Source organism: Limimaricola variabilis (assembly GCF_034371605.1).
Lineage (GTDB): Bacteria > Pseudomonadota > Alphaproteobacteria > Rhodobacterales > Rhodobacteraceae > Limimaricola > Limimaricola variabilis.
Window position 1 is genome coordinate 3,113,977 of record NZ_CP139691.1, and the last position, 53,549, is coordinate 3,167,525.

General features: G+C 68.0%; 58 protein-coding genes (2 of these 58 only partly in view). 26 read left to right on the forward strand and 32 right to left on the reverse strand.

The features are described from left to right. Both T8T21_RS15485 and T8T21_RS15490 read left to right on the forward strand, forming a co-directional pair. On the forward strand, positions 1–712 hold the final stretch of the coding sequence (locus T8T21_RS15485; protein ID WP_322336250.1) for a Pls/PosA family non-ribosomal peptide synthetase. The gene continues 3,425 nt to the left of window position 1, outside the view; 712 of the gene's 4,137 nt are visible here — the last part of the coding sequence; its start codon lies beyond the left edge, outside the window; the stop codon is at positions 710–712. A 448-nt stretch (positions 713–1,160) separates the two neighbouring features. Continuing rightward, positions 1,161–2,468 (forward strand): flagellar hook protein FlgE, encoded by a 1,308-nt coding sequence (locus tag T8T21_RS15490; RefSeq protein WP_322336251.1) that lies wholly within the window; start codon positions 1,161–1,163, stop codon positions 2,466–2,468. 170 nt (positions 2,469–2,638) lie between these two features. Here the strand turns inward: T8T21_RS15490 and T8T21_RS15495 are convergent, their stop codons facing one another. Then, positions 2,639–2,851 (reverse strand): hypothetical protein, encoded by a 213-nt coding sequence (locus T8T21_RS15495; RefSeq protein WP_183471233.1) that lies wholly within the window; start codon positions 2,849–2,851, stop codon positions 2,639–2,641. 211 nt (positions 2,852–3,062) lie between these two features. Here T8T21_RS15495 and T8T21_RS15500 point away from each other — a divergent pair, with 211 nt between their 5' ends. Then, complete coding sequence (locus T8T21_RS15500) at positions 3,063–3,764, forward strand: hypothetical protein (RefSeq protein ID WP_322336252.1); 702 nt, start codon at positions 3,063–3,065, stop codon at positions 3,762–3,764. A gap of 4 nt (positions 3,765–3,768) precedes the next feature. On the opposite strand, the gene pcaD is transcribed toward T8T21_RS15500, so the two are convergent. From pcaD to T8T21_RS15520, 4 genes are read right to left on the reverse strand one after another with little or no spacing between them, the layout of a single operon-like run. Further along, on the reverse strand, positions 3,769–4,578 hold the full coding sequence (pcaD, locus tag T8T21_RS15505) for a 3-oxoadipate enol-lactonase (RefSeq protein WP_322336253.1): 810 nt from the start codon (positions 4,576–4,578) through the stop codon (positions 3,769–3,771). After that, positions 4,575–5,549: a threonine ammonia-lyase gene (locus tag T8T21_RS15510; RefSeq protein ID WP_322336254.1), complete on the reverse strand. Its 975-nt coding sequence runs from the start codon at positions 5,547–5,549 to the stop codon at positions 4,575–4,577. Before T8T21_RS15510 ends, pcaD begins: the two co-directional genes overlap by 4 nt. 2 nt (positions 5,550–5,551) lie before the next feature. Further along, positions 5,552–6,388 (reverse strand): alpha/beta fold hydrolase, encoded by an 837-nt coding sequence (locus T8T21_RS15515; protein WP_322336255.1) that lies wholly within the window; start codon positions 6,386–6,388, stop codon positions 5,552–5,554. Further along, a complete protein-coding gene (locus T8T21_RS15520; RefSeq protein WP_322336256.1) occupies positions 6,388–7,065 on the reverse strand; it encodes a haloacid dehalogenase type II in 678 nt (225 codons plus the stop codon). Before T8T21_RS15520 ends, T8T21_RS15515 begins: the two co-directional genes overlap by 1 nt. Positions 7,066–7,242: 177 nt before the next feature. On the opposite strand from T8T21_RS15520, the gene T8T21_RS15525 reads away from it, so the two are divergent. After that, positions 7,243–7,677 carry an FKBP-type peptidyl-prolyl cis-trans isomerase gene (locus T8T21_RS15525; protein ID WP_322336257.1) on the forward strand — a complete coding sequence of 145 codons (435 nt, stop codon included), beginning with the start codon at positions 7,243–7,245 and terminating at the stop codon, positions 7,675–7,677. An 84-nt stretch (positions 7,678–7,761) separates the two neighbouring features. On the opposite strand, the gene T8T21_RS15530 is transcribed toward T8T21_RS15525, so the two are convergent. The 4 genes from T8T21_RS15530 to fabA all read right to left on the reverse strand — a co-directional run bounded on the left by T8T21_RS15530 (position 7,762) and on the right by fabA (position 10,823). Then, positions 7,762–8,190, reverse strand: coding sequence for a VOC family protein (locus T8T21_RS15530; protein WP_322336258.1), 429 nt, complete (start codon positions 8,188–8,190; stop codon positions 7,762–7,764). A gap of 64 nt (positions 8,191–8,254) precedes the next feature. Then, positions 8,255–9,040, reverse strand: coding sequence for an enoyl-ACP reductase FabI (locus T8T21_RS15535; RefSeq protein ID WP_183470909.1), 786 nt, complete (start codon positions 9,038–9,040; stop codon positions 8,255–8,257). A gap of 22 nt (positions 9,041–9,062) precedes the next feature. After that, positions 9,063–10,292, reverse strand: a complete 1,230-nt coding sequence (gene fabB / locus T8T21_RS15540; RefSeq protein WP_322336259.1) for a beta-ketoacyl-ACP synthase I — start codon at positions 10,290–10,292, stop codon at positions 9,063–9,065. 21 nt (positions 10,293–10,313) lie between these two features. Further along, positions 10,314–10,823 carry a bifunctional 3-hydroxydecanoyl-ACP dehydratase/trans-2-decenoyl-ACP isomerase gene (gene fabA / locus T8T21_RS15545; RefSeq protein ID WP_183470905.1) on the reverse strand — a complete coding sequence of 170 codons (510 nt, stop codon included), beginning with the start codon at positions 10,821–10,823 and terminating at the stop codon, positions 10,314–10,316. 136 nt (positions 10,824–10,959) lie between these two features. On the opposite strand from fabA, the gene irrA reads away from it, so the two are divergent. Then, positions 10,960–11,385 carry an iron response transcriptional regulator IrrA gene (irrA, locus tag T8T21_RS15550; RefSeq protein ID WP_183470903.1) on the forward strand — a complete coding sequence of 142 codons (426 nt, stop codon included), beginning with the start codon at positions 10,960–10,962 and terminating at the stop codon, positions 11,383–11,385. Positions 11,386–11,400: 15 nt separating this feature from the next. On the opposite strand, the gene T8T21_RS15555 is transcribed toward irrA, so the two are convergent. After that, the gene (locus T8T21_RS15555) at positions 11,401–11,691 is read right to left on the reverse strand and encodes a hypothetical protein (RefSeq protein WP_183470901.1); all 291 of its coding nucleotides are present in this window, start codon (positions 11,689–11,691) and stop codon (positions 11,401–11,403) included. Between the two features lie 180 nt (positions 11,692–11,871). Here T8T21_RS15555 and proC point away from each other — a divergent pair, with 180 nt between their 5' ends. From proC to T8T21_RS15570, 3 genes are read left to right on the forward strand one after another with little or no spacing between them, the layout of a single operon-like run. Then, positions 11,872–12,687, forward strand: a complete 816-nt coding sequence (gene proC / locus T8T21_RS15560; protein ID WP_183470899.1) for a pyrroline-5-carboxylate reductase — start codon at positions 11,872–11,874, stop codon at positions 12,685–12,687. After that, positions 12,680–13,030: a tRNA-binding protein gene (locus T8T21_RS15565; protein WP_322336260.1), complete on the forward strand. Its 351-nt coding sequence runs from the start codon at positions 12,680–12,682 to the stop codon at positions 13,028–13,030. Before proC ends, T8T21_RS15565 begins: the two co-directional genes overlap by 8 nt. Then, a complete protein-coding gene (locus tag T8T21_RS15570) occupies positions 13,027–13,989 on the forward strand; it encodes a 2-hydroxyacid dehydrogenase (RefSeq protein ID WP_322336261.1) in 963 nt (320 codons plus the stop codon). Before T8T21_RS15565 ends, T8T21_RS15570 begins: the two co-directional genes overlap by 4 nt. Before the next feature lie 3 nt (positions 13,990–13,992). Here the strand turns inward: T8T21_RS15570 and T8T21_RS15575 are convergent, their stop codons facing one another. From T8T21_RS15575 to carB, 3 genes are all read right to left on the reverse strand, one after another. Then, entirely contained in the window at positions 13,993–14,577 is a 585-nt protein-coding gene (locus T8T21_RS15575) for a thymidine kinase (protein ID WP_322336262.1), read from the reverse strand. A gap of 101 nt (positions 14,578–14,678) precedes the next feature. Beyond that, positions 14,679–15,263: an HPF/RaiA family ribosome-associated protein gene (locus T8T21_RS15580; protein ID WP_183470891.1), complete on the reverse strand. Its 585-nt coding sequence runs from the start codon at positions 15,261–15,263 to the stop codon at positions 14,679–14,681. A 63-nt stretch (positions 15,264–15,326) separates the two neighbouring features. Continuing rightward, positions 15,327–18,656 carry a carbamoyl-phosphate synthase large subunit gene (carB, locus tag T8T21_RS15585; RefSeq protein ID WP_183470889.1) on the reverse strand — a complete coding sequence of 1,110 codons (3,330 nt, stop codon included), beginning with the start codon at positions 18,654–18,656 and terminating at the stop codon, positions 15,327–15,329. Positions 18,657–18,834: 178 nt separating this feature from the next. Between carB and T8T21_RS15590 the strand changes: the two genes are divergently transcribed. The 4 genes from T8T21_RS15590 (at position 18,835) to T8T21_RS15605 (ending at position 22,870) form a co-directional block, all read left to right on the forward strand. Next, entirely contained in the window at positions 18,835–19,947 is a 1,113-nt protein-coding gene (locus tag T8T21_RS15590) for an aminodeoxychorismate synthase component I (protein ID WP_322337506.1), read from the forward strand. 45 nt (positions 19,948–19,992) lie between these two features. Then, a complete protein-coding gene (locus T8T21_RS15595) occupies positions 19,993–20,598 on the forward strand; it encodes an aminotransferase class IV (RefSeq protein WP_322336263.1) in 606 nt (201 codons plus the stop codon). 71 nt (positions 20,599–20,669) lie between these two features. Continuing rightward, on the forward strand, positions 20,670–22,445 hold the full coding sequence (gene aspS, locus T8T21_RS15600) for an aspartate--tRNA ligase (protein ID WP_322336264.1): 1,776 nt from the start codon (positions 20,670–20,672) through the stop codon (positions 22,443–22,445). 140 nt (positions 22,446–22,585) lie between these two features. Next, a complete protein-coding gene (locus tag T8T21_RS15605) occupies positions 22,586–22,870 on the forward strand; it encodes a cyclase (RefSeq protein WP_183470883.1) in 285 nt (94 codons plus the stop codon). Here T8T21_RS15605 and T8T21_RS15610 read toward each other — a convergent pair. Then, positions 22,867–23,226 carry a diacylglycerol kinase gene (locus T8T21_RS15610; RefSeq protein ID WP_183470881.1) on the reverse strand — a complete coding sequence of 120 codons (360 nt, stop codon included), beginning with the start codon at positions 23,224–23,226 and terminating at the stop codon, positions 22,867–22,869. The genes T8T21_RS15605 and T8T21_RS15610 overlap by 4 nt on opposite strands. A 128-nt stretch (positions 23,227–23,354) precedes the next feature. Between T8T21_RS15610 and trhA the strand changes: the two genes are divergently transcribed. Continuing rightward, a complete protein-coding gene (gene trhA, locus T8T21_RS15615; RefSeq protein WP_322336265.1) occupies positions 23,355–24,011 on the forward strand; it encodes a PAQR family membrane homeostasis protein TrhA in 657 nt (218 codons plus the stop codon). A gap of 18 nt (positions 24,012–24,029) precedes the next feature. On the opposite strand, the gene T8T21_RS15620 is transcribed toward trhA, so the two are convergent. After that, on the reverse strand, positions 24,030–24,809 hold the full coding sequence (locus T8T21_RS15620; RefSeq protein WP_322336266.1) for a M48 family metallopeptidase: 780 nt from the start codon (positions 24,807–24,809) through the stop codon (positions 24,030–24,032). 154 nt (positions 24,810–24,963) lie between these two features. Between T8T21_RS15620 and T8T21_RS15625 the strand changes: the two genes are divergently transcribed. After that, entirely contained in the window at positions 24,964–25,197 is a 234-nt protein-coding gene (locus T8T21_RS15625; RefSeq protein WP_183470877.1) for a hypothetical protein, read from the forward strand. A gap of 130 nt (positions 25,198–25,327) precedes the next feature. Here the strand turns inward: T8T21_RS15625 and T8T21_RS15630 are convergent, their stop codons facing one another. The 7 genes from T8T21_RS15630 to T8T21_RS15660 form a co-directional block, all read right to left on the reverse strand. After that, on the reverse strand, positions 25,328–25,588 hold the full coding sequence (locus T8T21_RS15630; protein ID WP_322336267.1) for a formate dehydrogenase subunit delta: 261 nt from the start codon (positions 25,586–25,588) through the stop codon (positions 25,328–25,330). Then, positions 25,578–26,384 (reverse strand): formate dehydrogenase accessory sulfurtransferase FdhD, encoded by an 807-nt coding sequence (gene fdhD / locus T8T21_RS15635; protein WP_322336268.1) that lies wholly within the window; start codon positions 26,382–26,384, stop codon positions 25,578–25,580. The genes T8T21_RS15630 and fdhD overlap by 11 nt, the downstream gene beginning before the upstream one ends. Further along, entirely contained in the window at positions 26,381–29,332 is a 2,952-nt protein-coding gene (gene fdhF / locus T8T21_RS15640) for a formate dehydrogenase subunit alpha (RefSeq protein WP_322336269.1), read from the reverse strand. Before fdhF ends, fdhD begins: the two co-directional genes overlap by 4 nt. Beyond that, the gene (locus tag T8T21_RS15645; RefSeq protein ID WP_322337507.1) at positions 29,329–30,861 is read right to left on the reverse strand and encodes a formate dehydrogenase beta subunit; all 1,533 of its coding nucleotides are present in this window, start codon (positions 30,859–30,861) and stop codon (positions 29,329–29,331) included. Before T8T21_RS15645 ends, fdhF begins: the two co-directional genes overlap by 4 nt. Before the next feature lie 5 nt (positions 30,862–30,866). Continuing rightward, positions 30,867–31,346, reverse strand: a complete 480-nt coding sequence (locus tag T8T21_RS15650) for a formate dehydrogenase subunit gamma (RefSeq protein ID WP_322336270.1) — start codon at positions 31,344–31,346, stop codon at positions 30,867–30,869. A gap of 93 nt (positions 31,347–31,439) precedes the next feature. Beyond that, positions 31,440–32,324 (reverse strand): LysR family transcriptional regulator, encoded by an 885-nt coding sequence (locus T8T21_RS15655; RefSeq protein ID WP_322336271.1) that lies wholly within the window; start codon positions 32,322–32,324, stop codon positions 31,440–31,442. After that, complete coding sequence (locus T8T21_RS15660; RefSeq protein ID WP_322336272.1) at positions 32,321–32,905, reverse strand: hemerythrin domain-containing protein; 585 nt, start codon at positions 32,903–32,905, stop codon at positions 32,321–32,323. The genes T8T21_RS15655 and T8T21_RS15660 overlap by 4 nt, the downstream gene beginning before the upstream one ends. Before the next feature lie 377 nt (positions 32,906–33,282). On the opposite strand from T8T21_RS15660, the gene T8T21_RS15665 reads away from it, so the two are divergent. The 5 genes from T8T21_RS15665 (at position 33,283) to T8T21_RS15685 (ending at position 39,072) form a co-directional block, all read left to right on the forward strand. Beyond that, positions 33,283–34,923: a peptide ABC transporter substrate-binding protein gene (locus T8T21_RS15665; protein WP_322336273.1), complete on the forward strand. Its 1,641-nt coding sequence runs from the start codon at positions 33,283–33,285 to the stop codon at positions 34,921–34,923. An 87-nt stretch (positions 34,924–35,010) separates the two neighbouring features. Continuing rightward, entirely contained in the window at positions 35,011–35,934 is a 924-nt protein-coding gene (oppB, locus tag T8T21_RS15670; protein ID WP_322336274.1) for an oligopeptide ABC transporter permease OppB, read from the forward strand. Positions 35,935–35,945: 11 nt separating this feature from the next. Further along, on the forward strand, positions 35,946–36,878 hold the full coding sequence (locus T8T21_RS15675; RefSeq protein ID WP_183470858.1) for an ABC transporter permease subunit: 933 nt from the start codon (positions 35,946–35,948) through the stop codon (positions 36,876–36,878). Further along, entirely contained in the window at positions 36,878–37,852 is a 975-nt protein-coding gene (locus T8T21_RS15680; protein WP_322336275.1) for an oligopeptide/dipeptide ABC transporter ATP-binding protein, read from the forward strand. The genes T8T21_RS15675 and T8T21_RS15680 overlap by 1 nt, the downstream gene beginning before the upstream one ends. Continuing rightward, a complete protein-coding gene (locus T8T21_RS15685; protein ID WP_322336276.1) occupies positions 37,852–39,072 on the forward strand; it encodes an oligopeptide/dipeptide ABC transporter ATP-binding protein in 1,221 nt (406 codons plus the stop codon). Before T8T21_RS15680 ends, T8T21_RS15685 begins: the two co-directional genes overlap by 1 nt. A gap of 188 nt (positions 39,073–39,260) precedes the next feature. On the opposite strand, the gene T8T21_RS15690 is transcribed toward T8T21_RS15685, so the two are convergent. From T8T21_RS15690 to T8T21_RS15720, 7 genes are all read right to left on the reverse strand, one after another. Next, a complete protein-coding gene (locus tag T8T21_RS15690) occupies positions 39,261–39,599 on the reverse strand; it encodes a response regulator (protein ID WP_183470854.1) in 339 nt (112 codons plus the stop codon). A 22-nt stretch (positions 39,600–39,621) separates the two neighbouring features. Further along, positions 39,622–40,668 (reverse strand): sensor histidine kinase, encoded by a 1,047-nt coding sequence (locus T8T21_RS15695; RefSeq protein WP_322336277.1) that lies wholly within the window; start codon positions 40,666–40,668, stop codon positions 39,622–39,624. A 134-nt stretch (positions 40,669–40,802) separates the two neighbouring features. Beyond that, the gene (gene rimO / locus T8T21_RS15700) at positions 40,803–42,182 is read right to left on the reverse strand and encodes a 30S ribosomal protein S12 methylthiotransferase RimO (protein ID WP_322336278.1); all 1,380 of its coding nucleotides are present in this window, start codon (positions 42,180–42,182) and stop codon (positions 40,803–40,805) included. 20 nt (positions 42,183–42,202) lie between these two features. Further along, positions 42,203–43,048, reverse strand: a complete 846-nt coding sequence (locus T8T21_RS15705; protein ID WP_183470848.1) for a metal ABC transporter permease — start codon at positions 43,046–43,048, stop codon at positions 42,203–42,205. Then, positions 43,045–43,893 (reverse strand): metal ABC transporter permease, encoded by an 849-nt coding sequence (locus tag T8T21_RS15710; RefSeq protein ID WP_221188741.1) that lies wholly within the window; start codon positions 43,891–43,893, stop codon positions 43,045–43,047. Before T8T21_RS15710 ends, T8T21_RS15705 begins: the two co-directional genes overlap by 4 nt. Then, on the reverse strand, positions 43,890–44,786 hold the full coding sequence (locus T8T21_RS15715) for a manganese/iron ABC transporter ATP-binding protein (protein WP_322337508.1): 897 nt from the start codon (positions 44,784–44,786) through the stop codon (positions 43,890–43,892). Before T8T21_RS15715 ends, T8T21_RS15710 begins: the two co-directional genes overlap by 4 nt. Continuing rightward, positions 44,786–45,673 (reverse strand): metal ABC transporter substrate-binding protein, encoded by an 888-nt coding sequence (locus tag T8T21_RS15720; RefSeq protein ID WP_183470846.1) that lies wholly within the window; start codon positions 45,671–45,673, stop codon positions 44,786–44,788. The genes T8T21_RS15715 and T8T21_RS15720 overlap by 1 nt, the downstream gene beginning before the upstream one ends. A 155-nt stretch (positions 45,674–45,828) precedes the next feature. Here T8T21_RS15720 and T8T21_RS15725 point away from each other — a divergent pair, with 155 nt between their 5' ends. Further along, complete coding sequence (locus T8T21_RS15725; protein WP_322336279.1) at positions 45,829–46,347, forward strand: GrpB family protein; 519 nt, start codon at positions 45,829–45,831, stop codon at positions 46,345–46,347. An 82-nt stretch (positions 46,348–46,429) separates the two neighbouring features. Here the strand turns inward: T8T21_RS15725 and T8T21_RS15730 are convergent, their stop codons facing one another. Then, positions 46,430–47,020: a GcrA family cell cycle regulator gene (locus T8T21_RS15730; protein WP_322336280.1), complete on the reverse strand. Its 591-nt coding sequence runs from the start codon at positions 47,018–47,020 to the stop codon at positions 46,430–46,432. A 155-nt stretch (positions 47,021–47,175) separates the two neighbouring features. Here T8T21_RS15730 and T8T21_RS15735 point away from each other — a divergent pair, with 155 nt between their 5' ends. Together T8T21_RS15735 and T8T21_RS15740 are read left to right on the forward strand one after the other, a co-directional pair. Beyond that, on the forward strand, positions 47,176–47,979 hold the full coding sequence (locus T8T21_RS15735) for an ABC transporter permease (protein WP_322336281.1): 804 nt from the start codon (positions 47,176–47,178) through the stop codon (positions 47,977–47,979). Continuing rightward, on the forward strand, positions 47,976–48,437 hold the full coding sequence (locus tag T8T21_RS15740) for a GNAT family N-acetyltransferase (RefSeq protein ID WP_322336282.1): 462 nt from the start codon (positions 47,976–47,978) through the stop codon (positions 48,435–48,437). The genes T8T21_RS15735 and T8T21_RS15740 overlap by 4 nt, the downstream gene beginning before the upstream one ends. On the opposite strand, the gene T8T21_RS15745 is transcribed toward T8T21_RS15740, so the two are convergent. Then, complete coding sequence (locus T8T21_RS15745) at positions 48,422–49,213, reverse strand: ABC transporter permease (RefSeq protein WP_183470836.1); 792 nt, start codon at positions 49,211–49,213, stop codon at positions 48,422–48,424. The genes T8T21_RS15740 and T8T21_RS15745 overlap by 16 nt on opposite strands. Beyond that, positions 49,210–50,142 carry an ATP-binding cassette domain-containing protein gene (locus tag T8T21_RS15750; RefSeq protein ID WP_183470834.1) on the reverse strand — a complete coding sequence of 311 codons (933 nt, stop codon included), beginning with the start codon at positions 50,140–50,142 and terminating at the stop codon, positions 49,210–49,212. Before T8T21_RS15750 ends, T8T21_RS15745 begins: the two co-directional genes overlap by 4 nt. A 251-nt stretch (positions 50,143–50,393) precedes the next feature. On the opposite strand from T8T21_RS15750, the gene T8T21_RS15755 reads away from it, so the two are divergent. From T8T21_RS15755 to T8T21_RS15770, 4 genes are all read left to right on the forward strand, one after another. Next, a complete protein-coding gene (locus T8T21_RS15755) occupies positions 50,394–51,578 on the forward strand; it encodes an aspartate aminotransferase family protein (protein WP_322336283.1) in 1,185 nt (394 codons plus the stop codon). Continuing rightward, complete coding sequence (locus T8T21_RS15760; protein WP_183470830.1) at positions 51,568–52,068, forward strand: GNAT family N-acetyltransferase; 501 nt, start codon at positions 51,568–51,570, stop codon at positions 52,066–52,068. The genes T8T21_RS15755 and T8T21_RS15760 overlap by 11 nt, the downstream gene beginning before the upstream one ends. Positions 52,069–52,156: 88 nt before the next feature. Then, entirely contained in the window at positions 52,157–53,083 is a 927-nt protein-coding gene (argF, locus tag T8T21_RS15765) for an ornithine carbamoyltransferase (RefSeq protein ID WP_322336284.1), read from the forward strand. Further along, positions 53,080–53,549, forward strand: the 5' portion of a protein-coding gene (locus T8T21_RS15770; RefSeq protein ID WP_322336285.1) for a GNAT family N-acetyltransferase. Its footprint extends 52 nt past the window's final position; the window shows 470 of its 522 coding nt (coding positions 1–470); the start codon lies at positions 53,080–53,082; its stop codon lies beyond the right edge, outside the window. The genes argF and T8T21_RS15770 overlap by 4 nt, the downstream gene beginning before the upstream one ends.

The following is a 53,549-nucleotide window of genomic DNA, read 5'->3' on the forward strand; positions in this document are numbered from 1 at the left end:
TATCCAGTCAATGGGGCTCTTCCTGCTGTCGCGGTGGGGCGCGTTCATGGTTTTCGCGGTGTTGGGGCACGTGATGACGGTGGATCTGGGCCTGACGTCGCCCCTCGGGCTGGCCTGCACCATGGCAGTCCTCTTCGTCGCGACGCTGCTCTACCAGATCGCCTGGGAATTGGGAGCGCTCCGCGGACGGCGGCTCGAACCCAATTACTGCTCGATCTACGATAGCTATTTCTGGTGGCATGAGCGCTACTGGAAGCTCGGCATTTCCGGCCTGAGCGCGTCGCTCAACGGCACGCCGTTCAAGCCCCTGCTGTGGCGCGCGCTGGGCATGCGGGTGGGGCGGCGGGTTCTCGATGACGGCATGAACGCCCCGGAGAAGTCGCTTTGCGAGATCGGCGACTATTCGACCTTCAACATCGGGTCGGTCCTGCACTGCCACTCCCTCGAGGACGGCACCTTCAAATCCGGAAGCGTTCTCGTCGGTGCGGGCGCGACGATCGGGACGGGGACCTGGGTGCATTACGACACGCGGGTGGGCGCCGGGGGGCTGGTCGATGCGGGCGGCTTCCTGATCAAGGGCGAGGTGGTCGAGGATTGGACCCGCTGGGTCGGAAACCCGGCGCGCGCAGTCTCGGCCGAAACCCGAGAGATGAGTGGCCCGGACACGGACGTCGGCGCCTCCTCCGTGGCAGCGGATGCCGTGTCGGCTTGAGGGTACAGCGACGCCTAGGTCGATAGTCGAGGCGTAGGCGCAGGCATGCGATCCTCGCGATGGCCGGGGGTGCCGCCGTTCATGCGAAGAACAAGGCCAAGAGGGCTCGACTGGCCTTGCCTGCTAGCCCTCGGCTTCATGCAGTCAGACCGTTGAGCAAGGGGCGCCACCAGCCAGCGGCATTGGGTTGATGCAGCCCGGCAACGCAGAGGCTTTACCCGGTCCGGGCGCCGCGAGGTCAAGACGGGTATTCCCCAAGTTTTTGAGCGAAATCAGACAGTAGTCGCATCGGCGGCGGAAAAGACGACTCCGCCACATCCTTGCCACATTAGGTGATTTAACAGGGCACCACAGGGCCAATACTTTAGAATAGGTTTATACTGCTCTCGTACAGTGCTTCGATTTTCGCTAACGAGGCCGGGCAGGCAGCTACCGGAAGGGCAGACCGATGAGCATTTCCTACGCCATGCAGACCGGTGTGAGCGGTCTGCGGGCGAATTCGACGGCGGTGGGCCGGATTTCGGAGAACATCGCCAACGCCAATACCGACGGCTACCGGCGCAGCTTCGTGCAGATGGTCACCACTAGCACGCTGAGCCAGAACGGCACGGTGGCGCCATCGGGCGTGCGGGCGGTGCAGGGCTCTGAGATCTCGACCGAGGGCGCGCTGCGCGCCACTGAGCGGGCGACCGATCTGGCGATCGGCGGGCCGGGCTTCTTCGTGGTCTCCAAGCAGCCCAACGAGACCAACGAAGCGAACTTCATGCTGACCCGGGCAGGCTCTTTCCTGCCCGACGAGAACGGCAATTTGCGCAACGCCGCGGGCTACTACCTCGCAGGCTTCCCCTACGATCAGACAGCCAATCTGGGCAACATCGACCGCAACCAGTTCGGCGATCTCAAGACCGTCAACCTCGGCAGCCTGTCGCAGACAGGCTCCCCCACCGGTGCGATGACGATCAGCGGCAACATCCCGGCCCAGCAGACCGGCCTGGCAACACCGGGCGAGCCCTTCCTGAGTTCGGCGGAGTATTATAGCCCGTTGGGTGCCGCGCAGCGGATGCAGTTCTCCTGGCAGCCCGGCGCGGTCGACAACCAATGGACCCTCAGCTTCAACGGCGCCGATGGTACCCAATACGGCAACGTCACGGTCGATTTCCATGACAGCGGCCCGCTGGCAGGGGCGCCACGGCTCTATTCGAACGCCACCTCCACCGCTGCCGCGCCTGCGAACTTCGCTTTCGACCCCGCGACCGGCGTGGCGACCCTGACGGTCGACAACGGCGCGGTGCCCCAGAATGTCGCGATCAACATCGGCGCGCCCGGGACCTATGACGGCATGACCCAGTTCGCGGGTGACTACTCGCCGCTCAAGATCACCGCCGACGGTGCCGAGAGCGGGGTTCTGGTGCGGACCGAGATCGACGAGCGCGGCGACGTCTACGGCGTGTTCGACAATGGCAGCCGCAAGCCGCTCTACAACATCCCGCTGGCCGAGGTGGCCAACCCCGACGGCCTGCTCAAGGCCGACGGCAACGCCTTCCTGTTGTCACGATCCTCGGGCAAGTTCAGCCTCAACCAGGCGGGCGAGGGATCCACGGGATCGTTGACGGCGGGTGCGCTGGAGAGTTCGAACGTCGAGGTGGCTCAGGAACTTACCGACCTGATCAGCACCCAGCGGGCCTATTCCTCGAACGCCAAGATCGTGACCACCGTCGACGAGATGCTCGATGAGACGACCAGACTGAAGCGCTGACCGCGAAACCGGTTGCCGGACCGGAAGACAACAAGGCCTGCCGGTTCTATCCGGCAGGCCTTTGTGTTTGCAGTCCACCTTGTGGGTTCTCGGCTTCGGCAAAGTACCTATTGCGCATGCGTGGCACGGGCGAAGCTCACCGGTTTCCGTGACGGTGCTGCGCGGGTCGCTCAGTCTTCGCGCTCGAGGCGCGCGGCGCGCAGAGCGGCGATCTTGGCGTTGCGGGCCTCGTTCTCGGCGTCGAGGATCGCGCGGGCGGCGCGGGTCGTGACGTCCCCCTTGGTTTCCGGCACCGGAGCCGGGGCAGGGCGCTCGGGCATAAGACCGGCCGCACGGCTCATGCGGTCTTCGAGCTTGGCGAAAGTGGATTCGAGGGCGTTCATCAGACGGTCCTTTGGTCTGTCACGCGGCGATGCGATCACCGCGCCATTATACCTGACCTATAGCGCGCACATGTTTCGACAAGGTCGCGTCGTGAATCGAAAGGGGCTGTGGCGGTGCCGCACACCGGTGTAGAAGCAAATTGGACCATGGCACTAAGACCAATCAACGGGACACGGGCAGATGATGACACGGGCATACGGATCTATTGGCATGACGGTGGGGCTGCTGGCCCTGGCCGCGACGGGCGCGCAGGCGCAGGGCTTTGCGGGCGGCACGCTCGCGGTCGAGACCTCGGCGCTGTTCGAGGCGGGCGAGATCGGCCACACCAGCTATTCGGGCGGGCTGCAATTCGACGTCGGACTGGGCTTCGGGCTGGCGCTCGACCTCGCCTCCTACGGCTTCTCGGGTTTCGGCTCGGATGGCAGCAATGCGACCCTGCATGCGATCTACGGGTCCGGGCCCTGGCTCGGTGTCGACGGGCTGGCACTGGGCGGCTTCGTCGGGCGGGACGGCTTCGATGAGGGCGACTCGGAAATCTACGGCCTCGAGGTCAAGGGATGGCTTCTCGGGATCGAGACCGAGAGCTACCTCGCGCGCCACGACGGCGAGATCGGTCGGGTCAACCTGGCCGGGCTGAACGCCCGCTATGAATTCACCCCGGCGATCTTCGCCATGGGCGAGCTGGGCTTTGCCGATGGCGAGGGCGAGTTGCTGCGCGGCGCGCTGGGTGGCGGCTACCAGATCGAAGGCGGTCCCGAGCTCTGGGGCGAGCTGGGCCGGATCAAGGACGAGGACGATGCCTTCGGAGGCGACGAGACCTATCTCGCGATCGGCGCCGAGATCGGCTTCGGTCAGCTGTCGGGCACCACTTTCGGCACCCGCAGCCTGTTCGACGTGGTCTCGGGGATCTGAGCCCTCAGGGCGCGGCCCCGGCCGCGCCCGCATGACCGATGGCGCGCAGGAACGACGTCACCTGCGAAGCCCACTCATCGGGGCGTTCGGCCGGGGCGAGATGCCCCGCCCGGCGCAGGATCTCGAAACGTGCGCCGGGGATGAGAGCGACCGTCTCGCGCATCAGATCGGGCGGTGTCGAGCGGTCCTCGGCCCCGGCGAGGCCCAAGGCGGGCAGCCGCAGCCCTGATGTCGGCGTCCAGAAATCGGTGCCGGACACGGCGGCGCATCCACCGACATAGCCCTCGACCGAGGTGCCGGTCAGTACCCTTCGCGCTCGCGCGGCTACCGGGCCGTGCCGCGCGTCGCGACCCAGCCAGCGGTCAAGCACGGCATCGGCTTGCGCGGCGATGCCGGCGCGGCGGATCGCGGCGATCCGCTCCTCCCACAGCTTGGGGGTGCCGATCTTGGCCGCCGTGTTCGCCAGCACCAGCCCGCGTACGAGGTCGAGCCGCTTGATCGCCAACCCTTGTGCCACCATGCCGCCGAGCGACAGGCCCGCGAAGACCGTGTCGGTGAGGTCATGCGCCTCGAGCACCGCCTCGGCGTCCGAGATCATCTGTCCCATCGAGTAGGGCGCGGCAGGTGCGTCGGAATTGCCGTGGCCGCGCATGTCGTAGCGCAGCACCCGGATGTCACCGGGCAGCAATGGCATCACCGCGTCCCACAGCGTCATGTCCATGCCGAGCCCGTGCGCCAGCACCAGAGCGGGCGCGTCCTCGGGACCTTCGATGCGGGTGGCGAGGCGGCAGCCGTCGCGGGCGGTGACGATCATTCCAGCGTGCTCAGCGCGCGGGCGTAGAGCGCGGCATCGACGTTGCCGCCCGTGGCGACGGCGATCGCCGTGTCGCCCGTCAGCGCCTCGGGGCGGAACAGGGCTGCGGCGAGCGAGACCGCGCCGCCCGGCTCGATCACCACCCGCAGATGGCGGAAGGCCAGCGCCATGGCGCGCAGCACCTCCTCCTCGCTCACCGCGAGGCCCGGACCGCACAGCCGCCGGAGGATCGGAAAGGTGAGATTGCCCGGCTGCGGCGTCACGATGGCGTCGCAGATCGAGCCCGACAGGCGGTCGTTGCGGCGGATTTCGCCCGCTGCGAGGCTGCGCGCCACGTCGTCGAAGCCCTCGGGCTCGCAGGTCCGCACCTGCAGGCCCGGCGCCTCGGCTTCGAGCGCCAGCGCCACGCCGGAGCTCAGCCCGCCACCACCGCAGCAGACCAGCACCTCGGCGCTGGTCACGCCATGCTCGTTCGCCTGTTCCGCCAACTCCAGCCCCAGCGTGCCCTGTCCTGCGATGACGAGCGCGTCGTCGAAGGGCTTGATCAGCGTCAACCCGCGCTCCTCGGCCAGCGCTGCGCCCATGGCATCGCGGTCGTCGCGCTCGCGGTCGAACAGCACCACCTCGGCGCCCAGCGCTCGCGTGCCGTCGATCTTGGCCTTTGGCGCGTCCTTGGGCATCAGGATCACCGCAGGGACGCCATGCTCTCGCGCCGCATGGGCCACGCCCTGCGCATGGTTGCCGGACGAGAAGGCGATGACGCCGCGCGCGCGGACCTCAGGCGCGATCGCCGAGACCGCCGACCAGCCGCCGCGCGCCTTGAACGATCCAGTCACCTGCAGGCATTCGGCCTTGAGCAGCACGCGCCGCCCGGCGATCGCGTCGAGGGCGGGCGCCGACAGGAGCGGCGTGCGCCGCAGATTGCCTGCGATGCGCGCGCGCGCGGCGCGGATCATCTCGATATCGCTCAACTTCACTCTCCTCGGACCGACCGGCAGCGCGCCAGCCAGTCGTTCAATGCCGCGCGCGCCGCCGGCTCGTCAAGGAAGGGGACATGGCCGCGTCCCGGCACCTCGGCAAAGATCATCGCGGGATTGCGGCGCTGCATCTCGTCCGCGGTGGCCGCCGTCAGGAGATCCGAGTTCGCGCCCCGGATCAGCGCCAGCGGCAGCCCCTCCAGCGCGTCGAACAGCGGCCAAAGATCCGGCGCCGGCTGCACCGCGCCGCCCAGCACCGTGTCGCGCAGGTGCGGGTCGTAGCGCAGCTCCAGCCCGTCGGGCGTTTCCTCGTACTGGCCCCTGACCTCGGCCAGCCAACGCGCGTGCGGGACACCCTCGAAGCCGGTCCAGGCGCCGGCGCGGAAACGCGCGGCCTCCTCCCATGTGCGCTGTGCCGGACGGCGGCCGAGATATCCTTCGATGATTTTCAGCCCGGCGGGGTCGATCTCCGGCCCGATATCGTTGAGCGCCACGCCGATCACCCGTGGCCGCGCCGTCGCGGCCAGCACCATCGCGATCAGCCCGCCGCGCGAGGTGCCGAGGATCGCCGCGCGCTCCAGTCCCAGATGGTTCATCAGGGCGAGGATGTCGCGCGCCTCCTGCGCGACCGTGTAGGTCGCGGGGGCGGCCCAATCCGACCTGCCGCGCCCGCGATAGTCGGGACGGATCAGCCGGACCTCCTCCAGATGCGGCGCGACATGGTCGAAATCGGCGGCGTTGCGGGTGAGGCCGGGCAGGCACAGCACCGGCAGCCCCGCGCCCTCGTCGAGGTAGTGCAGCCCGACCCCGTCCTCGGCCTCGTGGCGCGGCATCAGGCGAGGTTCGCGATATGGGTGAGGTCGGGCAGCACATGGGTCGGGCGCGACCAGAGCCGGTCGCGCGGCTGCTCGGTCCGGTTCACCCATGCGGTGATGAAGCCGTAGCCCGTCGCCCCGGCCACGTCCCAGAAGTTCGAGGTGACGAAGAGCACCTCGTCCTTGGTGCCGCCGAAGCGCTTCTGCACGAGGTCGTAGACCCGCGCATCCGGCTTGAACACGCCGACCTCCTCGACCGAAAGCACCGCGTCGAGGCTGTCACCGATCCCGGCCGAGTCCACCGCGCGCGCCAGCATTTCGGGCGTGCCGTTCGATAGGATCGCGACGTTGCGCCCCTTGGCCTTGAGATCGGCCAGCACCTCGCGCACCTCCGGATAGGCGGGCAGCGTGTCGTAGAGCGCGAGCAGCCGGGCGCGCAGCTCGGGGCTCTCGATTCCGGACTTCTCCATGCTCCAGGTCAGGGCATCGGCCGTGACATGGCCGAAATCGACATGGTTGCCGGTGATCGCGCGCAGCCAGGTGTATTCGAGCTGCTTGAGGCGCCAGTCCTGCGCGAGCTGCTCCCAGCAGCGGGCCAGCATCTCGCCGCCGGGCTCGGCGCTCGCGATGCGCGCCGCGCCGTTGACGTCGAAAAGCGTGCCGTAGGCGTCGAAGACGATTGTACTGATGGTCATGCGTTCCCCCTATGGTCGCGAGGCTGACATGCCCCGCCTCCGGAAGAAAGACCTCTGGGGGCGATCGGGTTGCGAACCGCGCGCGGACTTCCTACCTTGATGGGGACCGACGAGGAGCACCCGCGAGCAGGCGGCCTCCAGACATTCACCCCGACAGACCGAAAACAGGAGAGGCTCATGACGCAAGTCAAGCAGGGCGACACCGTGCGCATCCATTACACCGGCACTCTGAACGACGGCCAGACCTTCGATTCCAGCGAGGGCCGCGAGCCGCTCGAGTTCCAGGTGGGCTCGGGCCAGATCATTCCCGGCCTCGACAGCGCCATGCCCGGCATGGAAGTCGGCGAGACCAAGACCGTCGAAGTGGCCTGCGAGAACGCCTATGGCCAGCCCGACCCGAACGCCCGTCAGGCCGTGCCGCGCGACTCGATCCCGGACGATATCCCGACCGAGCCCGGCACCCGTCTGCAGATGCAGACCCCGCAGGGCCAGGTGGTGCCGGTCACCGTGATCGAGGCAAACGAAGAGCAGGTCACGCTCGACGCGAACCACCCGCTGGCGGGTCAGGACCTGACCTTCAAGGTCGAGCTCGTGGGCGTCGACCCGGCCTGATCCCGGCCATCTGAACGATGAAGGGCCCCGGTGACGCGCGTCGCCGGGGCCTTTTCATATGCGGTTCCAAATATTGCGGGGGGTTCAGCCCTTTTGGGCGGCCATCGCGGCCTGCATCTTCTCCATGTCCATCCAGCCCGGCTCGAACACGTTGCCGTCCGGGTCGCGGAAGGTCCGGCCATACATGAAGTCGCCGAATTCCTGCGTCTTGCCGGTATCGCTGCCGCCATGCGCCACCGCCGCTTCTACGATGGCGTCCACGGCCTCGCGGCTGTCGCGCGACAGCGCCACCAGAACGCCGGTCTGGGTGGCGGGGTCGGCGACCGGGCCGGGGGCGAAGCCCGCGAAGACCTCGCGCTCCAGCAGCATCAGGTAGATCACGTCAGAGACGCAGATGCAGATGGAGCGGTCATTGGTGAATTGCGGCACGACCGAGAAGCCCAGCGCCTCGTAGAAGGCGCGCGACCGGGCGCCGCTTTCGACCGGCAGGTTGATGTAAACGATCTGTGGCATGGAAAGGCTCGCGACAGGGGTGACCTGCCGCGAGCCTATACCGGTCGCGCCACCGCGCAAGCGTTCAGAGGTTCTCGCTCTGGGGCATGCCCAGCACGTGGTAGCCGCCATCGACATGGACGATCTCGCCCGTCGTGCAGGCCGCCGCGTCGGAACAGAGGTAGAGCGCGGTGCCGCCCACCGCCTCGAGCGTCGCGTTGGAGCGCAGCGGCGCGTTGGCGTCGGTGTGCTTGAAGGTCTTGCGCGCGCCGCCGATGGCTGCCCCCGCCAGGGTCTTCATCGGGCCGGGCGAGACCGCGTTGACGCGGATGCCCTCGGGGCCGAGATCGTTGGCGAGGTAGCGCACCGAGGATTCCAGCGCCGCCTTGGCCACGCCCATTACGTTGTAGAAGGGCGTCACCTTGTTCGAGCCTTGATAGGTCAGGGTGACGATCGAGCCGCCCGCGCTCATCAGCGGATGGGCACGGCGCGCGATGTCGATCAGCGAATAGCAGGAGATGGTGAGCGAGTTGCGGAAGTTCTCACGCGAGGTGTTGATGAAGCGCCCGGCCAACTCGTCCTTGTTGGAATAGGCGATGGCGTGGATCACGAAATCCAGCCGGCCCCAGCGTTCCTCGATCTTCGCGAAGGCCGCGTCGAGCGAGGCGTCGTCGGTGACGTCCACGTCGAGCAGGAAATCCGAACCGAGCTGGGCGACGAGCGGCGCGACGCGCCGCCCGAAGGTCTCGCCCTGATAGGAGAAGGCCAGTTCGGCACCGGCGCCGTGCAGCGCCTGGGCGATGCCCCATGCGATCGAGCGGTCGTTCGCGACCCCCATGACCAGGCCGCGCTTGCCCACCATCGACATCATCTGCGTCTCTCCCGCTCTATCGTCAGTCGTCGTAGCGGGACAGCAGCATCGAGCCGTTGGTGCCGCCGAACCCGAAGCTGTTGGTCATCACCGTGTCGAGCCCGGCATTCTCGCGCAGCTGGGTCGCGATCTCGCCCTCGTTGATCCCCTCGGCGAGGTTCTCGACGTTGATCGACGGCGCGATGTAGTCGCCCTTGAGCATCAGGAGGCAGTAGATCGCCTCCTGCGCGCCGGTCGCGCCCTGGCTGTGGCCGGTCATCGACTTGGTCGAGGAGATGGGGGGCGTGTTGCCCTCGCCGAAGACGCGGCGCACCGCCTCGACTTCGCCCACATCGCCGACCGGGGTCGAGGTGCCATGCGCGTTGATGTAGCCGACCTTGCGGCCCTCGGGCAGGGTGGAGAGCGCCAGCCGCATCGCCCGTTCGCCGCCTTCACCCGAGGGCGCGACCATGTCGTGACCGTCGGAGGTCGCGGCGAAGCCGGTGACCTCGGCATAGATCTTGGCGCCGCGCGCGCGGGCATGCTCGAGATCCTCGAGCACCACCATGCCGCCGCCACCGGCGATGACGAAGCCGTCGCGGTCGCGGTCGAACGCGCGCGAGGCCTTAGTCGGGGTGTCGTTGAACTTCGACGACATCGCGCCCATCGCGTCGAACAGGCAGCTCAGCGTCCAGTCGAGCTCTTCGCCGCCGCCGGCGAACATCACTTCCTGCTTGCCCATCGCGATCTGCTCGGCGGCAGCGCCGATGCAGTGCAGCGAGGTCGAGCAGGCGGAGGTGATCGAGTAGTTGATGCCCTTGATCGCATAGGCCGTGGCGAGGTTCGCCGAGACCGTCGAAGACATGCCGCGCGGCACCATCAGCGGCCCGATGCGCTTGGGGCTGCCGGTCTTGAGCACGGTCTGGTGCGCGGCAAAGAGGTTCGAGGTCGAGGGGCCGCCGGAACCTGCGATCAGGCCAGTACGCTCGTTCGAGATGTCGCTCTCCTCGAGCCCGGCATCGGCGATGGCCTGGCGCATCGAGAGATAGGCATAGCCCGCACCCGGACCCATAAAGCGCAGGGTCCGCTTGTCGATCTCCTCCTTGAGGTCGATCTTGAGCGTGCCCGCGACACGGCTGCGGAAGCCGTATTCGGCCATTTCCTCGGAAAACTCGATGCCCGAGCGGCCGGCGCGCAGCGCGGCATCCACTTCCTCGGCCGAGTTGCCGATGGGCGAGACGACCCCGAGGCCGGTGACGACGACGCGACGCATGGCGCCTCCTTCCTTGACGGTTCAGCTCTCGGAGAGAGCGACCTTCATGTCCTTGACGAGATAGATGGTTTCACCGTCGGCCTCGACCCGGCCATCGGCGACGCCCATGGTCAGCCGGCGAGTCTGCACCGCCTTGGTGAAATCCACGTAATAGGTAAGCTTCTTGCGGTCCGGACGCACCATGCCGGTGAGCTTTACCTCGCCGACGCCGAGCGCGTAGCCGCGGCCTTTCCAGCCGCGCCAGCCCAAGTTGAAGCCGGTGAGCTGCCACAGCCCGTCGAGGCCAAGGCAGCCGGGCATGATCGGGTTGCCCGGGAAGTGGCATTCGAAGAACCACAGGTCGGGGGTGATGTCGAACTCGGCCACGACATGGCCCTTGCCATGCTCGCCGCCATCCCCGGAGATATCGGTGATGCGGTCCATCATCAGCATCGGCGGCGCCGGAAGCTGCGCGTTGCCCGGGCCGAACAGCTCGCCGCGCGAGCACTTGAGCAGTGCTTCCTTGTCGAACTGGGTCGGATAATCTGACATGTGGCCCCATGGTCTTGCGATGTGTCTGATCCATGCCTCTAGCACCGGCCCGCGCGGCAGGGCAAGGGCGGCGCGGGTCGCCGACATGCTGTCCGAGATTGAAATCGGGCGCGCGGAAGGGCATATCTGTTGCGTCATGACGCAAGCATCCCTTTCCTCCGCCCGCCGCGGCGCCGATTGGCTGGCCACGGCCGGCCTGCGCCCGACGCGGCAGCGGCTGGCGCTCGCCGCGCTTCTGGTCGGCGACGGACAGGACCGTCACGTCACCGCCGAGAGCCTGTTCGAGGCGGCGGCGGCGGCCGGGCACAAGGTGTCGCTCGCCACGGTCTACAACACGCTGGCCGCGTTCTGCGCCGCAGGCCTGATGCGCGAGATCACCGTCGACGGCTCCAAGAGCTATTTCGACACCGACATGACCGACCACCCGCATTTCTACTGGGAAGAGGAGGCGCGGCTCTCGGACGCGCCGGCCGAACAGCTCGAGATCGCGCGGCTGCCCTCCGCCCCCGAGGGTGCGGAAATCGCCAAGGTCGACGTGGTGATCCGGCTGCGCCGCCGCTGAAGCGGCTTGGGCCGGTCAGACGCTGAACTGCAACTCCACCGGGCCTTCCTGGACCTGCGGCGGGGTGCCGAGATGCGCGGCGTTCTCCTGCAGCCATGCCTTCGCCCGCTTCAGGCTTTCCTCCGTGCCCGAGCTGTCCTGGCAGATCGTGATGGTAGCGCCGCCATCGGAGGTGCGCATGAGCGCGTAGGAGACGAGGCCCGGCACGTCGCGCAGGATCTCCTCGACCTCGGCCTTTCGCTCGCTCAGAAGATCGAAGAGCTCCGTCGCGCCGGCGCCGGAATAGGATCGTATCATCGCGTGCATGACGACTCCTCCTGATACTGCATGAGAAAATGCGGCGCCGCTGGGCACCTGTGACAGTATAGCACGGCGCGGGGTGCGGGTCTGTCGTTCCGGACAGCGGGGAGTGGCCACGGGCCATCTGCTTGCAGCTTGGCGCCCGCGCGCCTAGCCTCGCGCGAAATTCAAAAAGGAGGTTGCGCCATGCAGATGGATGACGTTGCGCGCCGGGGCCTCGTGCTCCTGGGCTGCGGCAAGATGGGCTCGGCGATGCTGGCGGGCTGGCTCGAGGGCGGGCTGCCGAAGTCCTCGGTGACCGTGCTCGATCCCAAGCCCTCCGACTGGCTGCAGGGGCTGGGCGTCCGGCTCAACGAGGAACTGCCCGAGGATCCGGCGATCGTGCTGGTCGCGGTCAAGCCGCAGATGATGGGCGACGCGCTGCCCTCGATGCAGGCCAAGGGCAACGGCACGACGCTCTTTGTCTCGGTCGCGGCCGGTACGCCGATCGCCACCTTCGAGCAGTCGCTGGGCGAAAAGACCCCGATCGTGCGCGCCATGCCCAACACGCCTTCGGCGATCGGCCGCGGGATCACCGCGATCATCGGCAACGCCCATACCACGCCCGACCAGCTCGACCTCGCAGAGGCGCTGCTGAAGGCGGTGGGGCAGGTGGTCCGGCTCGAGCGCGAGGACCAGATGGACGGTGTCACCGCCGTGTCCGGCTCCGGCCCGGCCTATGTGTTCCACCTGATCGAGACCATGGCCAAGGCCGGCGAGGAGCAGGGGCTCAGCCCCGAACTGGCGCTCCAGCTCGCCAAGGCGACGGTGGGCGGCGCCGGCGCGCTGGCCGAGCGTTCGGACGAGCATCCCGGCAAGCTGCGCGAGAACGTCACCTCGCCCAACGGCACGACCCAGGCCGCGCTCGACGTGCTGATGAACGAAAAGGACGGCTTCCCGGTGTTGCTGAGCCGCGCGCTCAAGGCCGCCGCCGACCGCTCGCGCGAGCTGGCGAATGGCTGAGGTCGCACCGGAAATCGTCTTCGACGATTTCGCCAAGGTGGACATCCGCGCGGGGCGGGTCACCCGCGCGGAACCCTATCCGGAGGCGCGCAAGCCCGCGATCAAGCTCTGGATCGATTTCGGCCCCGGGATCGGTGAGAAGCGTTCCTCGGCGCAGATCACCGAACATTACGCGCCCGACGCGCTTCTGGGCCGGCAGGTGCTGGCGGTGGTGAACTTTCCGCCCCGCCAGATCGGCAAGTTTCAATCCGAGGTGCTGGTGCTCGGCCTGCCCGATGCCGAGGGCGCGATCGTGCTGATCGGCCCCGACCAGCCCGTGCCGCTTGGAGGGCGGCTGTCATGACCAAGAAGACCATGCTCGTCACGCGGCCGCTGCCGCAATCCGTGCTCGACGCCTGCGCGCAGCAATTCGATGTCACCTTTCGGGATGCCGATCGCGGGCTGACCGAAGCCGAGGCGGCCGAAGCGCTCGGGGCGTATGACGCGATCCTGTGCACGCTGGGCGACCGCTTCACCGCCGAGGCCTTCGCGCAGGCGGGAGAGATCCGTTGCGGCGTGCTCGCCAATTTCGGCGTGGGCTACAACCATATCGACGCGACCGCGGCGCGCGCCGCTGGTGTCGCGGTATCGAACACCCCCGACACGGTGACCGACGCCACTGCCGATATCGGCATGACGCTGCTCTTGGCCGCCGCGCGGCGCGCGGGCGAGGGCGAGCGGCTGGTGCGTCGGGGCGAGTGGAGCGGCTGGGCGCCGACCCAGATGCTCGGCCGCCACGTCACCGGCAAGACGGTGGGGATCGTCGGCATGGGGCGGATCGGTCAGGCGGTGGCGCGGCGCTGCGCGCTGGGCTTCGAGATGCAGGTGCTCTACCACAACCGCTCGCCCAAGGCGGTGCCGCTGCCGGTGATGCAGGTGGGTGACCTCGAGGAGCTGATGTCTTCCGCCGACTTCATCGTCGTCACCGTGCCCGCGACGCCCGAGACGCGGCATCTGATCAGCCGCGAGATGATCGCGGCGATGAAGCCAGAGGCGATCCTCATCAACATCGCGCGCGGAGACGTGGTCGACGAGACCGCGCTCATCGAGGCGCTGGAGGCGGGCCGGATCGGCGGCGCCGGGCTCGACGTCTACGAGAACGAGCCGCAGGTCCCCGAGCGGCTGCGCCAGCTCGACAACGCCGTGCTGCTGCCGCATCTGGGCACCGCGGCGCTGGAGGTGCGCGAGGCGATGGGGCGGATGGCGCTCGACAATGCCTGCGCCTGGGCCAAGGGCGAGACGCCGCCCAACCTGGTCAACTGAGCCTTACGTGGGGCGGTCGCCGATCGCCTCGCGGAAGTGCCGCCGGCACAGCGAGACGTAGCGGTCGTTGCCGCCGATCTCGACCTGATCGCCCGCCATCGCCACGCGGCCCTCGGCATCCTTGCGCACCACCATCGTCGCCTTGCGCCCGCAATGGCAGATCGTGCGCACCTCGCGCATCTCGTCGGCCAGCGCCAGCAACGTCGCAGAGCCGGGGAAGAGATGGCCGAGGAAATCCACCCGCAGCCCGTAACACATCACCGGCACGCCCAGATCGTCCACCGCGCGGGCGATCTGCCAGACCTGCTCGGGTGACAGGAATTGGGCCTCGTCGACGAAGACGCAGGCGCAGGGGCTCTCGAGCCGGGTGCGGATCTTCTCGAACAGGTCGTCGCCCGCATCGAATGTATCGGCCTTCGACCCGATGCCGATCCGGCTCTTGATGAAGCCCTCGCCGGAGCGGTTGTCGAAGCGCGCGGTGAGCAGGTAGGTCTGCATCCCGCGCTCGGCATAGTTGTGCGCTGCCTGCAGCAGCACCGTCGACTTGCCGGCGTTCATGGTCGAGTAGTTGAAATAGAGCTTGGCCATGGGCCGGTCACATACAAAGGGCGGCGCGTCCTGACAACGCGCCGCCCGGCGACAAATCAGCTTTTCGGGAAGTTTCGCCGATCCGCTGTGGAGATCGTTGCTCAGATGTTGGAGGGCACGTCACCCTGCAGCTGCATCCGGCCGATCGGCCGCACGCTCGTCGCCTGCGGCCCCATGCCGTTGGGGCCGTCATCGACGATCGACAGCTCCACCGGGGTGTTCTCCTCGAGCTTCTCGAAGCCGTCCTCGGCGACGCTCGCCTTGTGGAACCAGATGTCGCGGCCATCGAGCGTTTCGATGAAGCCGTATTCGGTAAAGAGCTGACGCACCCGGCCCTGCGGCGGGCCCTCATGAGACTTCACCTCGCCCTGCACCTTCTGGGCCGCGTGTTCGAGCTGACGCTCCATCGCGTAGAAGGCGTCACGCACCGCGAGATAGGGGTCGTGCTTGTCGCCCTTACCCGGGTCGTGGCTGACCACCAGCTCCTTGCCCGGCACGCGGCATTCGACGCGCACGTGATAGCCCTTGGCGCCCGCCTGACTACGGTTGGGCACTTCGACCACGACGTGGCAGCTGGTGATGTGGTTGTGAAAACGCTCCAGCTTGGCCGCACGCTCGCGGATCCGGGCTTCGAGCCCGTCGGAGCTGTCCATGTTGTGGAAGGCGATCTCGAGGGGGGTGTCCATGCGTCTCTCCCTTCTGCTTGGTGCGGGAGAAACGCATGGACCAGTGGGCCGTTCCGGTTGACGTCAGGCCTGCAGCGACCGCACGCCAACCTCGCCCTCGGCGCGGGCCTGCATGGCCTGCGCGGCCGCCTGCGCGGCGGCGGCGGTGGTGAAGTAGGGGATCTTGGCATGCAGCGCCGCCGAGCGGATGTCGCGGCTATCCTCGATCGCCTGCGCGCCCTCGGTGGTGTTCATCACCAGCGCGACATGGCCGTCCTTGAGCCGGTCGACGATGGTGAGCCCGCCCTCGTAGAGCTTGTTCACCAGCTCCGCCTCGATCCCGTTCTCCTTGAGCCAGGCCAGCGTGCCGCGGGTGGCGAGGATGGTCAGGCCGAGGCCGATCACCGTGCGCGCCGCCTCGGCCATGGCCGGGGTCTTGTCGGCGTCGCGGATCGACAGGAAGACGCGGCCCTCGCGCGGCAGGTCGGTGCCCGCGCCCATCTGCGCCTTGAGGAAGGCCAGCGCGAAGCTGCGGTCCCAGCCCATCACCTCGCCGGTGGAGCGCATCTCCGGCCCGAGGATGGTGTCGACGCCCGGGAAGCGGGCGAAGGGCAGCACCGCCTCCTTGACCGAGAACCACGGCATGTTCGGGTCCGCCAGCGTCATCGGGTCGGCATAGGGCAGGTCGCTGTCGTAATCGACGTTCTCGTAGGCCGGACGGAACGGGAAGGCCGAGAGCTTCTCGCCTGCCATCAGCCGCGCGGCGATCGAGGCGATGGCGCTGTCGGTCGCCTTGGCGACGAAGGGCACGGTGCGCGAGGCGCGCGGGTTGACCTCGATCAGGTAGACCTCGTCATCCTTGACCGCGAACTGTACGTTCATCAGGCCGACCACGCCCAGCGCCTTGGCCAGCGCTTCGGTCTGGCGCCGGATCTCGGCCTGGATCTCCTCGCTCAGCGAATGCGGCGGCAGGCAGCAGGCGCTGTCGCCCGAATGCACGCCAGCCTCCTCGATGTGCTGCATGATGCCGGCGACGTGGACCTGTTCGCCGTCGCAGAGCGCATCGACGTCCACTTCGGTCGCGCCCGACAGGTAGCTGTCGAGCAGCACCGGGCTGTCGCCCGAGACGACGACGGCGTTGCGGATGTAGCGCTTGAGATGGTCCATGTCGCGGACGATCTCCATGGCGCGGCCGCCCAGCACGTAGGAGGGACGGATCACCAGCGGGAAGCCGATGCTGTCGGCGATGTCGATGGCCTGCTGGTCGGTCGAGGCGATGCCGTTGACCGGCTGCTTGAGGCCCAGACGGTTCACCAGGTCCTGGAACCGCTCGCGGTCCTCGGCGAGGTCGATCGCGTCGGGGGTGGTGCCGAGGATCGGGATGCCCTCGTCATGCAGCGCGTTGGCGAGCTTGAGCGGAGTCTGGCCGCCGAACTGCACGATCACGCCATGCAGCGTGCCCTTCTCCTGCTCGACCCGCAGGATCTCCATCACATGCTCGAAGGTGAGCGGCTCGAAGTAGAGCCGGTCCGAGGTGTCGTAATCGGTGGAGACGGTCTCGGGGTTGCAGTTGACCATGATGGTCTCGTAGCCGGCATCCGACAACGCAAAGCAGGCGTGGCAGCAGCAATAGTCGAACTCGATGCCCTGGCCGATCCGGTTCGGGCCGCCGCCGAGGATCACCACCTTCTTGCGATCCGAGGGGCGCGCCTCGTCCTCGACCTCGCCCATGACGGGGGATTCGTAGGTCGAGTACATGTAGGGCGTCTGGGCCTCGAACTCGGCCGCGCAGGTGTCGATCCGTTTGAACACCGCGGTGACGCCGAGATTGCGGCGGGCGCGGCGGACATTGTCCTCGTCACGCCCGGTGAGCGCGGCGAGGCGGGCATCGGTGAAGCCCATCATCTTGAGATGGCGCAGGCCTTCCTCGGTGGTGGGGAGGCCGTCCTTGCGGATCTCGTTCTCGGTCTCGACGATCTCGCGGATGCGCGCCAGGAACCACGGGTCGAACTTGGTCACGGCCTGGATCTCGTCGTTCGACAGCCCCTCGCGCATCGCCTGGGCGATGACCCGGATCCGGTCGGGGGTGGTCTTGGACAGCGCCTTGGTGATCGCCGCCTTGTCGGGTGCGCCGGCGATCTCGATCTCGTCGAAGCCGGTCAGCCCGGTCTCCATCGAGGCCAGCGCCTTCTGCATCGATTCGTGGAAGGTCCGCCCGATCGCCATGGCCTCGCCCACCGACTTCATCGCGGTGGTCAGATGCGGCTCGGAGCCGGGGAACTTCTCGAAGGCGAAGCGGGGGATCTTGGTGACGACGTAGTCGATGGTCGGCTCGAAGCTCGCCGGGGTCACCTTGGTGATGTCGTTGTCGAGCTCGTCGAGCGTGTAGCCCACGGCGAGCTTGGCCGCGATCTTAGCGATCGGGAAGCCGGTGGCCTTGGAGGCCAGCGCCGAGGAGCGCGAGACGCGCGGGTTCATCTCGATCACGACCATGCGGCCATCGGCGGGGTTCACCGCCCATTGCACGTTGGAGCCGCCGGTCTCGACGCCGATCTCGCGCAGCACGGCGATCGAGCCGTTGCGCATGTGCTGGTACTCGCGGTCGGTGAGGGTGAGCGCCGGGGCGACGGTGATCGAATCGCCGGTATGCACGCCCATCGGGTCGACGTTCTCGATCGAGCAGACGATGATGGCGTTGTCGGCGCGGTCGCGCACGACTTCCATCTCGTATTCCTTCCAGCCCAGCAGGCTCTCGTCGACGAGGATCTGGCCCACGGGCGAAGCGTCCATGCCGGTGCGGCAATAATGCTCGTACTCGGCGCGGTTATAGGCCACGCCGCCCCCGGTGCCGCCGAGGGTGAAGGCGGGGCGGATGATCGCCGGCAGGCCGATCTCCTCCAGCGCCTCGATGGCGCTGCTGACGCCGGCGTTGAGGTCGCGCTTGCCGTTGGGCAGCTTCGGCGCGGTGACGATGGTGGCCTTGGGGTTTTCCAGCCCGATCCGGTCCATCGCCTCGCGGAACAGCTTGCGGTCCTCGGCCATCTCGATGGCTTCGCGCCGCGCACCGATCATCTCGACGCCGAACTTCTCGAGCACGCCCATGTCGGCGAGGGCGAGCGAGGTGTTCAGGCCGGTCTGACCGCCCATGGTGGGCAGCAGCGCGTCGGGGCGCTCCTTCTCGATGATCTTGGCGACGACTTCTGGGGTGATCGGCTCGATATAGGTAGCGTCGGCGAGGCCGGGATCGGTCATGATCGTCGCCGGGTTGGAGTTGACCAGGATGACCCGGTAACCCTCTTCGCGCAGCGCCTTGCAGGCCTGGGCGCCGGAGTAGTCGAACTCGCAGGCCTGGCCGATGACGATCGGCCCCGCGCCGATGATCATGATCGAGTTGATATCGGTTCTCTTCGGCATGGGACCCTCGCGCTTTTGAAGGCGCCCGGGGGAGGCGGGCGCGCAAATCGTCGCGGTTATAGACATGGGCGGCCTCGACGCAAGGCCCCATGGTCCCCCGAGGGAAAGCAATCGTCCGCCCCCTGTCGCGCGCGGCCCGCGCGATGTATCGAAACGGTGCGAAAGGATGTGGAACAGCATGCGGATAGGCTTCGACAGCGGTCCCGACGGGCAGGGCGCGATCTTTTCCCGGCCGCGCCGCCTGATCGAGGCCTGGCGGCCCGAGGGGGTGGTGCCGGCGCTGCTCGCGCTCGAGGCAGTGCGGGCCGAGGGGGCGTGGCTGGCGGGATATGCCAGCTACGAGCTGGGCTACGCCTTCGAACGTCGCCTGCTGCCGCTGATGCCGGAGGGGCGTCGCCTGCCGCTGCTGCGCTTCGGCGTCTATCCCGATGGCCCAGACACGTGGACGCCCGAGCAGGGCCCCGCCACGCTGGGCCCGGTCAAGCCGCGCTGGCAGGCTGCCGACCACGCCCGGGCGCTGGAGCGGGTGCGCGGCTACATCGCGGCGGGCGACATCTACCAGGCGAACCTGACATTCCCGCTCGACGCCGAGTGTTCGGGGAGCCCCGAGGCTTTGTTCGCCGCGCTGGCGCGGGGCCAGCGGGTCGCGCATGGCGCGCTGGTCGAACAGGAGGGCGGGCCCGCGCTGATCTCGCGCTCGCCCGAGCTGTTCTTCGCCACCGACGGGGCAGGGGGAATCGAGACCCGGCCGATGAAGGGCACGCGTCCGCGCGGCGCGACCGAGGCCGAGGACGCGGCGCATCGCGCCTTCCTCGCCTCGGATGAAAAGAACCGGGCCGAGAACCTGATGATCGTCGACCTGCTCCGGAACGATCTGAGCCGGGTCGCGGTGCCGGGCTCGGTCGCCGTGCCCAAGCTGTTCGAGATCGAGACCTATGCCACGGTCCACCAGATGGTGAGCCACGTCACCGCGCGGCTGCGTCCCGGCACGGGGCTGGGGGCGATCCTCGCCGCGCTGTTTCCCTGCGGTTCGATCACCGGCGCGCCGAAGCTCAGGGCGATGGAGATCATCCGCGAACTGGAGCCCTGGCCGCGCGACGCCTATTGCGGCGCGATCGGCTGGGCGGCGCCGGATGGCCGCGCCTCGTTCAACGTCGCGATCCGGACGCTGACGGTCGAGGCGGGCCGCGCCACGCTCAACGCCGGAGGCGGCATCGTCTGGGACAGCGAGGCGGCCTCGGAATGGGACGAGGCGTTGTGGAAGACACGTTTCGCACGCCTGTTGCCCTGAACGCTGGCCGGCCGCACCATATTCCCAGACAGGCAAGGAGTCGCGATGCCGTCCGAAACCCTGCCCAAGATCATAGAGACGTTGGGCGCCCATCCAGGCGTGGGCGCGCACCGGCGCGAGGCGCATCTCGACCGGATGGCGGGAACGGCGCTGGCGCTGGGCTACCCCTTCGGCCGGGCGCGGGCGGCGGCACTGTTCGACATCGCACCGGAGGCGCCGCTGCGTTGCCGCCTCACGCTCGATCATGCGGGCGGGTTTGAGCTGACCACCGCGCCGCTGGGGCCGAACCCGCCCGAGTGGCGCGTGGCGATCCATCCCGAACGGCTCGACCCGTCGGATCCGTGGCTCTACCGCAAGACCACGCGGCGTGCGCTCTACGACGCGGCGCGGGCGGCCCTGCCGGACGGGGTGGACGAGTGGCTGTTCCTGAACGTGAGGGGGGAAGTCTGCGAGGGCACCATCACCAACCTCTTCGTCGACGGAAGGACACCTGCGCTCTCCTGCGGGCTATTGCCGGGGGTGCTGCGCGCCGAGCGGCTGGGGCAGGGCTGGCGCGAGGCGGTGCTGCGCCCCGAGGATATCGAGGGCAGGCGCTTCGAGATGGGCAACGCGCTCCGGGGGGCGATCCCGGCGAAGCTGGTCGCGACCTGACCCCCCGGCTCGCTTGACATCGAGGTCCCAACCCGGTGTATCGGCGCGACACCCGCCGAAAGGGACCAAGAATGCACGCCTACCGCACCCATACCTGCGCCGCCCTGACCCGTGACAATGTCGGCGATACCGTCCGGCTGTCGGGCTGGGTGCATCGGATCCGCGATCACGGCGGCATCCTGTTCATCGACCTGCGCGACCATTACGGTGTGACGCAGGTGCTGTGCGATCCCGACAGCGCGGCCTTCTCCGAGGTCGAGAAGCTGCGCTCGGAATGGTGCATCCGCATCGACGGCGAGGTGAAGGCGCGCGCGCCCGAGCTGGTGAACCCCAAGCTGCCGACCGGCGAGATCGAGGTCTTCGTGCGCGGCGTCGAGGTGCTCGGCGCCTCCAAGGAGCTGCCGCTGCAGGTCTTCGGCGACCAGGAATACCCCGAGGAAACCCGTCTCAAGTACCGCTATCTCGACCTGCGCCGCGAGGCGATGCAGGCGAACATGACGCTGCGCTCGGACGTGGTGCGCTCGATCCGCCAGCGGATGTGGGACCAGAACTTCCGCGAGTACCAGACGCCGATCATCACCGCCTCCTCCCCCGAGGGCGCGCGCGACTTCCTCGTGCCGTCGCGCCTGCACCCGGGCAAGTTCTACGCGCTGCCGCAGGCACCGCAGCAGTTCAAGCAGCTGCTGATGGTGTCGGGCTTCGACAAGTATTTCCAGATCGCGCCCTGCTTCCGCGACGAAGACCCGCGCGCCGACCGCTCGCCCACCGATTTCTACCAGCTCGACATGGAGATGAGCTTCGTCGAGCAGCAGGACGTGTTCGACACGATCCAGCCGGTGATGCAGGGCATCTTCGAAGAGTTCGGCGGCGGCCGGAAGGTCGACAGCGAATGGCCGCTGGTCTCCTACAAGGACGCGGCGCTGTGGTACGGCACCGACAAGCCGGACCTGCGCAACCCGATCAAGATGCAGGACGTGTCCGAGCATTTCAAAGGCTCGGGCTTCGCGATCTTCGCCAAGCTGCTGGAGCAGGACGGCACCCAGATCCGCGCCATCCCCGCGCCCAAGGGCGGCTCGCGCAAGTTCTGCGACCGGATGAACGCCTTCGCCCAGAAGGAAGGTCTTCCGGGCATGGGCTACATCTTCTGGCGCGAGGCCGAGGGCGGCATGGAAGCCGCCGGCCCGCTCGCCAAGAACATCGGGCCCGAGCGCACCGAGGCGATCCGTCAGCAACTGGGACTTGGCGTCGGTGACGCGGCCTTCTTCTTGGGCGGCAAGCCCGAGGCCTTCGAGCGCGTCGCAGGCAAGGCCCGCGTGGTGATCGGCGAGGAGTTGGGTCTGACCGAGACCGACCGCTTCGCCTTTGCCTGGATCGTCGATTTCCCGATGTACGAGAAGGACGACGAGGGCCGGATCGACTTCTCCCACAACCCGTTCTCGATGCCGCAGGGCGGCATGGAGGCGCTGCAGGGCGATCCGCTTCAAGTGCTGGGCTATCAGTACGACCTCGCCTGCAACGGCTACGAGCTGATCTCGGGCGCGATCCGGAACCACAAGCCGGAGATCATGTTCAAGGCGTTCGAGCTGGCCGGCTATGGCGAAGACGAGGTGAAGAAGCGCTTCGGCGGCATGGTCAACGCGTTCCAGTACGGCGCCCCGCCGCATGGCGGCTGCGCGGCCGGGATCGACCGGGTGGTGATGCTGCTGGCCGACGAGGCCAACATCCGCGAGGTCATCCTCTTCCCGATGAACCAGCGGGCCGAGGATCTGATGATGAACGCGCCTTCCGAGCCCAGCAACGAGCAGCTGCGCGAGCTGCGGCTGCGGGTGCTGCCGCCCGAGAGCTGAGGCATAGCCTCCGCGCGCGCGTTCAGGCCGCCTTCCGCGAGGAGGGCGGCCTTATGCATGCAGCGCCCGACTGCTTGACACGGCGGAGCCGTCTTACCTAGCGTAAGCAGAGGCGGGTCGGTCCGCGGGAGGAGTGTTTCATGAGTGATCTGGGCGAGGTGCTGGTGGTGATCCGCCACACCGTGGCCGACTACGCCACCTGGCGTCGGGGCTACGACGACTTCGAACCGCAGCGGCGCCGCCACGGCGTCACCGGGGCCGAGGTCTTCGTCGATCCCGACGACGAGACCCGGGTGACCGTGCTGCATCGCTTCGCCAGCCTGTCGGACGCGCAGGACTTCCTGTCGATGCCGGAACTCAAGGAGGCGATGGGCGCGGCGGGCGTCACCGAGGCACCCGACATCACCATCGCGTCCCGACGCTAGAACACCAGCCCGCCGAGCACGCACAGCCAGGCCAGCCCGACGGCGGTTCCTGCCACGGCAACGGCCGCCGATCCCGAATCCTTGGCCTGCTTGGCGAGCGCGCGCCGCTCCTCGCCGACATCGTCGACCACGCGCTCGATTGCGGTGTTGAGGCATTCGAAGGCCAGCACCATCACCCCGCCCATCAGCAGCATGCCGCGCTCGCCCGCCGAGATCGGCAGCACGAAGGCGAGCAGCGCCGAGACGATGTTGGCCCACATCCACTGGTGCAGGCTGCCCTCGGTGGTCCAGATGTGGCGCAGACCCTGCCAGGACCAGACCGCGCGCATCCGCAGCCGTTCGTAATGTTCGCGCATCTTCCCGTCCCGATCGTTTCACCAAAGATGGCGCGCGACGTGGGGGAAGCCAAGTCACACGACATCGGTTGGTCACAACACCGAAGATCCCCCTTTCGCCGGCGTACCGATGCGCTAGATCGACGGCCATGACACCGAAACATCAAGACTATCCCGCCTATGCCCGTTCCGAGCGGATCGCCGATGGCGTGATCCACGCCCTTGGCGTGGGCTTCGCATTGACGGGGGCGGTTCTCTTGATCGTCTTCGCGACGCTGGCGGTCGAGGCGCGGGCCGACCGGATCGTCGCTGTCGCCGTCTATGGCGGTGCGCTGATCGCCACCTTCACGGCCTCGGCCTTCTATCACATGACGCCGTGGACCGGGATGCGCCCGATACTGCGCCGGATCGACCACGCGGCGATCTATCTCAAGATCGCGGGGACCTACACGCCGCTCGTGGTGCTGATCGGCTCGGCCTTCGCCTATGGCGTGCTGGCGCTGGTTTGGACCTTGGCGCTGGGCGGCGCGGTGGCCAAGCTGTTCTTCTGGCAAAGCCCGGGGCGTCTCGGCACCGTGCTCTACCTCCTCATGGGCTGGCTCAGCCTTGCCCTAGTCTGGTCGATCGCGGCGACGCTGCCGGTGGCCTCGACCGCGCTGGTGGTGATCGGCGGGCTGCTCTACTCGGCTGGGGTGGTGTTCTTCCTGTGGGAGACGCTGAAATTCTCCAACGCGATCTGGCACGGCTTCGTGCTGGTCGCCTCGGGCTGCTTCTTCGCTGCGATCGCGCTCGGGGTGCTCGGCTGAGCACCCCGAGCGGGTCGCTCAGAGCCCGGCGACGGTGCGCCGGACGATCTCCATGCGCTGGGAGTTCGGCGGGTGGGTGCCCAGCAGTCGGTCGCCCGGATCGGGAATTCGCAGGAAGAACTGGGCGCCCTTGACCGCGTCGTAGCCCGCCCGCTGGGCGATAGTCGCGCCGAGCGCGTCGGCTTCCAGCTCGAAATCCTTGGAATAGCTGCGCGCACCGACGCCCGCGCCGATCTGCTGCGCGGTGCGTACCAGCCCCTCATTGCCGCCCGCGAGGCCGCCGGCGAGCTGTCCGAATACGGTGGCGCCGATTGTCGCGTTGCGGCTTTGCCGGTCGAGATGGCCGGCGATGTGATGCGCCGCCTCGTGGCTCAGCACGAAGGCCAGCTCGTCCGCGTTCTGCACCTCGCCCAGCAGCGCCACCGTGAAGGCCAAGAGCGGCCGTCCGCGCGCGTCGCGGGTCTGGAAGGCGTTGGCCGGCTGGCCGGGCCGGTCATCGACCACGATCCGGAAATCGCAGTCGAGGTTGGGCGCGTTGGCGCGGCAGACCTGCTCGGCCACCGGCTCGAGCCGTTCGACCACCTGCACGAAGTTGCGCGCAGCCGAGCGCGCGGCTTCGGGGTTGGAGATCGGGCCAGGCCCTTTGGAGATCGTGACCTCCGCGGGGGTCGAGCGGGGCAGGGCGGGGCCGGTGACGGTGGTGGTCCGCTGCGGACCGGTGGCGACGACCACCGGCGGGGCACATGCCGACAGCCCGAGGGCCGCGACGAGGGCGAGGGGAGAGAGGCGTGACAGCATCGAGGCGAGGTTCCGCTTGGTCGTGAAGCACTTGGGCCCGATCCTAGCTGTCGCCCCCCGGCGCGGCCAGCCCCGGCAGGGCGCCGCTCACGCGATCGGCATGCCGCCGCCGGGCGCGCTTGCGCGATGTCCCAGGCAGGCCTAGGCTGAACCCATGTTTACCATCGAGCATGATTTCGACGCCACAGTGGTCACCCTCGTCGACGAAGGTGGGGTCAACCTCCAGGAAGACGTCACCGTCTGCGCCTTCGAGGATTGCGTGACGGTAGAGCAATACGATCCCCGACGGGATGCGGTGGTGCGGATCACCCTGTCGCTGCATCAGGCGCGCGAGCTGGGCGCGGCGCTGCACCTGCCCGAAGGGATCTACCGCGCCAAGAAGGGCTGAGGCGGGCTCGCCGCCGAGCCGTTCTAACGGCTGCGCCGGACCTGCGACCCACGCCGCGCAAGAGGCCCCGTGCTTTGCCGGGGCTCCCGTTTTGACGGCGCAAGGTCAGAAATGGTTCGAGGGAGAGGGATCACTCTTCCTCGGAATGGGCGGGGACGGCCTTGCCGAACTCGCGCCAGATCTCCGCGCCGCGGCGGGCGAGAGGGGTCAGGCCATCGGCCTCGCCATTGTCCATCATCGCGAAGAGCTTGTCGCGCATCCGTGGCTCCCAAAAGCTGCGCAGATGCTCGGCCACCCGCTCGGCACGGGTGCCCTCGGCCTGGCTTTCGAAGAAGGTGGCGATCTGGTTCGCCATGTAGACGAGCTTTTCGCCGGTGGTTCTAGAGGACATGGGCGCTCCCTATGCGGGCGTGATGGGTAAAGATGCGGGTGCCGTGGCGGTTGCGGGTGACCAGCGCGATGCCCGCCGTTTCGGCCAGGGCGACGGCGGTGGCCGTGGGTTGCGAGACCGAGAGCATGACCGGCGCGCCGATCATCGCGGTCTTCTGCACCATTTCGAGCGACAGGCGCGAGGTCAGCACCACCGCGCCCGAAGCCGGATTCGTGCCGGCGGCGGCCATGGCACCCGCCAGCTTGTCGAGCGCGTTGTGTCGCCCGACATCCTCGCGGGCCAGCACGATCCCCTGGCCCGGCACGTAGAAGCCCGCTGCGTGAACGGCGCGGGTTTCGTCATGCAGCGGCTGCAGCGCCCGCAGCGCGTCGAGCGCCTCGCCGATCTCGGAGGGAGCCAAGACGAGGCCGGAGGCGGGGACGCGTGGCACCTCGCGCGCGGCCTGCGCGAGGCTGTCGATGCCACACAGCCCGCAGCCGACGGGACCGACCTGCGCGCGGCGGCGCGCGTCGAGCGCAGCCTGCTTCTCCTCGGGCAGCCAGATCCGGGCCTCGATGCCCACGGGCTGCCGGACGATCTCGACATCGCCGATCTCGCTCGCCGCGGCGAAGCCCTCGGTGATCGTGAAGCCGCGCGCGAAATCCTCGATATCGGCGGGGGTGGTCATCATCACCGCCTGGGTCGAGCCGTTGTAGACCACCGCCACGGGGGTCTCCTCGGGCAGCGACACGAGGGCGGAGGCCGCCCCCGTGTCATGGGCCGCAACCCGTTTGTAGGGATGCAGCCCCTCGCTCATTCCGCCGCCGGCAGGATGCGGCGCGATTGCTCGGCCTGCGCGTCGTAGTCCTGCTGCCACTCGGAGGGCCCGTTCGACGGGCTCACCTGCACCGCCGTCACCTTGTATTCCGGGCAGTTGGTCGCCCAGTCCGAGAAGTCGGTGGTGATGACGTTGGCCTGCGTCGTCGGGTGGTGGAAGGTGGTGTAGACCACGCCGGGGCTGACCCGGTCGGTGATCAGCGCCCGCAGGCTGGTCTCGCCCGAACGCGAGGCGAGGCGGACATAGTCGCCATCGCGCACGCCACGGGTCTCGGCGTCGTGCGGGTGGATCTCCAGCACGTCCTCTTCATGCCAGCGCGAGTTCTCGGTGCGGCGCGTCTGCGCGCCCACGTTGTACTGCGACAGGATCCGTCCGGTGGTGAGCAGCAGCGGGAAGCGCGGGCCGGTCTTCTCGTCGGTCGCCACGTATTCGGTGCGGATGAACCGCCCGCGACCGCGCACGAAGCCGTCGATATGCATGAGCGGCGTGCCCTCGGGCGAAGCGTCGTTGCAGGGCCACTGCACCGAGCCCTTCTCCTCCAGCAGTTCGTAGCTGACATTGGCGAAGCTCGGCGTCGTCGTCGCGATCTCGGCCATGATCTGCGCGGGGTGGGTATAAGTCCACCCGCCGCCCATCGCGTTCGCCAGCAACTGCGTGACCTCCCAGTCGGCATAGCCGTTCTTCGGGGCCATGACCTTGCGCACGCGGTTGATGCGGCGCTCGGCGTTGGTAAAGGTGCCATCCTTCTCGAGGAAGGTCGAGCCGGGCAGAAAGACATGCGCGTAGTTCGCGGTCTCGTTCAGGAACAGGTCCTGCACGATCACGCATTCCATCGCCGCCAGGCCCGCCGCCACGTGCTTGGTGTCGGGGTCGGACTGCAGGATGTCCTCGCCTTGGCAGTAGAGGCCCTTGAAGGTGCCGTCGACGGCGGCATCCAGCATGTTGGGGATGCGCAGGCCCGGCTCGCTGTCGAGCTTGACGTTCCACAGGCTTTCGAACACCTCGCGGACCTCCGAGCCCGAGACGTGCCGGTAGCCCGGAAGCTCGTGCGGGAAGCTCCCCATGTCGCAGGAGCCCTGCACGTTGTTCTGGCCGCGGAGCGGGTTCACGCCGACGCCGCGACGACCGATATTGCCGGTCAGCATGGCGAGGTTGGCGATGCCGATGACGGTGGTCGAACCTTGGCTGTGCTCGGTCACGCCGAGACCGTAATAGATCGCGCCGTTGCCCCCCGTCGCATAGAGACGGGCAGCCTTGCGCAGCTCCTCGGCCGGGACGCCGGTCAGCATCTCGACCGCCTCTGGCGCGTGGCGATCCTCTGCCACGAACTCGACGTAGTCCTGGAATTCCTCCCAGTCGCAGCGGGTGCGGATGAACTCCTCGTCGTAGAGGCCTTCGGTCACGATCACATGCGCCATGGCGGTAACGATCGCGACGTTGGTACCCGGTCGCAGCGCGAGGTGATGCGCGGCTTCGACATGCGGCGACTTGACGAGGTCGATCCGGCGCGGGTCGACGACGATCAGCTTCGCGCCCTCGCGCAGCCGTTTCTTGAGACGGCTGGCAAAGACCGGATGGCCGTCGGTCGGGTTGGCGCCGATCACCATGACGATATCGGTATCCTCGACCGAGTCGAAGTCCTGCGTGCCTGCCGAGGTGCCATAGGTCTGGCCGAGGCCGTAGCCGGTGGGCGAATGGCAGACGCGGGCACAGGTATCGGTATTATTGTTGCCGAAGACGGCGCGGGCCATCTTCTGGACGAGGTAGGTCTCCTCGTTGGTGCAGCGCGACGAGGTGATCACGCCGATCGACTTCTTGCCGTACTGCTCCTGAATGCCGCGCATCTTCGAAGCGGCAAAGCCGATGGCCTCGTCCCAGGACACCTCTTTCCAGGGCTGGTCGATGCTGTCGCGGATCATCGGGTTGAGGATGCGATCCTTGTGCGCGGCATAGCCATAGGCGAAGCGGCCCTTGACGCAGCTATGACCGCGGTTGGCCTTGCCGTGCTTGTAGGGGGTCATGCGCACAAGCTCGTCGCCGCGCATCTCGGCCTTGAACGAACAGCCGACGCCGCAATAGGCGCAGGTGGTGACGACGGCGCGGTCGGGCGTGCCGATCTCGATCACCGACTTCTCCTGCAGCGTCGCGGTCGGGCAGGCCTGCACGCAGGCGCCGCAGGACACGCAGTCCGAGGTCATGAAGTCGTCGAGCTTGGTGCCTGCCGAAACCCGGCTGTCGAAGCCACGGCCCTCGATGGTCAGCGCGAAGGTGCCCTGAACCTCCTCGCAGGCCCGCACGCAGCGCGAGCAGACGATGCATTTGGAGGGGTCGTAGGTGAAGTAGGGGTTGCTGTCATCCTTGGGGATGAACTGCGGGTTGTTGATGCCCACCGGCTGGCGCAGCCGCGCCTCTGCCTGGGAGCGCGCACCGGTGCCCGAGGGATCGTAGTGGTTGTCGCCGGGGGTGTAGCGCACGTCGCGCAGGCCCACGGCCCCCGCCATGTCCTGAAGCTCGCAATCGCCGTTGGCGCCGCAGGTCAGGCAGTCGAGCGGGTGGTCGGAGATGTAGAGCTCCATCACCCCCTTGCGGAGCTTCTTGATCTTGGAGGTCTGGGTGTGGACCACCATGCCCTCGGCCACCGGGGTGGTGCAGGAGGCGGGGGTGCCGCGACGGCCCTCGATCTCGACCACGCAAAGCCGGCAGGAGCCGAAGGCGGCCATGTTGTCCGAGGCGCAGAGCTTCGGCACCTCGATGCCGAGCTCGGCCGAGGCGCGCATCACGCTCGTGCCCTCGGGCACCGTCACCTCGAAGCCGTCGATACTCAACGTCACCATGCTGGTGGAGGTCGAGGCGGGCGTGCCCATGTCGCGGTCGTCGTGCAGCCCAGTGCCGCCCGGTCCGTCGAAGGGGATCAGAAAGTCCTTCATTCCGCAGCCTCCTTGGCGTTGGCATGGAAATCGTCGGGAAAATGCGTGAGCGCCGACATCACGGGGTAGGGGGTGAAGCCCCCGAGCGCGCAGAGCGAGCCGTCCTTCATGGTATCACAAAGATCCGTCAGCAGCGGGATCGCCGAGGCGTCGCCGCGCGCGATCCGGTCGACCGTCTCGACGCCGCGCACCGCGCCGATCCGGCAGGGCGTGCACTTGCCGCAGCTTTCGACCGCGCAGAACTCCATGGCAAAGCGCGCCATGCCGAGCATGTCGGCGGTGTCGTCGAACACCACCACGCCCGCATGGCCGATCAGGCCGCCCTGGCCGTCGAACTCCTCGTAGCCGAAGGGCGTGTCGAACTTGGAGCGGGGGAAATAGGCACCCAGCGGACCGCCGACCTGCACCGCCTTGACCGGGCGGCCCGTTGCCGTGCCGCCGCCGATCTCGTCGACCAGCGCGCCCAAGCTCGTGCCGAAGGCGGTCTCGAACAGGCCGCCGAACTTCACGTTGCCCGCGATCTGAATCGGGATGGTGCCGCGCGAGCGTCCCAGACCGAAGTCGCGGTAATGCGCCGCGCCCTTCTCGAAGATCACCGGCACGGTGCCGAGCGAGATGATGTTGTTGACCACGGTCGGCTTGCCGAGGAAGCCCTCGATCGCCGGGAGGGGCGGCTTGGCACGCACGACGCCGCGCTTGCCCTCGAGGCTGTTGAGGAGCGAGGTCTCCTCGCCGCAGACATAGGCGCCCGCGCCGACGCGGACTTCCATGTCATAGGCGAAGTCGGAGCCGAGCACCGACGCGCCGAGCACGCCGCGCGCGCGGGCGATGCGGATCGCCTCGTTCATGGTGTGGATCGCCTCGGGATATTCCGAGCGCAGGTAGATGTAACCCTTGGTCGCGCCGACGCAGATGCCTGCGATCGCCATGCCCTCGATCAGGCTGAAAGGGTCGCCCTCCATCAGCATGCGGTCGGCGAAGGTGCCGGAATCGCCCTCGTCGGCATTGGCGACGATGTATTTCTGCGAGGCGGGGGCAAGCCGTACCGTGTCCCACTTGATGCCGGTCGGGAAACCGGCGCCGCCGCGACCGCGCAGGCCCGATTCCTTCATCTCGTCGATCATCTCGGCACCGGTCATGCCGAGCGCCCGGCGCAGACCCTCGAGGCCGCCATGCGCCTCGTAGGCGTCGAGCGAGAGCGGATCGATGACGCCGACGCGGGCAAAGGTGAGGCGGGTCTGCCGCTTCATCCAGTCGATCTCCTCGGTCGGACCGAGGGCCAACGCATGCTTGCCCCAATCGGCGTCGAACAGTGCCTCAACGTCATGCGGCGTCACCGGGCCGAAGGCATGGCGGACGCCGTCCTTCTCAACCTCGACCATCGGCTCCAGCCAGAGCATCCCGCGCGAGCCGTTGCGGATGAGCTCGACCTCGATCTCGCGGATCTTCGCTTCGGCGAGAACCGCCTCAGCCACCTTTTCGGCATCGACCGCGAGCGCGGCGGCGTCGCGGGGGACGTAGATCTTCAGCTTGCTCATGCGCCGACCTCCGACAGCAGGGTCTCAAGCCGCTTCTCGTCGACGCGCGCCACGACGCGGCCGTCGATCATCGCGGCGGGGCCGGTGGCGCAAAGACCGAGGCAGTAGACCGGCTCCAGCGTCACGCCGCCATCGGAGGTGGTGCCGTGCCAGTCGACGCCGAGCCGGGCCTTGGCCGCGGCCTCGACGCCGTGACCGCCACGAGCCTGGCAGGCCTCGGCACGGCAGATCTTGACCATGTGGCGGCCCGCCGGCTCCTCGCGGAAGTCGTGGTAGAAGCTGACCACGCCATGCACCTCGGCGCGGCTGATGTTCAGCCCCTCGGCGATGATCGGCAGCGCTTCCTGCGGCACGTAGCCCCATTCGGCCTGCACCGCGTGCAGGATCGGCAGAAGCGGCCCTTCGAAGGTCGCGTGATCCGCGAGGATCGCCCCAAGGCGCGCCTCCAGATCGACGGGGGCTGGCGGTGTCGGCATCGGCTGGCTCCTCCTCGAGTCGTCCGCGCATACAACTGCATGCTCACGCCCCGGATCAATATCGCTATTCCGTGCCGCGATAGAGAGATCCTATCAATCCCGGTCGAAGCGCTTCGCCTCGGCCAGCAGGGCCGCCAAGAGCGGTGTGTGCGGCTCGCGCCACGGGGCGATCAGCCCGATCTCATGTGCCGCATCCGGCGCGCCAAGCGGCCGCGCCACCAATGGCTGACCCTGCAGGAAGATCGCCGCCGCCCGTTCGGGCAGGATGGTGATCCAGCCCGAGTTCAGCACGTGGGAAATCAGCACGATGGTCGAGTTGGTCTCGATCCTCGGCTCCGCAGCGACACCGGCGGCGGCGAGGTGGCCCGCGATGATCCGGCGGTTCTGCATGTCGGGCGTCAGCAGGCACAGATCCGCCCCGGCGAGATCGGCCCAGCGCAGCCGCGACCGCTCGGCGAGCGGCGCGTCGCGCCGCATCACGGCGACGTAGCGCTCGGTATAGAGCGGGACGGTGACGACACGACCCAGCGGTTCGTTGTCGAGATAGCCTATCCCGGCATCGGCCTCGTGATCCTCGATCGCGGCGAGAAGCTGGGTGGTGGTGGCCGAACGCACGGAGAAGCGCAGCGCCGGATGCGCCACGGCAAAACGTCCGGTGAGCTGGGCCACCGCGCCAAGCGCCGTGGGGATGACGGCCAGCCGCAGCACCCCGGTGAGCCCCTCGCGCGCGGCGCGCAGCTCTTCCTTCATGCCGCGCACGTCGCCGGAAATCCGTCGGGCCCAGTCGAGCACCCGCTCGCCCTCGGGCGTCAGCCCCTGAAAGCGCGAGCCGCGCCGCACCAGCATCACCCCCAGCTGGTCCTCCAGCTGGCGGATCGCGGCCGAGAGCGTCGGTTGCGTCACGCCCATCGCCTCCGCGGCGCGGCCGAAATGCCTGGCCTTGGCCAGCGCGAGGAACATCTCCAGCCGGTCGATCATCCCAGCGCCCCCGTGCCATGGCGAAGCAGGACGGGCACCACCAGTTCCTCCTCGTCGACGAGGTGGCGGTCGAGAAAGCCCTCGAAGCCGGACAGCCGTTCGGCGAAGCCTGCCGCCTCGCCGCGCATTCGAGCCGGGGCGGACGCCTGACCGATCAGCCCGTTGGCCGCATCGACGAAGCGCTCCAGATGGCCGTCCAGCGCGTGGTGGTCGCCGTCGAGCAGGGCGAAGCCGGCCTCGAGCCGGGGCTCCATCCGCGCGAGGCGCGGAAAGTAATGCGCATCCTCGATGCCGTGATGCCCGTGCAGGTCGCCGACGAGCCGCCCGCCCAGCTGGGACAGCACGGCCGCGAAACGGGCCGGATCGGCGCCGTCGGCAGCGGCCTCGGTCTCGCGGGCGAGGATCGCCAGCATTTCGCGGAACGCGAGGTGCTTCGACAGCCAGAACCGTACCAGCCCGTCGAAGCCGGGATCCCCCTCCCAGCCGGCGCGCGGATAGTCGTCGAGCAGTACACGCAGGGCGTCCGGCAGGCCCTCGCGCCGACCGAGGGCGAGGGTGGAATCGGGGGTATCGTCGGGCATGGCCAAGGCCTCCTTCGGGCCCGAACCTATGCTTTCATGCAGGCCGGGGGGAGGGGGCGTCCGACATCTTTGCGGCGAACTTCGCAGGGCGTGTCGTCACGTTTTGCGGAGCGAGATCCCGCCGGAGTGATGCGATCTTGCTGGAACGGGCGCGCCCCGGCAATCAACTGCCGCCGCAAGGGGCGGAAAATCAACAATCCGTCGAGATGCTTGCCTGACGCGGCGGAAATCCGGCGCCTGCCATGTCGCTTGGTCAATCGCCGATAAGTCTTGCATTGCGCGGCATGTCGCAAAAGGATCGTGCCACAACCACGCCCGCAAAGGGCGGACGTCCATCCGGCGCGAAGCTCTCGCGCCTCAGACACAGGGATGACCTCATGACCTTGAAGACCCGCCATCTCGCCGGTGCGGCGCTGATCGCCATTGCCGGCGCCGCCCATGCCGAGAGCCACGCGATGATGGAGCACCCCGAGACCGGGGAGAAGCTCGCCGCAGACCAGACCTTCACCTATCGCGTGCTCGATGAATTCCCGTCGATCGACCCCAACCTCATCGAGGATGTCGAGGGCTCGGCGATCGGCCGCAACCTGTTCGAAGGCCTGATGAACCAGGACGAGAAGGGCGAAGTGGTGCCGGGCGTGGCCACCGGCTACGAGGTCTCCGAGGACGGCATGACCTACACCTTCACCCTGCGCGACGACGCCAAGTGGTCGAACGGCGAGCCGGTGACCGCGAAGGACTTCGTCTACTCCTGGCAGCGCGCCGCCGACCCGGCGACCGCCTCCGAGTACCAGTGGTACATGGGCCTGATGAAGATCGCCAATGTCGACGAGGTGATCGCCGGCGACAAGGAGCCCTCCGAGCTCGGCGTGAAGGCCGTGGACGACCACACCCTCGAGGTGACACTGTCGCAGCCGCTGCCCTACTTCCCGCAGATGGTGACCCACACCACCACCTTCCCGGTGCCGCAGTCGGTGATCGAAGAGCATGGTGACGCCTGGACCCAGCCCGGCAACATGGTGTCGAACGGCGCCTACGTGCTCGAGGACCGCGTCCCGCAGGAATATATCACGCTCAAGAAGAACCCCGAGTACTGGGATGCCGAGAACGTCATCATCGAAGAGGTGAAGGCGCTCATCATCAACGACGAGAACCAGGCGCTGACCCGCTATCTCGCCGGCGAGTTCGACCAGACCGACGTGCCCGCGGGCCAGTTCCCGCGTCTGGCGGAAGAGTATCCCGCGCAGGCGATCTCGGTGCCGAACCTGTGCACCTACTACTACAATCTGAACGTCTCCGACTCCGGTCCCGAGGCGCTCAAGGATCCGAAGGTGCGCGAGGCGCTCTACCTCGCCATCGATCGTGACGTGGTCGTCGACAACGTCATCGCAGGCGGCCAGAAACCGGCCTACACCCTGACCCATTGGGCCACCGCTGGCTTCGAAGTGCCCGCCGTCGAGGCGGCGCAGATGACCCAGCAGGAGCGCAACGCCAAGGCGCAGGAACTGCTGGCCGAGGCCGGTTACGGCAAGGATGGCGAGCCGCTCTCCTTCGACCTGCTCTACAACACCTCCGAGTCGCACAAGCAGGTGGCCACCGCGATCGGCCAGATGTGGAAGCAGACGCTGGGCGTCGAGATCTCGATGGCCAACATGGAGTGGCAGACCTTCCTCGAGGAGCGTCACAACAAGAACTACGAGATCGCCCGTGCCGGCTGGTGCGCCGACTACAACGAGGCGTCGTCCTTCCTCGACATCATGGACTCGGGTTCGTCCTACAACGACTCCGGCTTCAACAATGCCGATTATGACGGGCTGCTGGCCGAGGCGAAGACCGCCGAGGATCCGCTGCCGCTCTACACCCAGGCCGAGGAGATCCTGACCGAGGAGTTCCCGATCCTGCCGATCTACCACTACGCGACGGTGTTCATGATGGACGACGCCATCAAGGGCTACCCGCTCGAGAACGCGCAGGACAACTGGTACGCCAAGGACCTCTACCGCGTCGCCGCGGAGTAATCCCGGCCTGATTGATCATCGCGCCTCCCGCCTTCGCGGGGGGCGCGACCCATTTCCGCCCGAGGCGGAACCGAGGTATCATCCCCCATGCTGAATTATGTCCTCAGGCGCGTCGCGGTCGCGATCCCGACCCTGCTTCTGCTGATCGTGATCTCCTTCGCGCTGATGTATGCCGCCCCCGGCGGCCCGTTCAATTCCGAGCGCCCGCTGCCCGCGCAGGTCATGGCCAACATCGAGGCCCGCTACGGTCTTGATCAGCCTTACTGGAAGCAGATGTTCGACTATGTCTGGAACGTCGTCGTGCATTTCGACTTCGGGCCCTCCTTCCAGTACCGCGACCGCACCGTCAACGACGTGATCGCGCAGGGTTTCCCGGTGACGCTCACCTACGGGTTCTGGAGCTTTATCGTGGCGCTGGTGGTCGGCGTCTCGCTCGGCACCGCCGCGGCGATCCGGCACAATTCCTGGCTCGACTACCTCGCCGTCGGCATCTCGATCGGCGCGCAGGTGCTGCCGAACTTCGTCATGGCGCCGATCCTGGTGCTGGTCTTCACGCTCTGGCTCGGCTGGCTGCCGGGCGGCGGCTGGCAGGGCGGGCAGATCGAGTACGTGATCCTGCCGGTGATCGCGCTGTCGACCTCCTACATGGCCTCGATCGCGCGGATCACGCGCTCCTCGATGCTCGAGGTGCTGAACGCCGGCTTCATCCGGACGGCCCGCGCCAAGGGGCTGCCGACCAGCCGCATCATCCTGCGCCACGCGCTCAAGCCGACGATGCTGCCGGTGCTGTCCTATCTCGGGCCCGCCTTCGTCGGCATGATCACCGGCTCGGTGATCATCGACGTGTTCTTCTCGACCGGTGGGATCGGGCAGTTCTTCGTCAACTCCGCCTTCAACCGCGACTACTCGGTGATCATGGGGATCACCATCCTGGTCGGCGTGCTGACGGTGCTGTTCAACCTCGTGGTCGACCTGCTCTACGCCTGGATCGACCCGAAGATCCGTTATTGAGGAGGGGTCACATGTCGCTCAATCCCGATCCCGACACCGCCGACCGCCTGCTCGACGCGCATGCCGCGGCAGAGGTGAAGGGCCGCTCGCTGTGGCAGGACGCGCGGACCCGCTTCATGCGCAACCGCGCCGCCGTCGCCGGTCTCGTGGCGCTGATCGCGGTCTGCATCTTTGCCTTCTTCGGCGGCTTCCTGGCGCAGTACGAACCCGACTACGTCGATTTCGCGCTGATCGGCTCGAACGCGACGCAGGGCGTCCCCTCGCTGGAGACGGGCCACTATTTCGGCACCGATTCCAGCGGCCGCGACCTCTATGCGCGCACCGTGCAGGGCACGCGGATCTCGCTTCTCGTCGGCATCGTCGGCGCCGCCGTCGCGGTGGTGGTCGGCACGCTCTACGGCGCGATCGCGGGCTATGCCGGCGGGCGGACCGACGGGGCGATGATGCGCACCGTCGATATCCTGATGTCGGTGCCCTACATGTTCGTGCTGATCCTGATGCTGGTCATCTTCGGCCGCTCGATCCTGATGCTGTTCATCGGCATTGGCCTGATCTCCTGGCTCGACATGTCGCGCATCGCGCGCGGCCAGACCCTGACCATCAAGGGCAAGGAATTCGTCGAGGCGGCGCATGCCACCGGCGTGCGGCCCCTGACCATCATCCTGCGCCATATCGTGCCGAACCTGCTCGGTCTGGTCATCGTCTACGCCACCCTGCTGGTGCCGCAGATGATCATCACCGAGAGCTTCATCAGCTTCCTCGGCCTCGGCATCCAGGAGCCCAACACCTCGCTCGGCGCGCTGATCTCAAATGGCGCGAGCAACATGCAATACGGCGTGATCTGGCAGCTTGCCTTCCCGCTGTTCTTCTTCGTGGTCACGCTGTTCGCCTTCTTCTTCGTCGGCGACGGCCTGCGCGACGCACTCGATCCCAAGGACCGCTGATGGCACTTCTCGATATCGAAGACCTGCGCGTCACCTTCACCACCGGCGACGGCGAGGTGAACGCCGTCAACGGCGTCTCCTTCTCGATCGAGGAGGGCGAGACCCTCGCCATCGTCGGTGAGAGCGGCTCGGGCAAGAGCCAGACTGCCTTCGCCGCGATGGGCCTCCTGGCCCGCAACGGCCGCGCCACCGGGCAGATCCGCTATGACGGGCGCAACCTGCTGGAGCTCAAGCAGAAGGAACTGAACCGGGTGCGGTCCGAGGAGATCGGCATGATCTTCCAGGACCCGATGACCTCGCTCAATCCCTACATGCGGATCTCCGAGCAGATGGCCGAGGTGCTGACCCTGCACAAGGGCATGACCAAGCGCGACGCGATCGCCGAGGCCACCAAGATGCTCGACGCGGTGAAGATCCCCGACGCCGCGAACCGCATCACCATGTTCCCGCACGAGTTCTCGGGCGGGATGCGGCAGCGGATCATGATCGCCATGGCGCTTCTGTGCCAGCCGCGCCTGCTGATCGCGGACGAGCCGACCACCGCGCTCGACGTGACGGTGCAGGCGCAGATCATGGAGCTGATGGCCGAAATCCGGGCCGAGTTCGGCACCGCGATCATCCTGATCACCCATGACCTCGGCATCGTCGCCGACACCTGCGAGCGGACGCTGGTGATGTATGGCGGGCAGGTGATGGAAACCGGCCCGACCGATCAGCTGTTCGAGCGGCCGACCCATCCCTACACGCTGGGCCTGCTGCGCGCCGTGCCGCGGATCGACCGCGACGACGAGACGCTTTCGACCATCGCCGGCGAACCGCCGGACATGACCCGGCTGCCGAAAGGCTGCCCCTTCACGCCGCGCTGCGCCTGGGCGCATGGGCCGTGCCCGACGATCCGGCCCGAGCTGCTGCCCGCCGAGGGCTATCCGATGCTGCGCCGTGCCTGCCATGCCCCCGTCGAGGAGGTGAAGTGATGACCGATCCGAAGGACGACAAGTTCACCGAGGCCACCGGCCGCGACGAGGTCACCGATCCGGCCCCCGCCGCGCCGCCCGCCTCTGGCACGCCGGTGGCCACGCCGCCATCGCCCGAACCGGCAGGCATCGCCCACAGGGACGCGCCCGTCGCCTCCGAGGCCGACAATGGCGGGCGCCCCGACCGCACCGGCAAGCTCGCCCAGCCGATCCTGCGGGTCGAGGATCTGCGCGTGGCCTTCGACATCCGGCCGCGTGGCGCCTGGCCCTGGACCCCGTCGAAGAAGCTGCACGCCGTGGGCGGCATCAGCTTCGACCTCGCGCCGGGCGAAAGCCTCGGCGTCGTGGGCGAGAGCGGCTCGGGCAAGTCGACGCTGGCGCGCGCCATCGTCGGCACCATCGCCTCGACCGGCGGACGGGTGATGTTCGAGGGTGAGGATCTCGCCGCGATGTCCGAACGCCAGCGCCGCGCCCATCGGCGCGACGTGCAGATGGTGTTCCAGGATCCGCTGGCCGCGCTTAACCCGCGCATGACGGTGGGTGACATCATCGCCGAGCCGCTGGTCACGCACGAGCCCAAGACGCCCCGCAAGGAGGTCCGCCGCCGGGTGGCCGAGCTGATGGAGCGGGTCGGTCTGCTGCCGAACCTCGTCAACCGCTACCCGCACGAGTTCTCGGGCGGGCAGTGCCAGCGGATCGGCATCGCCCGTGCGCTGATCCTCAAGCCCAAGCTGCTGATCTGCGACGAGCCGGTCTCGGCGCTCGACGTGTCGGTGCAGGCGCAGGTGGTGAACCTCCTGAAGGAGCTGCAGCGCGACATGGGACTGGCGATGATCTTCATCGCGCACGACCTGTCGGTGGTGAAGCACGTCTCCGACCGGATCGTGGTGATGTATCTGGGCCGGGTGATGGAGGTGGCGCGCTCCAAGGCGCTGGTCACCAATCCCGAGCACCCCTACACGCAAGCGCTGATCGCCTCCGTGCCGATCCCGGACCCGGTGCTGGAGCGTCAGCGCCAGCGCCCGGTGCTGGGCGGCGAACTGCCCTCGCCGATGAGCCCGCCCTCGGGTTGCGTGTTCCGGACCCGTTGCCCCAAGGCGCGTCCCGACTGTGCCGAAGGCCTGCCGCCGATGCTCGACCTGGGGAACGGTCACCGCGTGGCCTGTCCCTACCATAAGGAGCCCAGCGTGCTCGACGCCGCGCGGCGGATGGCGGGCTGACCGGCCTGCACGTTACCCCGCTTACCTGATGCGAACAAAGCCGCGCGGCATGACGCCGCGCGGCTTTGTCATGCCGGGCGCCCTTCGGCCGATCGAGACAGGCCCACCTCCCCGCAAGGCGCGGATGGACCCTTCGACGCGGGCGAGTTCTACGAGTTGGAAATGGGGAGAGTGGCGCTCAGAGGCTCTTAGCCATGCGCCAGGGCGCCGCGCGCGGCGGCGATCAGCTGGTCCGGGTCATAGGGCTTCTGCACGCAGCTATAGGCGGCGAAGCCCGGCGACAGCCCGGCCTTGGCGTAGCCGGTCGCGAAGACGAAGGGGATGCCCCGGGTCTTGAGCCATTCGGCCAGCGGATAGCTCGTCTCGTTGCCCAGATTGACGTCGATGATGGCGAGGTCAATCTCGGACTCGCGGGCGATCTGCATCGCCTCGTTCAGCCGCATCGCGACGATGACGGCGCAGCCTGCCTCGCTCAGCACGTCCTCGCCGAGCATGGCAAGGATGCTCTCGTCTTCGACGAAGAGCACCCTCGCGCCATCTAGTTCGTTTCTAACCACGCGGTGCACCGGTAACGGGGGTGAGCACGACCGGGTCGGGCAGGGGCGGCACCATCATGCTGATGCGGCAGGTCAGCCCCTCGGGCGGGAACTCGACCGTGGCGGCGCCACCGAACTCCATCGCGATCTGCCGTTCGATCAGCCGCAGGCCGAAGCCGCGCTTTTCGGGCTTGCCGATGCGGGGACCACCGCGCTCGACCCAGTCGAGTGTCAGCCGGGTGCCGTCGCCGGCATCAGGCTCGGCCGACCATTCCAGCGTGACCTGCCCGCCCTCGCTGGACAGCGCGCCGTAGCGCAGCGCGTTGGTGCCCAGCTCGTGCAGCGCCATCGACAGGCTGACCGCGACCTTGGGGTGCAGGGCGATGTCGGGCCCGGTGGCGGTAATCCGGCCCGGCGCCAGCGTTTCGATCGCGGCATCGGCGATCTCCCGCAGCGAGGCCTGCGCCCAAGCCGTCTCGGTCAGCACGTTGTGCGCGCGCGACAGCGTGGTCAGCCGCCCCGAGAACCGCTCGAAGGTTTCGGGATCGGTGCCCTTGAAGGTCTGCCAGGCGATCGACTGCACGGTGGCGAGGGTGTTCTTCACCCGGTGGTTCAACTCGTTGACCAGCAGCCGCTGCCGCTCGCCGGCCCGCTTCTCCTCGGAGATATCGCGCACTTCGATGATCGTGCCGATGGTCTGGCTTTCCTCGTCGCGGATCGGGCTGGCGGTGAAGCCGACCGGGTAGAAATGTCCGTCGCGGTGGACGAAGATTTCTTCGCCTTGGGTCTGGTTGTGCTCGGGAAATGCGCGGTCGATGGCGCATTCATGCAGCGGGAAGTGCCGGCCGTCGGGATAGGTGTGGTGGATGATGTCATGCAGCGGCTTGTCGAGCGCCACGACCTCTTCCAGCGTCCAGCCGGTCAGAAGTTCGGCGGCGCGGTTCATGTAGACGCATTGTTGCCGGTCATCCATCAGGAAGATCGAGACGCTGGCATTGTTGAGCACGGCATGGAGCCGCCGCTGGGCATCGTCGAGGGGGCGCGCTTGCAGTTTTTGCATAAGGAATCGAGTCTCCGTCTGTCGCGCGGTCAGTTGACCCTGCCAGCGCGGCGCCGGCGCTGCCAGAGGCCATTTCCCGGCAATCTAGCGCGCGACGCCTGTCGGCAACACTGACGGGCCGTCACAATCATGGCTCAGCTGCCCACCATCCGGCCCCAGAGATCGTACTCTCCGGCCTCGTCGACCTGCACGGTGAGCATGTCGCCGGGCTTGAGAATCTCGTGGCCGTCATCGATGAACAGGTTGCCGTCGATCTCGGGCGCATCGGCCATGGTACGGCAGGTCGCGGCCTCCTCGTCGACTTCGTCGACGATGACCTGCAGGTGGCGGCCGACCTTGGCCTGAAGCTTGGCCTCGGAGATCGCCTGCGCCTTTTGCATGAAGCGTTCCCAGCGCTCCTGCTTGACCGCGTCGGGGACATGGTCGGGCAGGTCGTTGGAGCGGGCGCCGGCAACGTTCTCGTACTGGAAGCAGCCGACACGGTCGAGCTGCGCCTCGTCAAGCCAGTCGAGCAGGTACTCGAACTCGGCCTCGGTCTCGCCGGGATAGCCGACGATGAAAGTCGACCGCAGGGTGATGTCCGGGCACATCGCGCGCCAGGCCGCGATCTCGTCGAGCGTCTTTGCGGACGCGGCGGGCCGGGCCATGCGCTTGAGCACGTCCGGGTGGCCGTGCTGGAACGGGATGTCGAGATAGGGCAGCAGGCCCGAGGACGGATCCGCCATCAGCGGGATCAGGTCGCGCACATGCGGGTAGGGGTAGACGTAGTGCAGCCGCACCCAGGCACCGAGCGAGCCCAGATCGCGCGCCAGATCGGTGATATGGGCGCGGTGGCCGCGCTCCTCGGCATGGCGGATATCGAGGCCGTAGGCGGAGGTGTCCTGGCTGATCACCAGGAGCTCGCGTACGCCCGCTTCCACCAGTTTCTCGGCCTCGCGCATCACCGCGTGCGCCGGGCGCGACTGCAGCCGTCCCCGCATGTCGGGGATGATGCAGAACTTGCACTTGTGGTTGCAGCCCTCGGAGATTTTCAGATAGCTGAAATGCCTCGGCGTCAGCGACACGCCAGAGGCCGGCAGCAGGTCGATGAAGGGGTCGGGCGCCGGCGGCACCGCGCCGTGCACGGCGTCGAGCACCTGCTCGTATTGATGCGGGCCGGTCACGGCGAGGACGCGCGGATGCGTGCCGGTGATGTAGTCGGGCTCAGCCCCGAGACAGCCGGTGACGATCACCTTGCCGTTCTCCTTAAGCGCCTCGCCGATGGCATCGAGGCTCTCGGCCTTGGCGCTGTCGAGAAAGCCGCAGGTGTTGACGATCACCGCGTCGGCCCCGGCATAGTCGGGCGAGATGGCGTAGCCCTCGGCCCGGAGCCGGGTCAGGATGCGCTCGCTGTCCACGAGCGCCTTGGGGCAGCCAAGCGACACCATGCCGATGGTCGGCTGGCCGATGCGGGGACTGTCGACGAGGCGCGCCTTGGGGGCGAGGTCGGGGCGGAGATTCGGCGGGTTCTGCATCCGGCGCCAGATAAAGGCTCTCAGCCCGTCTGGGAAGCCCTTCCGTTCTCGGCCCGCCGGATCGTGATGGACTTCCACAGGAAGGCGGCGATGAAGATCAGCGTGAGCCCGAGGATGATCGTCGGTGCCGGCGCGCTGTCGATCCAGAAGCTGGCATAGATGCCGCCCCAGCTTGCCACCAGCGTCACCGCCACGGCGACGGCGAGCATCGCCCCGAAGCGTCGCGTGACGAGGAAGGCGATCGCCCCCGGCGCGATCAGCAGGCCGATGGCGAGGATGATGCCGACCGCCGAGAGCGTCGAGACGATGGTCAGCGAGAGGAGCGCCAGCAGGCCGTAATGGAACAGCGCCACCGGCAGCCCCAGCGCGCGTGCATGTGCGGCGTCGAAGGCGTGCAGCATCAGGTCCCGCCATCGGACGAGCAGCGCGAGGCTGACCAGCCCGCCGACGATGCCGGCCGTCCACAGGTCCTGCGCGTCGATGCCGAGCATGTTGCCGAACAGGATGTGATCGAGATGCACCTCGCTCTCGATCCAAGTGTAGAGCACCAGCCCCATGCCGAACATGCCGGAGAAGACGACGCCCATTACCGTGTCCTGCTTGATCCGGCTGTGATCGGTGAGAAAGCCGGTGGCCAGCGCGCAGGCCATGCCGGCGACGAAGGCACCGATCAGCAGCGGGATGTTGAGGATGTAGGCCAGCACGATGCCGGGCAGCACCGCGTGGCTGACGGCGTCGCCCATCAGCGACCAGCCCTTGAGCACCAGAAAGCACGACAGCAGCGCGCAGGGCACGGCGATCATCCCGCCGATGATGAAGGCGTCGCGCATGAAGTCGAGCTGGAAGGGAAGAAGGAGGTCGTTCATAGCGCCGCCCTCGCGCGGGCCCGCGCCGCCAGCCAGCCATGCTTGGGCGCGAAAACGAAGGCCAGAAGGAAGATCAGCGTCTGCAGCGTGATGATGATGCCCCCCGTCGCGCCGTCGAGGAAGAAGGAGACATAGGCACCGACGAAGCTCGTCACCGAGCCCAGCGCCACGGCGATCATGATCAGTCGCGGAAAGCGGTCGGTGAGCAGGTAGGCGGTGGCGCCGGGCGTCACCACCATGGCGATGACAAGGAACGCGCCCACGGTCTGCAGCGCGGCGACGCAGGCCGCCGAGAGCAGCACGAAGAAGACGAAGCGCAGCAGGCCGGGGCGCAGCCCGACCGAGCGGGCATGGGTCTCGTCGAAGAAGGCGACCATCAGATCCTTCCATTTCAGCAGCAGCACCGTCAGGCAGACCGCGCCGATGATGGCGAGCTGGAGCGTGTCCTCGGGCGTGATGGCGAGGATGTTGCCGAGGATGATGGTCTGCACGTCCACCGGCGTCGGCGAGACCGAGACCATGAACAGCCCCAGCCCGAAGAAGCCGGTGAAGATCAGGCCGATCACCGTGTCCTCCTTGAGGCCGGTGCGCTGGTTGAGGAACAGCATCGCGGCGGCGGCCAGCCCGCCCGAGAGGAACGCGCCCAGCGCGAAGGGCAGGCCGAGCATGTAGGCGCCCGCGACGCCCGGCACGATCGAATGCGAGAGCGCGTCGCCGATCAGCGACCATCCCTTGAGCATCAGATAGGCCGACAGGAAGGCACAGACCGCGCCGACGAGGGCCGAGACCCACATCGCGTTGAGCATGTAGCCATAGGTGAACGGCTGGGCGAGCGTCTCGATCATCGCTCGTCCCCGTTGCTGCCGCCGGTCTGCTGGCGGTCGTCGTAGAACACCAGCGGGCGCTCGTCGTCCGACAGGATCCGCAGTTTGCGGGCATCCTCGTCCTGGTGCAGCTCGGCGCCGCCCAGCACGAAGTGCCGCAGCACGCCGCCGAAGGCGCGCTCGAGGTTGTCGCGCGTGAACACCTCCCGGGTCGGGCCATGCGCCAGAACCGTGCCCTTCACGAGCACGGTGCGGTCACAGAACTCGGGCACCGAGCCGAGGTTGTGGGTCGAGACCAGCATCACCCGGCCCTCGTCGCGCAGCTCGCGCAGCAGGCGGATGATGGCCTCCTCGGTCTGCACGTCGACGCCGGTGAAAGGCTCGTCGAGGAGGATCACCCGCCCGTCCTGCGCCAGCGCGCGGGCGAGAAAGACCCGCTTGCGCTGGCCGCCCGACAGCTCGCCGATCTGGCGATGCCGGAAATCGGTCATGCCGACCCGCTCCAACGCCGAGGTGACGGCGGCGTGGTCTGCCGGGCGGGGACGACGCAAGAAGCCCATGCGGCCATAGCGGCCCATCATCACCACGTCCTCCACCAGCACCGGGAAGGACCAGTCGACCTCCTCGGCCTGCGGCACATAGGCCACCAGCCCGGCTTTCAGCGCTAGCTTGACCGGCTGGCCGAGGATCGAGATCGAGCCGCGAGCGAGCGGCAAAAAGCCCATGATCGCCTTGAACAGGGTGGATTTGCCCGCGCCATTGACGCCGACCAGCGCGGAGATCGTGCCGACGGGCAGCGCAAAGCTCGCCTCGCGCAGCGCCGTGACGCCGTTGCGGTAGGAGACGGTGACGCCCTCGGCGCTCAGCCCCGCACCGGCGCCTGTCGCGTGTTCGGGAAAGGCGCGGGCATCCATCATTCGCCCCCGTTCAAGCCGCGTGCGACGGTCTCGGTGGTGACGCGCAGCAACTCGAGATAGCTCGGCACCGGGCCGCCCTCCTCGGAGAGCGAATCGACGTAGAGCTCGCCGCCATAGGCCACGCCTGTTTCACGTGCGACCTGCTTGGCGGGGTCGGTGTTGACGGTGCTTTCGCAGAACACCGCCGGGATCTCGTGCTCGCGCACCCCGTCGATCACCTTGCGCACCTGCTGCGGCGTGCCGGTGGCGTCGGCGTTGATCGGCCAGAGATAGAGCTCGCGCAGCCCGAGGTCGCGGGCGAGGTAGCTGAACGCTCCTTCGCAGGAGACGAGCCAGCGCTTCTGCTCAGGGACCTTCTCGATCTCGGCCCGAAGCGGCTCGATCATCGCGGCAATCTCTTTCTTGTAGGCCTCGGCATTCGCCGCATAGGTCTCGGCGTTCTCCGGGTCGGCCTCGCTGAGCGCGTCGCGGATGTTGTCGACATAGATCGCGGCGTTGTCCGGGCTCATCCAGGCATGAGGGTTGGGCTTGCCCTCATAATTGCCGCCCGAGATCGAGATCGGCTCAATCCCCTCTGAGATCACCGCGGCAGGCCGGTCGCCGGCATTGTCGAGGAACTGCTCGAACCACAGCTCGAGGTTCAGCCCGTTCCACAGCACCAGATCGGCGTCGCGCACGCCGAGGATGTCGCGCGGGGTGGGCTGGTAGTTGTGGATCTCCGCGCCGGGCTTGGTGATCGACACGACCTCGGCCGCGTCCCCCGCGACGTTGCGCGCCATGTCGGCGATCACGGTGAAACTCGTCGCCACCTTGAGCTTGTCTTCGGCGGCGGCGGGCAGGGCGATAGCCGTCAGGCCGAGGGCGAGAAGGGACGATAGGCGCATCATGGTCTCCGGATGTCAGGAACTCTGCTCACGCTAAGATGCGAACCATTCGCAAGAAGTCAACTGGATTGAGAATAATTCTCAACTAAGCTCGAGTCCTGCCCGGCTGGCCGGCAGCCTTGAGAGGGCGACATTGGCCGGGTAGGGCAGGTCACATGCAGGATTTCGTCCTTCCCCACGATCCGCGCTGGTCCGATCTCTACCACGCCGAGGCGACGGCCATCCGGGCGGCGCTGCCGGGGATGAAGATCATACTGCACCATATCGGCAGCACCGCGATTCCCGGCATCCGTGCCAAGCCGGTCATCGACCTGCTCGGAGAAGACGCGGAGCTGCGGGCGTTGGAGGACCGGAATGGGGCCTTGATGGCGCTGGGCTACGAGGCGCTCGGCGCGCATGGCATCGCGGGCCGACGGTACTTTCTCAAATCCGACGGGGCGGGGCAGCGCACGTATCACCTGCATGTCTACGCGGTGGGGGATCCGCATGTCGCGCGGCACATCGCCTTTCGCGACTACCTGCGCCAGCATCCCGGGCGGGCGGCGGAGTATGACCGGCTGAAGGCCCGGCTGACCCGCGGCGGGGTCTCATCGCGCGAGGCCTATCAGAGCGGCAAGGCACCCTTCATCGCGCGGATCGAGGCCGAGGCGCTGGCGTGGTCCCGACGGAAATGACGCCGCGCCCGGCTCCGGTCCCGCAACGAAAAAGGGGCTGCCCGACGGCAGCCCCTTCGTGATCGGCCTGGAACCGATGGTCTCAGCGCCGACGGTCGCGGCGCGAGGACATCGGCTGGAAGGCGACGCCGACATGCGCTTCGCAATAGGGTTTGCCTGATTGCGTCGGCAGGCCGCAGAACCAGAAATTGTCGGTGGCGGGATCGCCCACCGGCCATTTGCAGGTCTTCTCGGTCAGCTCCATCAGCGTCAGCTTCTTGGCGCCCTTTTCCACTTCGGAGACCTTGGCCAGCGCCTCGGGGCTGATCTCGTTGGCCGAAGGCTGCGGCGGCAGCGGCTGGCCGGCCGGGATGATGGCGCGACGCGCCGCGCTCATCGGGATCGGCGCGTCCTCGGCCTCCTCGGCCTGCGCGGCGGGCTCGGGCGCAGGCTGCGGCGCGGGCTCCGGCCGCGCGGCGGCGGGGGCGGAGGGCTGCGCCGGGGCAGCGCTCGGCTGCGGTGCCGGGCTGGGCTGCGGGGCTACGCCGGTACGGTTCGACAGGCCGAGCCTGTGAACCTTGCCGATCACCGCGTTGCGCGTCACGCCGCCCAGTTCCTTGGCGATCTGGCTCGCCGACTGGCCCTCGTTCCACATCTTCTTGAGCGTTTCGACGCGCTCGTCGGTCCAGGACATGCAATGCCTCCGATCGGTTGGGCGGTGGCCCGCCGTTTCAGTTGCGACGTGCCGATTTACCCGGCTCTGCCGAGCAGTTCAACCCGCGCCGCGGGGTCTCCTACCTTGCCACCGCGCGCATGACAGCTACAACCCCGACCTCAGGAGGCGCGCAAATGAGCATCGACACGGACCAAGGCATCCGCCGCTTCGGGCGGTTCAACACATTGGGAACCGCGACGCTGGCCAGTCGCGAGATCCGTCGCTTTCTCAACGTCTGGGCGCAGACGGTGATGGCGCCGCTGATCAACGCGGCGCTGTTCCTGCTGATCTTCACCATAGCCATCGGCCCCCGCCGCGGCGAGGTCATGGGGGTCGAGTTCCTGCATTTCCTGGCGCCCGGCCTGTTGATGATGACGGTGATCCAGCAGGCCTTCGCCAATACCTCCTCCTCGCTCGCCTCTGCCAAGGTGCAGGGCAACATCGTCGACACGCTGATGGCGCCGCTGTCGCCGGCCGAGGTGCTGGCGGGCTATGTGGCGGGATCGGTGGCGCGCGGCCTGATCGTGGCCGTGGTGATCGCGATTGGCGTCTGGCTGTTCCTCGGCATCGGGCTGGCGCATCCGCTCTGGGCGCTGGCCTTCTGGGTGCTGGGCTCGGTCTTCATGGGGGCGCTGGGCCTGATCGCCGGGATCTACGCGCAGAAATTCGACCAGCTCGCCGCGATCACCAACTTTCTGGTGACGCCGCTGGCCTTTCTGTCCGGCACCTTCTACTCGATCGACGCGCTGCCGGACTTCATGCAGGCGCTGAGCCATCTCAACCCGTTCTTCTACCTGATCGACGGCGCCCGCTTCGGCATGATCGGGGTCTCCGACAGCCCGCCGCTGCTCGGTCTCGGCGTGGCGGTGCTGTCCTGCGTGGCGGTGCTGGGCTTTGCCTGGACGTGGCTCAGCAAGGGCTACAGGCTCAAGCCGTGAGCCCGCTGCGCGACGCGGTCCCGGCGGATTTCGAGCGTCTCGCGGTGGGGCTGCCGCCGCAGGGGCTGAAGCTGCCAGGGGCCGGGTTGGTCACGGTGCCCGAGGCGATGCTCATGGCCCGGCAATGCGAGCTGCTCCGCGCCCGTCAGGGCTGGGGCGCCTGCCTGGTGGTCGAGGACGACCTGATGGTGGGGTTCGTGGTGTCGGGGTTTCCCGACGCGCGGGGCCATGCCGGCTTCGGCTATGCGATCTCGCCCGCGCAGCGCGGCCGGGGGCTGGCCGGCGCCGCCGTCGCGGCCTTCGTCGAACGGGCGCGGGCCGAAGGGCTGGACGCCCTGCTGGCCGAGACCGATCCGGGCAATGCCGGCTCGATCCGGGTGCTGGAGCGCAACCTGTTCACACCGGTCCCGGCAACCCGCCCGGACCGGCTGTGCTGGCGGCGCTATCTGCGGCGATAGAGCCAGAGCACCAGCGGCGCCAGAAGCGCGGTCAGGATCGCGGGCGCCAGCAGGGCGCGGCCGATCTCTCCCCAGCCTGCGGTACCGGCCATCAAGGCGCGCAGCGCCGTGGTCATCAAAGACACCGGGTTCACCGCGACGAAGGCCTGCAGCCAGCCCGGCATGGTGGCGGGATCGACCATGATGTTCGAGGCGAAGGTGACCGGGAACAGCACCGCGAAGCCGAGCGTCATCACCGTCATCGGCGTGCGCACCACCAGCCCCAGCACGATGAAGATCCAGCCCCAGCCGAAACCGATCGCCAGCAGCAGCGCGAAGGAGGCGAGGATGCCGGGCAGCCCCGCCTCGGGGCGGTAGCCCAGCGCGAGCCCGATGCCGAGGATGATCGCCCCGGCGATGGTATGGCGCAGCATGTCGCCCACCATCAGCCCGGCGAAGGGGGCAAGCGACCAGATCGGCAGGGAGCGGAACCGGTCGAACAGCCCCTTCGACAGGTCGGTCGACAGCCCCATCCCGGAATAGACCGTATTGAACACCGTCGTCTGCACCAGGATGCCGGGGATGAACCATTGCAGATAGGCGGTGGAGGAGCCTGCCAGCGCACCGCCGAAGATGAAGGTGAAGAGCAGCGTGAACATGATCGGCGTCATCACCAGATCGAAGAGCTGCTCGGGCACATGCTTGAACTTGAGCACCGCGCGCCACGCGAAGGTCAGCGAGGTCGAGGCGGGCGAGGGCGGCGCGGGGCGCGGCCCCTGGGGCAGGGGGGCGCTCATGCCGCTTCCTTTCCGGTGAGGGCGAAGAACACCTCGTCGAGGCTCGGCGCGCCGAGCGAGAATTCCGCCAGCCGGATTCCTGCCTCGGCCAACCGCGCCAGATGCGCTGCGGCCTCGGTATCGTCGGCCACCGGCACCGAGAGCCGCGCGCCCTCGGGGTCGGCCTGCGCTGTCTCGCCCAAAATGCCGAGCGCGATCGCGCGGTTGCCCGGATCGAGCGGGGTGACGTGGAGAACGCCCGAGCCGGTCTGCGCCTTGAGCTCGCGGCTCGTCCCTTCGGCGATCTTGCGGCCGTGGTCGATCACCGCGATCCGGCTCGCCAGCTGGTCGGCTTCCTCGAGGTATTGCGTGGTGAGCAGGATCGTCACCCCCTCGGCCGCGAGCCCGCGGATCAGCCGCCAGACCCCGGCGCGGGCCGAGGGGTCGAGCCCGGTGGTCGGCTCGTCGAGAAACAGCACGCCCGGCGTCACGATCAGCGAGGCCGCAATGTCGAGCCTGCGCCGCATGCCGCCCGAGTAGTCCTTTACCTGCTTCCTGGCGGCGTCGGAGAGGTCGAAGGCGGCAAGGAGTTCGGCCGCGCGCTGCCGCGCCGCGCGCCAGCCGAAGCCCCACAGCCGGGCCAGCATCACGAGGTTCTCGCGACCCGTGAGATCCTCGTCGAGCGAGGCGAACTGGCCGGTCATGGCGATGGCGGCGCGGACCTTGTCCGGCTCGTGGGCGAGGTCATGGCCCATAACCCGCGCCTCGCCCGCATCGGCGCGGGTCAGCGTGGCGAGAATGCGCAGAAGCGTGGTCTTGCCTGCGCCATTGGGGCCGAGGATGGCGAAGATCGTGCCGCGCGGGACGTCGAGGTCGATGCCGTCCACCGCCCGCAGATCGCCGAATGCCCGCCGCAGCCCGCGCGCCCGGATCGCCGGTTCCATCTCCATGCCGTCCCCCCTGCCGTGTCGCCGCAGGCTAGCACGGGCCTCGGCGGAGGCGCGCGTTTTCCTCTTTTCGTTCCGCGCATCCTCGCCTAACGTCGCGCGCATGACGCAGTTTGCCGCCATTTCCGCGCCCCGACGCCGACGCTGAAGCGCTTTCGCTCCGCGGTCCGGCGCATTCGCGTCATTCCTCCATCCGCCGATTGACTCGCCCCTGCCGCTGCGGCACCAACGGGGCTTCCTGAAGGACCACAGCCATGATCCCCTCGATCCTGCCGACCTACAACCGCGCGCCGCTTGCCTTCGTGAAGGGTGAAGGCGTCTGGCTGGAGACGGAGGACGGGCGGCGATATCTCGATTTGGGCGCGGGCATCGCGGTCAACGCGCTGGGCCACGCCAACCCGGCGCTGGTCGATGCGCTAACGACGCAGGCGAACGCGTTGTGGCACGTCTCGAACCTCTACCAGATCCCGGCGCAGCAGCGGCTCGCCGACGCGCTGGTCGAGGCGACCTTCGCCGATACCTGCTTCTTCACCAACTCGGGCACCGAGGCGATGGAGCTGGCGGTGAAGATGGCGCGCAAGTACTGGCACGATAAGGGCGAGCCCGCGCGCACCCGCATCCTGACCTTCGAAGGCGCCTTCCATGGCCGCTCCTCGGCGGCGATCGCCGCCGTCGGCACGGAAAAGATGACCAAGGGCTTCGGACCCCTGCTGCCGGGCTTCACCCAGCTGCCCTGGGGCGATCACGAGGCGCTTCGCGAGGCTGCCGCACAGGCCGATGTCGGCGCCATCCTGATCGAGCCGGTGCAGGGCGAGGGCGGCATCCGCCCGGTGCCCGATCACTGCCTGAAGGGCCTGCGCGAATTGTGCGACGATATCGGCGTGCTGCTGATCTTCGACGAGGTGCAGTGCGGCATGGGCCGGACCGGCAAGCTCTTCGCGCATGAATGGGCCGGCGTGACGCCGGACATCATGATGGTCGCCAAGGGCATCGGCGGTGGCTTCCCGCTCGGCGCGGTATTGGCGACCGAGGTCGCGGCCGCTGGCATGGTGGCGGGCACCCATGGCTCGACCTATGGCGGCAACCCTCTGGCCTGCGCGGTGGGCGCCAAGGTGATGGAGATCGTGGCCGGCGACGGTTTCCTCGAGGGCGTGCGCGCCCGCGCCGGGCGGCTGCGCCAGGGGCTCGAGGCGCTGGTCGCCGCGCATCCGCAGCTCTTCGAAGGCGTGCGCGGCACCGGGCTGATGCTCGGGCTGAAATGCAAGGCCGCGCCGGGCGATCTGGTGCAGGCGGGCTATGCCGAAAACGTGCTGACCGTGCCCGCCGCCGACAACGTGGTACGGCTGCTGCCGCCCTTGAACATCACCGATGCCGAGATCGACGAGGCGCTGTCCCGGCTTGACCGGGCGGCGACGCGGGTCGGGTCCGATGCCGGGTGATTACCGCTTCAGGCCGCTGGTCGCCTCCGATCGGCGGCTGTTCGAGCGCTGGCTCGCCGAGCCGCATATCGCCGGCTGGTGGGGCGACGCCGACACCGAGTGGGCCGAGATCGAGCGCGACTGGGAAGAGGGCAACACCGGGACCGACATGCGCATCGTCGAGCATGCGGGCCACCCCTTCGCCTATGTGCAGGACTACGAGGTCCATTTCTACGACATGCCGCATTACGCCCATCTGCCGAAGGGCGCGCGCGGCATGGACGCGTTTCTCGGCGATCCCGCCTATCTCGGGCGGGGACATGGCGCCGGGTTCCTGCGCGATCGGGCCCTGCAGCTGATCGCACGGGGCGCGCCGCTGGTCGCGGTCGATCCGTCGCCGGACAACGAGCGCGCGATCGCCGCCTATCTGCGGGCGGGCTTCACCGGCGATGCGATCCTGCCCTGCGAGGACGGCACGCCGATCCGGCTGATGACGCTGGAGGCGGCATGAGCGCACCATTCCTTACATACCCCGGGGGGAGTCGCGTCAGCGACGGGGGGCATGCCTCCCCCTCCGCCATCCGACCCGAGAGAACGACATGACCCATTTCCTGGATATCCTGCCCACCCCCACCGACGATCTGCGCTCGATGATCGATCACGCCCGCGCCATGAAGGACGCGCGCGGCGACCGGCCCAAGGGCATGTGCGACGACGAGAAGCCCCTCGACGGCCGGATGGTGGCCCTGATCTTCGAGAAGCCGTCGACCCGGACCCGGGTGAGCTTCGACGTGGGCGCGCGCCAGATGGGGGCCCAGACCATGGTGCTGTCGGGCACCGACATGCAACTCGGCCATGGCGAGACCATCGCCGACACGGCGCGGGTGCTGTCGCGCTATGTCGACCTGATCATGATCCGCACCTTCGAGGAGCAGACGCTTCTGGAGATGGCGGAATACGCCAGCGTGCCGGTGATCAACGGCCTGACCAACCGCACCCATCCCTGCCAGATCATGGCCGACATCATGACCTACGAGGAGCATCGCGGCCCGATCGGGGGGCGCAAGGTGGTTTGGTCCGGCGACGGCAACAACGTCTTCGCCAGCTTCGCTCATGCGAGCGCCCGGTTCGGCTTCGACCTGGTCTTTACCGGCCCCAAGCCGCTCGACCCGGATCCGGAGATCCTCGAGGCGGCGCGCGCAGCCGGCGCGAATATCGAGATCAACCGCGACCCGATGGCGGCGGTCGAGGGCGCCGATCTGGTGGTCACCGACACCTGGGTGTCGATGCACGACCCGGCCTCGGCCCGCGAGCGGCGCCACAATCAGCTGCGCGGCTACCAGGTCAATGCCAAGCTGATGGGGCGCGCCAAGCCCGACGCGCTGTTCATGCACTGCCTGCCCGCGCATCGCGACGACGAGGTGACCAGCGAGGTGATGGACGGCCCGGCCTCGGTGATCTTCGACGAGGCCGAGAACCGGCTGCATGCCCAGAAGGCGGTGATGCGCTGGTGCCTGGGCGCGTGACGCCCGAATTCCGGCTCGCGCCGCTCAGGGTCGAGGATGCCGAGGCGCTCTCGGCCTTCGAAGCGGCGAGCCGGGACTGGTTCGAGCAACGGGTGCCGCCGCGCCCCGATGTCTATTTCGATCCCGCCGCCCTCGCCGTGATCCTGCAGGGGATGCTGGACGGGGCCGAGGCCGAGCTAGCCCGCTTCTTCCTCGTCCGCGCGCCCGACGGCACGATCCTGGGCCGCGTCAACCTGACCGGCATCACCGAGGGGACCGGTGGCTGGCAGGCCGAGGTGGGCTACCGGATCGGGCCGGATCAGGCCGGGCGCGGTCTTGCCCGCGCGGCGCTGGGCGCGGCGCTCCATCTGGCGCGCGAAATCGGGATCGATCGGCTGGAGGCGCGGGTGGCGCGGCAGCACGCCGCCTCTATCCGGGTGCTGGAGGCCAACGGCTTCGTGCCGACCGGCCGGGCGCTGCAGGATGC

Excerpts from the sequence above, each read along its gene's own strand:
- T8T21_RS15625 (WP_183470877.1), top strand. The coding sequence starts at position 24,964 with ATGTTTACCATCGAGCATGATTTCGACGCCACAGTGGTCACCCTCGTC.
- T8T21_RS15520 (WP_322336256.1), bottom strand. The coding sequence starts at position 7,065 with ATGACCATCAGTACAATCGTCTTCGACGCCTACGGCACGCTTTTCGAC.
- trhA (WP_322336265.1), top strand. The coding sequence starts at position 23,355 with ATGACACCGAAACATCAAGACTATCCCGCCTATGCCCGTTCCGAGCGG.
- T8T21_RS15665 (WP_322336273.1), top strand. The coding sequence starts at position 33,283 with ATGACCTTGAAGACCCGCCATCTCGCCGGTGCGGCGCTGATCGCCATT.
- T8T21_RS15530 (WP_322336258.1), bottom strand. The coding sequence starts at position 8,190 with ATGCCACAGATCGTTTACATCAACCTGCCGGTCGAAAGCGGCGCCCGG.
- T8T21_RS15495 (WP_183471233.1), bottom strand. The coding sequence starts at position 2,851 with ATGAACGCCCTCGAATCCACTTTCGCCAAGCTCGAAGACCGCATGAGC.
- T8T21_RS15695 (WP_322336277.1), bottom strand. The coding sequence starts at position 40,668 with ATGCAAAAACTGCAAGCGCGCCCCCTCGACGATGCCCAGCGGCGGCTC.
- fabB (WP_322336259.1), bottom strand. The coding sequence starts at position 10,292 with ATGCGTCGCGTCGTCGTCACCGGCCTCGGGGTCGTCTCGCCCATCGGC.
- oppB (WP_322336274.1), top strand. The coding sequence starts at position 35,011 with ATGCTGAATTATGTCCTCAGGCGCGTCGCGGTCGCGATCCCGACCCTG.
- T8T21_RS15500 (WP_322336252.1), top strand. The coding sequence starts at position 3,063 with ATGACGGTGGGGCTGCTGGCCCTGGCCGCGACGGGCGCGCAGGCGCAG.
- T8T21_RS15555 (WP_183470901.1), bottom strand. The coding sequence starts at position 11,691 with ATGCACGCGATGATACGATCCTATTCCGGCGCCGGCGCGACGGAGCTC.
- T8T21_RS15535 (WP_183470909.1), bottom strand. The coding sequence starts at position 9,040 with ATGATGTCGATGGTGGGCAAGCGCGGCCTGGTCATGGGGGTCGCGAAC.
- T8T21_RS15655 (WP_322336271.1), bottom strand. The coding sequence starts at position 32,324 with ATGATCGACCGGCTGGAGATGTTCCTCGCGCTGGCCAAGGCCAGGCAT.
- T8T21_RS15730 (WP_322336280.1), bottom strand. The coding sequence starts at position 47,020 with ATGTCCTGGACCGACGAGCGCGTCGAAACGCTCAAGAAGATGTGGAAC.
- fabA (WP_183470905.1), bottom strand. The coding sequence starts at position 10,823 with ATGTCAGATTATCCGACCCAGTTCGACAAGGAAGCACTGCTCAAGTGC.
- T8T21_RS15760 (WP_183470830.1), top strand. The coding sequence starts at position 51,568 with ATGCCGGGTGATTACCGCTTCAGGCCGCTGGTCGCCTCCGATCGGCGG.
- T8T21_RS15705 (WP_183470848.1), bottom strand. The coding sequence starts at position 43,048 with ATGAACGACCTCCTTCTTCCCTTCCAGCTCGACTTCATGCGCGACGCC.
- T8T21_RS15725 (WP_322336279.1), top strand. The coding sequence starts at position 45,829 with ATGCAGGATTTCGTCCTTCCCCACGATCCGCGCTGGTCCGATCTCTAC.
- T8T21_RS15735 (WP_322336281.1), top strand. The coding sequence starts at position 47,176 with ATGAGCATCGACACGGACCAAGGCATCCGCCGCTTCGGGCGGTTCAAC.
- carB (WP_183470889.1), bottom strand. The coding sequence starts at position 18,656 with ATGCCGAAGAGAACCGATATCAACTCGATCATGATCATCGGCGCGGGG.
- T8T21_RS15525 (WP_322336257.1), top strand. The coding sequence starts at position 7,243 with ATGACGCAAGTCAAGCAGGGCGACACCGTGCGCATCCATTACACCGGC.
- irrA (WP_183470903.1), top strand. The coding sequence starts at position 10,960 with ATGACGCAAGCATCCCTTTCCTCCGCCCGCCGCGGCGCCGATTGGCTG.
- T8T21_RS15515 (WP_322336255.1), bottom strand. The coding sequence starts at position 6,388 with ATGCCGCGCCACGAGGCCGAGGACGGGGTCGGGCTGCACTACCTCGAC.
- T8T21_RS15580 (WP_183470891.1), bottom strand. The coding sequence starts at position 15,263 with ATGGACACCCCCCTCGAGATCGCCTTCCACAACATGGACAGCTCCGAC.
- T8T21_RS15680 (WP_322336275.1), top strand. The coding sequence starts at position 36,878 with ATGGCACTTCTCGATATCGAAGACCTGCGCGTCACCTTCACCACCGGC.
- T8T21_RS15630 (WP_322336267.1), bottom strand. The coding sequence starts at position 25,588 with ATGTCCTCTAGAACCACCGGCGAAAAGCTCGTCTACATGGCGAACCAG.
- argF (WP_322336284.1), top strand. The coding sequence starts at position 52,157 with ATGACCCATTTCCTGGATATCCTGCCCACCCCCACCGACGATCTGCGC.
- proC (WP_183470899.1), top strand. The coding sequence starts at position 11,872 with ATGCAGATGGATGACGTTGCGCGCCGGGGCCTCGTGCTCCTGGGCTGC.
- rimO (WP_322336278.1), bottom strand. The coding sequence starts at position 42,182 with ATGCAGAACCCGCCGAATCTCCGCCCCGACCTCGCCCCCAAGGCGCGC.
- T8T21_RS15575 (WP_322336262.1), bottom strand. The coding sequence starts at position 14,577 with ATGGCCAAGCTCTATTTCAACTACTCGACCATGAACGCCGGCAAGTCG.
- T8T21_RS15595 (WP_322336263.1), top strand. The coding sequence starts at position 19,993 with ATGCCGTCCGAAACCCTGCCCAAGATCATAGAGACGTTGGGCGCCCAT.
- fdhF (WP_322336269.1), bottom strand. The coding sequence starts at position 29,332 with ATGAAGGACTTTCTGATCCCCTTCGACGGACCGGGCGGCACTGGGCTG.
- T8T21_RS15755 (WP_322336283.1), top strand. The coding sequence starts at position 50,394 with ATGATCCCCTCGATCCTGCCGACCTACAACCGCGCGCCGCTTGCCTTC.
- T8T21_RS15745 (WP_183470836.1), bottom strand. The coding sequence starts at position 49,213 with ATGAGCGCCCCCCTGCCCCAGGGGCCGCGCCCCGCGCCGCCCTCGCCC.
- T8T21_RS15710 (WP_221188741.1), bottom strand. The coding sequence starts at position 43,893 with ATGATCGAGACGCTCGCCCAGCCGTTCACCTATGGCTACATGCTCAAC.
- aspS (WP_322336264.1), top strand. The coding sequence starts at position 20,670 with ATGCACGCCTACCGCACCCATACCTGCGCCGCCCTGACCCGTGACAAT.
- fdhD (WP_322336268.1), bottom strand. The coding sequence starts at position 26,384 with ATGAGCGAGGGGCTGCATCCCTACAAACGGGTTGCGGCCCATGACACG.
- pcaD (WP_322336253.1), bottom strand. The coding sequence starts at position 4,578 with ATGATCGTCACCGCCCGCGACGGCTGCCGCCTCGCCACCCGCATCGAA.
- T8T21_RS15720 (WP_183470846.1), bottom strand. The coding sequence starts at position 45,673 with ATGCGCCTATCGTCCCTTCTCGCCCTCGGCCTGACGGCTATCGCCCTG.
- T8T21_RS15620 (WP_322336266.1), bottom strand. The coding sequence starts at position 24,809 with ATGCTGTCACGCCTCTCTCCCCTCGCCCTCGTCGCGGCCCTCGGGCTG.
- T8T21_RS15590 (WP_322337506.1), top strand. The coding sequence starts at position 18,835 with ATGCGGATAGGCTTCGACAGCGGTCCCGACGGGCAGGGCGCGATCTTT.
- T8T21_RS15610 (WP_183470881.1), bottom strand. The coding sequence starts at position 23,226 with ATGCGCGAACATTACGAACGGCTGCGGATGCGCGCGGTCTGGTCCTGG.
- T8T21_RS15650 (WP_322336270.1), bottom strand. The coding sequence starts at position 31,346 with ATGCCGACACCGCCAGCCCCCGTCGATCTGGAGGCGCGCCTTGGGGCG.
- T8T21_RS15715 (WP_322337508.1), bottom strand. The coding sequence starts at position 44,786 with ATGGATGCCCGCGCCTTTCCCGAACACGCGACAGGCGCCGGTGCGGGG.
- T8T21_RS15605 (WP_183470883.1), top strand. The coding sequence starts at position 22,586 with ATGAGTGATCTGGGCGAGGTGCTGGTGGTGATCCGCCACACCGTGGCC.
- T8T21_RS15570 (WP_322336261.1), top strand. The coding sequence starts at position 13,027 with ATGACCAAGAAGACCATGCTCGTCACGCGGCCGCTGCCGCAATCCGTG.
- T8T21_RS15565 (WP_322336260.1), top strand. The coding sequence starts at position 12,680 with ATGGCTGAGGTCGCACCGGAAATCGTCTTCGACGATTTCGCCAAGGTG.
- T8T21_RS15675 (WP_183470858.1), top strand. The coding sequence starts at position 35,946 with ATGTCGCTCAATCCCGATCCCGACACCGCCGACCGCCTGCTCGACGCG.
- T8T21_RS15750 (WP_183470834.1), bottom strand. The coding sequence starts at position 50,142 with ATGGAGATGGAACCGGCGATCCGGGCGCGCGGGCTGCGGCGGGCATTC.
- T8T21_RS15660 (WP_322336272.1), bottom strand. The coding sequence starts at position 32,905 with ATGCCCGACGATACCCCCGATTCCACCCTCGCCCTCGGTCGGCGCGAG.
- T8T21_RS15490 (WP_322336251.1), top strand. The coding sequence starts at position 1,161 with ATGAGCATTTCCTACGCCATGCAGACCGGTGTGAGCGGTCTGCGGGCG.
- T8T21_RS15685 (WP_322336276.1), top strand. The coding sequence starts at position 37,852 with ATGACCGATCCGAAGGACGACAAGTTCACCGAGGCCACCGGCCGCGAC.